The 54,180-nt window shown below is 62.9% G+C and carries 64 protein-coding genes, 1 tRNA gene and 1 pseudogene (1 of these 66 only partly in view); 26 read left to right on the top strand and 40 right to left on the bottom strand.

The genetic code is table 11. The features are described 5' to 3' along the window. Together MTBLM5_RS02570 and MTBLM5_RS02565 are read right to left on the bottom strand one after the other, a co-directional pair. Positions 1-332: the 5' portion of a putative toxin-antitoxin system toxin component, PIN family gene (locus MTBLM5_RS02570; RefSeq protein WP_173974242.1), read on the bottom strand. The gene continues 76 nt to the left of window position 1, outside the view; only the first 332 of its 408 coding nucleotides appear in the window; it begins with the start codon at positions 330-332; its stop codon lies off the left edge, out of view. A gap of 9 nt (positions 333-341) precedes the next feature. Then, on the bottom strand, positions 342-623 hold the full coding sequence (locus tag MTBLM5_RS02565) for a hypothetical protein (protein WP_173974241.1): 282 nt from the start codon (positions 621-623) through the stop codon (positions 342-344). A 191-nt stretch (positions 624-814) separates the two neighbouring features. On the opposite strand from MTBLM5_RS02565, the gene MTBLM5_RS02560 reads away from it, so the two are divergent. Further along, positions 815-5,806 carry a type ISP restriction/modification enzyme gene (locus MTBLM5_RS02560; protein ID WP_173974240.1) on the top strand — a complete coding sequence of 1,664 codons (4,992 nt, stop codon included), beginning with the start codon at positions 815-817 and terminating at the stop codon, positions 5,804-5,806. Positions 5,807-5,810: 4 nt separating this feature from the next. On the opposite strand, the gene MTBLM5_RS19030 is transcribed toward MTBLM5_RS02560, so the two are convergent. Both MTBLM5_RS19030 and MTBLM5_RS19025 read right to left on the bottom strand, forming a co-directional pair. Next, a complete protein-coding gene (locus MTBLM5_RS19030) occupies positions 5,811-5,945 on the bottom strand; it encodes a recombinase family protein (protein ID WP_256367153.1) in 135 nt (44 codons plus the stop codon). A gap of 111 nt (positions 5,946-6,056) precedes the next feature. Further along, positions 6,057-6,389: pseudogene (locus tag MTBLM5_RS19025) on the bottom strand (recombinase family protein); the annotation flags it as partial. Between the two features lie 325 nt (positions 6,390-6,714). Between MTBLM5_RS19025 and MTBLM5_RS02550 the strand changes: the two are divergent. The 9 genes from MTBLM5_RS02550 (at position 6,715) to MTBLM5_RS19165 (ending at position 13,425) form a co-directional block, all read left to right on the top strand. Continuing rightward, the gene (locus MTBLM5_RS02550; RefSeq protein WP_173974239.1) at positions 6,715-7,296 is read left to right on the top strand and encodes a hypothetical protein; all 582 of its coding nucleotides are present in this window, start codon (positions 6,715-6,717) and stop codon (positions 7,294-7,296) included. 9 nt (positions 7,297-7,305) lie between these two features. Continuing rightward, positions 7,306-8,094: a hypothetical protein gene (locus MTBLM5_RS02545; RefSeq protein WP_173974238.1), complete on the top strand. Its 789-nt coding sequence runs from the start codon at positions 7,306-7,308 to the stop codon at positions 8,092-8,094. 368 nt (positions 8,095-8,462) lie between these two features. After that, a complete protein-coding gene (locus MTBLM5_RS18810) occupies positions 8,463-9,038 on the top strand; it encodes a hypothetical protein (protein ID WP_254430872.1) in 576 nt (191 codons plus the stop codon). Beyond that, a complete protein-coding gene (locus tag MTBLM5_RS02540) occupies positions 8,942-10,201 on the top strand; it encodes a type IV secretory system conjugative DNA transfer family protein (RefSeq protein WP_371813996.1) in 1,260 nt (419 codons plus the stop codon). Before MTBLM5_RS18810 ends, MTBLM5_RS02540 begins: the two co-directional genes overlap by 97 nt. Positions 10,202-10,216: 15 nt before the next feature. Beyond that, positions 10,217-11,143 (top strand): hypothetical protein, encoded by a 927-nt coding sequence (locus MTBLM5_RS02535; protein WP_173974237.1) that lies wholly within the window; start codon positions 10,217-10,219, stop codon positions 11,141-11,143. Positions 11,144-11,271: 128 nt separating this feature from the next. Then, entirely contained in the window at positions 11,272-11,436 is a 165-nt protein-coding gene (locus MTBLM5_RS02530) for a hypothetical protein (RefSeq protein WP_173974236.1), read from the top strand. A gap of 12 nt (positions 11,437-11,448) precedes the next feature. Next, positions 11,449-11,697, top strand: a complete 249-nt coding sequence (locus tag MTBLM5_RS02525; RefSeq protein WP_173974235.1) for a hypothetical protein — start codon at positions 11,449-11,451, stop codon at positions 11,695-11,697. 405 nt (positions 11,698-12,102) lie between these two features. Beyond that, a complete protein-coding gene (locus tag MTBLM5_RS19170; RefSeq protein ID WP_173974234.1) occupies positions 12,103-12,633 on the top strand; it encodes a replication initiation protein in 531 nt (176 codons plus the stop codon). A 9-nt stretch (positions 12,634-12,642) separates the two neighbouring features. Next, positions 12,643-13,425: a hypothetical protein gene (locus MTBLM5_RS19165; RefSeq protein ID WP_371813995.1), complete on the top strand. Its 783-nt coding sequence runs from the start codon at positions 12,643-12,645 to the stop codon at positions 13,423-13,425. On the opposite strand, the gene MTBLM5_RS02510 is transcribed toward MTBLM5_RS19165, so the two are convergent. The 11 genes from MTBLM5_RS02510 to MTBLM5_RS02460 form a co-directional block, all read right to left on the bottom strand. Further along, on the bottom strand, positions 13,384-13,974 hold the full coding sequence (locus MTBLM5_RS02510) for a hypothetical protein (RefSeq protein ID WP_173974232.1): 591 nt from the start codon (positions 13,972-13,974) through the stop codon (positions 13,384-13,386). The genes MTBLM5_RS19165 and MTBLM5_RS02510 overlap by 42 nt on opposite strands. A gap of 10 nt (positions 13,975-13,984) precedes the next feature. Further along, on the bottom strand, positions 13,985-14,209 hold the full coding sequence (locus MTBLM5_RS02505) for an AlpA family transcriptional regulator (protein ID WP_096704782.1): 225 nt from the start codon (positions 14,207-14,209) through the stop codon (positions 13,985-13,987). 123 nt (positions 14,210-14,332) lie between these two features. After that, positions 14,333-15,343 carry a hypothetical protein gene (locus MTBLM5_RS02500; protein ID WP_173974231.1) on the bottom strand — a complete coding sequence of 337 codons (1,011 nt, stop codon included), beginning with the start codon at positions 15,341-15,343 and terminating at the stop codon, positions 14,333-14,335. A gap of 318 nt (positions 15,344-15,661) precedes the next feature. Further along, positions 15,662-15,738 (bottom strand) — tRNA-Pro (locus tag MTBLM5_RS02495). A gap of 120 nt (positions 15,739-15,858) precedes the next feature. Beyond that, a complete protein-coding gene (locus tag MTBLM5_RS02490) occupies positions 15,859-16,461 on the bottom strand; it encodes a MerR family transcriptional regulator (RefSeq protein ID WP_173974230.1) in 603 nt (200 codons plus the stop codon). Next, a complete protein-coding gene (locus MTBLM5_RS02485) occupies positions 16,461-16,781 on the bottom strand; it encodes an integration host factor subunit alpha (protein WP_173974229.1) in 321 nt (106 codons plus the stop codon). The genes MTBLM5_RS02490 and MTBLM5_RS02485 overlap by 1 nt, the downstream gene beginning before the upstream one ends. A gap of 120 nt (positions 16,782-16,901) precedes the next feature. Further along, positions 16,902-17,873, bottom strand: coding sequence for a beta-ketoacyl-ACP synthase III (locus MTBLM5_RS02480; RefSeq protein ID WP_173974309.1), 972 nt, complete (start codon positions 17,871-17,873; stop codon positions 16,902-16,904). Between the two features lie 11 nt (positions 17,874-17,884). Continuing rightward, positions 17,885-18,940 carry a phosphate acyltransferase PlsX gene (plsX, locus tag MTBLM5_RS02475; protein WP_173974228.1) on the bottom strand — a complete coding sequence of 352 codons (1,056 nt, stop codon included), beginning with the start codon at positions 18,938-18,940 and terminating at the stop codon, positions 17,885-17,887. A 31-nt stretch (positions 18,941-18,971) separates the two neighbouring features. Next, positions 18,972-19,160: a 50S ribosomal protein L32 gene (rpmF, locus tag MTBLM5_RS02470; protein ID WP_068500199.1), complete on the bottom strand. Its 189-nt coding sequence runs from the start codon at positions 19,158-19,160 to the stop codon at positions 18,972-18,974. Positions 19,161-19,248: 88 nt separating this feature from the next. Next, a complete protein-coding gene (locus MTBLM5_RS02465) occupies positions 19,249-19,788 on the bottom strand; it encodes a DUF177 domain-containing protein (RefSeq protein ID WP_173974227.1) in 540 nt (179 codons plus the stop codon). After that, on the bottom strand, positions 19,785-20,342 hold the full coding sequence (locus MTBLM5_RS02460; protein WP_173974226.1) for a ubiquinol-cytochrome C chaperone family protein: 558 nt from the start codon (positions 20,340-20,342) through the stop codon (positions 19,785-19,787). Before MTBLM5_RS02460 ends, MTBLM5_RS02465 begins: the two co-directional genes overlap by 4 nt. Positions 20,343-20,463: 121 nt before the next feature. Between MTBLM5_RS02460 and MTBLM5_RS02455 the strand changes: the two genes are divergently transcribed. Next, on the top strand, positions 20,464-20,913 hold the full coding sequence (locus MTBLM5_RS02455) for an outer membrane protein assembly factor BamE (RefSeq protein ID WP_173974225.1): 450 nt from the start codon (positions 20,464-20,466) through the stop codon (positions 20,911-20,913). An 84-nt stretch (positions 20,914-20,997) separates the two neighbouring features. On the opposite strand, the gene MTBLM5_RS02450 is transcribed toward MTBLM5_RS02455, so the two are convergent. The 11 genes from MTBLM5_RS02450 to rpiB all read right to left on the bottom strand — a co-directional run bounded on the left by MTBLM5_RS02450 (position 20,998) and on the right by rpiB (position 30,833). Next, positions 20,998-23,076 carry a sodium-translocating pyrophosphatase gene (locus tag MTBLM5_RS02450; protein ID WP_173974224.1) on the bottom strand — a complete coding sequence of 693 codons (2,079 nt, stop codon included), beginning with the start codon at positions 23,074-23,076 and terminating at the stop codon, positions 20,998-21,000. A gap of 203 nt (positions 23,077-23,279) precedes the next feature. Further along, positions 23,280-23,747 (bottom strand): flagellar basal body-associated protein FliL, encoded by a 468-nt coding sequence (locus MTBLM5_RS02445; protein ID WP_173974223.1) that lies wholly within the window; start codon positions 23,745-23,747, stop codon positions 23,280-23,282. Beyond that, positions 23,744-24,742: a thiamine-phosphate kinase gene (gene thiL, locus MTBLM5_RS02440; protein WP_173974222.1), complete on the bottom strand. Its 999-nt coding sequence runs from the start codon at positions 24,740-24,742 to the stop codon at positions 23,744-23,746. The genes MTBLM5_RS02445 and thiL overlap by 4 nt, the downstream gene beginning before the upstream one ends. Before the next feature lie 29 nt (positions 24,743-24,771). Further along, the gene (gene nusB / locus MTBLM5_RS02435) at positions 24,772-25,260 is read right to left on the bottom strand and encodes a transcription antitermination factor NusB (protein WP_173974221.1); all 489 of its coding nucleotides are present in this window, start codon (positions 25,258-25,260) and stop codon (positions 24,772-24,774) included. Continuing rightward, a complete protein-coding gene (locus tag MTBLM5_RS02430; protein WP_173974220.1) occupies positions 25,257-25,709 on the bottom strand; it encodes a 6,7-dimethyl-8-ribityllumazine synthase in 453 nt (150 codons plus the stop codon). Before MTBLM5_RS02430 ends, nusB begins: the two co-directional genes overlap by 4 nt. A gap of 12 nt (positions 25,710-25,721) precedes the next feature. Further along, positions 25,722-26,876 carry a 3,4-dihydroxy-2-butanone-4-phosphate synthase gene (gene ribB / locus MTBLM5_RS02425; protein WP_173974219.1) on the bottom strand — a complete coding sequence of 385 codons (1,155 nt, stop codon included), beginning with the start codon at positions 26,874-26,876 and terminating at the stop codon, positions 25,722-25,724. Next, the gene (locus MTBLM5_RS02420) at positions 26,848-27,441 is read right to left on the bottom strand and encodes a riboflavin synthase (protein ID WP_173974218.1); all 594 of its coding nucleotides are present in this window, start codon (positions 27,439-27,441) and stop codon (positions 26,848-26,850) included. Before MTBLM5_RS02420 ends, ribB begins: the two co-directional genes overlap by 29 nt. A gap of 15 nt (positions 27,442-27,456) precedes the next feature. Beyond that, the gene (ribD, locus tag MTBLM5_RS02415) at positions 27,457-28,533 is read right to left on the bottom strand and encodes a bifunctional diaminohydroxyphosphoribosylaminopyrimidine deaminase/5-amino-6-(5-phosphoribosylamino)uracil reductase RibD (RefSeq protein WP_173974217.1); all 1,077 of its coding nucleotides are present in this window, start codon (positions 28,531-28,533) and stop codon (positions 27,457-27,459) included. Between the two features lie 16 nt (positions 28,534-28,549). After that, a complete protein-coding gene (gene nrdR / locus MTBLM5_RS02410; protein WP_068500177.1) occupies positions 28,550-29,017 on the bottom strand; it encodes a transcriptional regulator NrdR in 468 nt (155 codons plus the stop codon). A 63-nt stretch (positions 29,018-29,080) separates the two neighbouring features. Further along, positions 29,081-30,364: a serine hydroxymethyltransferase gene (glyA, locus tag MTBLM5_RS02405; protein ID WP_173974216.1), complete on the bottom strand. Its 1,284-nt coding sequence runs from the start codon at positions 30,362-30,364 to the stop codon at positions 29,081-29,083. A 31-nt stretch (positions 30,365-30,395) separates the two neighbouring features. Next, complete coding sequence (rpiB, locus tag MTBLM5_RS02400) at positions 30,396-30,833, bottom strand: ribose 5-phosphate isomerase B (protein WP_173974215.1); 438 nt, start codon at positions 30,831-30,833, stop codon at positions 30,396-30,398. A 340-nt stretch (positions 30,834-31,173) separates the two neighbouring features. Here rpiB and MTBLM5_RS02395 point away from each other — a divergent pair, with 340 nt between their 5' ends. Next, the gene (locus MTBLM5_RS02395) at positions 31,174-31,626 is read left to right on the top strand and encodes a MucR family transcriptional regulator (RefSeq protein ID WP_068500173.1); all 453 of its coding nucleotides are present in this window, start codon (positions 31,174-31,176) and stop codon (positions 31,624-31,626) included. Positions 31,627-31,676: 50 nt separating this feature from the next. Here MTBLM5_RS02395 and MTBLM5_RS02390 read toward each other — a convergent pair whose 3' ends face one another. Then, complete coding sequence (locus MTBLM5_RS02390) at positions 31,677-31,862, bottom strand: hypothetical protein (protein ID WP_068500171.1); 186 nt, start codon at positions 31,860-31,862, stop codon at positions 31,677-31,679. Continuing rightward, positions 31,859-32,923, bottom strand: coding sequence for an enoyl-CoA hydratase/isomerase family protein (locus tag MTBLM5_RS02385; RefSeq protein WP_173974214.1), 1,065 nt, complete (start codon positions 32,921-32,923; stop codon positions 31,859-31,861). The genes MTBLM5_RS02390 and MTBLM5_RS02385 overlap by 4 nt, the downstream gene beginning before the upstream one ends. Positions 32,924-33,068: 145 nt before the next feature. On the opposite strand from MTBLM5_RS02385, the gene MTBLM5_RS02380 reads away from it, so the two are divergent. From MTBLM5_RS02380 to MTBLM5_RS02370, 3 genes are all read left to right on the top strand, one after another. After that, positions 33,069-34,361 carry an O-acetylhomoserine aminocarboxypropyltransferase/cysteine synthase family protein gene (locus tag MTBLM5_RS02380; RefSeq protein WP_173974213.1) on the top strand — a complete coding sequence of 431 codons (1,293 nt, stop codon included), beginning with the start codon at positions 33,069-33,071 and terminating at the stop codon, positions 34,359-34,361. 39 nt (positions 34,362-34,400) lie between these two features. Then, positions 34,401-35,405: a porphobilinogen synthase gene (gene hemB, locus MTBLM5_RS02375; protein WP_173974212.1), complete on the top strand. Its 1,005-nt coding sequence runs from the start codon at positions 34,401-34,403 to the stop codon at positions 35,403-35,405. A 125-nt stretch (positions 35,406-35,530) separates the two neighbouring features. Beyond that, positions 35,531-36,019 carry a pentapeptide repeat-containing protein gene (locus tag MTBLM5_RS02370; RefSeq protein ID WP_173974211.1) on the top strand — a complete coding sequence of 163 codons (489 nt, stop codon included), beginning with the start codon at positions 35,531-35,533 and terminating at the stop codon, positions 36,017-36,019. A gap of 6 nt (positions 36,020-36,025) precedes the next feature. On the opposite strand, the gene MTBLM5_RS02365 is transcribed toward MTBLM5_RS02370, so the two are convergent. The 3 genes from MTBLM5_RS02365 to MTBLM5_RS02355 all read right to left on the bottom strand — a co-directional run bounded on the left by MTBLM5_RS02365 (position 36,026) and on the right by MTBLM5_RS02355 (position 38,828). Continuing rightward, a complete protein-coding gene (locus MTBLM5_RS02365; RefSeq protein WP_173974210.1) occupies positions 36,026-37,717 on the bottom strand; it encodes an exo-beta-1,3-glucanase in 1,692 nt (563 codons plus the stop codon). Positions 37,718-37,798: 81 nt separating this feature from the next. Continuing rightward, positions 37,799-37,984, bottom strand: coding sequence for a hypothetical protein (locus MTBLM5_RS02360; protein ID WP_173974209.1), 186 nt, complete (start codon positions 37,982-37,984; stop codon positions 37,799-37,801). A 70-nt stretch (positions 37,985-38,054) separates the two neighbouring features. Beyond that, a complete protein-coding gene (locus MTBLM5_RS02355; protein ID WP_173974208.1) occupies positions 38,055-38,828 on the bottom strand; it encodes a squalene/phytoene synthase family protein in 774 nt (257 codons plus the stop codon). A gap of 76 nt (positions 38,829-38,904) precedes the next feature. Here MTBLM5_RS02355 and MTBLM5_RS02350 point away from each other — a divergent pair, with 76 nt between their 5' ends. The 5 genes from MTBLM5_RS02350 to pal all read left to right on the top strand — a co-directional run bounded on the left by MTBLM5_RS02350 (position 38,905) and on the right by pal (position 43,078). After that, entirely contained in the window at positions 38,905-39,756 is an 852-nt protein-coding gene (locus tag MTBLM5_RS02350) for a squalene/phytoene synthase family protein (RefSeq protein WP_173974207.1), read from the top strand. After that, positions 39,753-40,553 carry a squalene/phytoene synthase family protein gene (locus MTBLM5_RS02345; protein WP_173974206.1) on the top strand — a complete coding sequence of 267 codons (801 nt, stop codon included), beginning with the start codon at positions 39,753-39,755 and terminating at the stop codon, positions 40,551-40,553. Before MTBLM5_RS02350 ends, MTBLM5_RS02345 begins: the two co-directional genes overlap by 4 nt. Then, the gene (locus MTBLM5_RS02340) at positions 40,517-41,734 is read left to right on the top strand and encodes an FAD-dependent oxidoreductase (RefSeq protein ID WP_254430871.1); all 1,218 of its coding nucleotides are present in this window, start codon (positions 40,517-40,519) and stop codon (positions 41,732-41,734) included. The genes MTBLM5_RS02345 and MTBLM5_RS02340 overlap by 37 nt, the downstream gene beginning before the upstream one ends. A gap of 99 nt (positions 41,735-41,833) precedes the next feature. After that, positions 41,834-42,430 (top strand): superoxide dismutase, encoded by a 597-nt coding sequence (locus MTBLM5_RS02335; RefSeq protein WP_173974205.1) that lies wholly within the window; start codon positions 41,834-41,836, stop codon positions 42,428-42,430. Positions 42,431-42,553: 123 nt separating this feature from the next. Further along, complete coding sequence (gene pal, locus MTBLM5_RS02330; RefSeq protein WP_173974204.1) at positions 42,554-43,078, top strand: peptidoglycan-associated lipoprotein Pal; 525 nt, start codon at positions 42,554-42,556, stop codon at positions 43,076-43,078. 69 nt (positions 43,079-43,147) lie between these two features. Here pal and MTBLM5_RS02325 read toward each other — a convergent pair whose 3' ends face one another. The 4 genes from MTBLM5_RS02325 to yajC are packed head-to-tail and all read right to left on the bottom strand — an operon-like array spanning position 43,148 to position 46,466. Continuing rightward, positions 43,148-43,522 carry an Mth938-like domain-containing protein gene (locus MTBLM5_RS02325; protein WP_173974203.1) on the bottom strand — a complete coding sequence of 125 codons (375 nt, stop codon included), beginning with the start codon at positions 43,520-43,522 and terminating at the stop codon, positions 43,148-43,150. Between the two features lie 9 nt (positions 43,523-43,531). Beyond that, positions 43,532-44,479 carry a protein translocase subunit SecF gene (gene secF / locus MTBLM5_RS02320; protein WP_173974202.1) on the bottom strand — a complete coding sequence of 316 codons (948 nt, stop codon included), beginning with the start codon at positions 44,477-44,479 and terminating at the stop codon, positions 43,532-43,534. Positions 44,480-44,489: 10 nt separating this feature from the next. Next, positions 44,490-46,058, bottom strand: a complete 1,569-nt coding sequence (secD, locus tag MTBLM5_RS02315) for a protein translocase subunit SecD (RefSeq protein ID WP_173974201.1) — start codon at positions 46,056-46,058, stop codon at positions 44,490-44,492. Between the two features lie 27 nt (positions 46,059-46,085). Then, on the bottom strand, positions 46,086-46,466 hold the full coding sequence (gene yajC, locus MTBLM5_RS02310; protein WP_173974200.1) for a preprotein translocase subunit YajC: 381 nt from the start codon (positions 46,464-46,466) through the stop codon (positions 46,086-46,088). A gap of 116 nt (positions 46,467-46,582) precedes the next feature. Here yajC and MTBLM5_RS02305 point away from each other — a divergent pair, with 116 nt between their 5' ends. Continuing rightward, positions 46,583-47,437 (top strand): ATP-binding protein, encoded by an 855-nt coding sequence (locus MTBLM5_RS02305; protein ID WP_173974199.1) that lies wholly within the window; start codon positions 46,583-46,585, stop codon positions 47,435-47,437. Positions 47,438-47,625: 188 nt separating this feature from the next. Here MTBLM5_RS02305 and MTBLM5_RS02300 read toward each other — a convergent pair whose 3' ends face one another. From MTBLM5_RS02300 to MTBLM5_RS02285, 4 genes are all read right to left on the bottom strand, one after another. Next, positions 47,626-48,681, bottom strand: coding sequence for a LysM peptidoglycan-binding domain-containing M23 family metallopeptidase (locus MTBLM5_RS02300; RefSeq protein WP_173974198.1), 1,056 nt, complete (start codon positions 48,679-48,681; stop codon positions 47,626-47,628). A gap of 41 nt (positions 48,682-48,722) precedes the next feature. Further along, the gene (locus tag MTBLM5_RS02295; RefSeq protein ID WP_254430870.1) at positions 48,723-49,628 is read right to left on the bottom strand and encodes a DMT family transporter; all 906 of its coding nucleotides are present in this window, start codon (positions 49,626-49,628) and stop codon (positions 48,723-48,725) included. Between the two features lie 73 nt (positions 49,629-49,701). Further along, entirely contained in the window at positions 49,702-50,292 is a 591-nt protein-coding gene (locus MTBLM5_RS02290; protein WP_173974197.1) for a BON domain-containing protein, read from the bottom strand. 55 nt (positions 50,293-50,347) lie between these two features. Next, positions 50,348-51,274, bottom strand: coding sequence for an HTH domain-containing protein (locus tag MTBLM5_RS02285; RefSeq protein ID WP_173974196.1), 927 nt, complete (start codon positions 51,272-51,274; stop codon positions 50,348-50,350). Between the two features lie 83 nt (positions 51,275-51,357). Here MTBLM5_RS02285 and MTBLM5_RS02280 point away from each other — a divergent pair, with 83 nt between their 5' ends. The 4 genes from MTBLM5_RS02280 to MTBLM5_RS02265 all read left to right on the top strand — a co-directional run bounded on the left by MTBLM5_RS02280 (position 51,358) and on the right by MTBLM5_RS02265 (position 53,064). Beyond that, the gene (locus tag MTBLM5_RS02280; protein WP_173974195.1) at positions 51,358-51,753 is read left to right on the top strand and encodes a YbaN family protein; all 396 of its coding nucleotides are present in this window, start codon (positions 51,358-51,360) and stop codon (positions 51,751-51,753) included. Continuing rightward, complete coding sequence (locus tag MTBLM5_RS02275) at positions 51,750-52,049, top strand: HNH endonuclease (RefSeq protein ID WP_173974194.1); 300 nt, start codon at positions 51,750-51,752, stop codon at positions 52,047-52,049. Before MTBLM5_RS02280 ends, MTBLM5_RS02275 begins: the two co-directional genes overlap by 4 nt. A 150-nt stretch (positions 52,050-52,199) precedes the next feature. Beyond that, positions 52,200-52,598, top strand: coding sequence for a TerB family tellurite resistance protein (locus MTBLM5_RS02270; RefSeq protein ID WP_173974193.1), 399 nt, complete (start codon positions 52,200-52,202; stop codon positions 52,596-52,598). A gap of 19 nt (positions 52,599-52,617) precedes the next feature. Next, on the top strand, positions 52,618-53,064 hold the full coding sequence (locus tag MTBLM5_RS02265) for a hypothetical protein (protein WP_173974192.1): 447 nt from the start codon (positions 52,618-52,620) through the stop codon (positions 53,062-53,064). A 1-nt stretch (position 53,065) separates the two neighbouring features. On the opposite strand, the gene MTBLM5_RS02260 is transcribed toward MTBLM5_RS02265, so the two are convergent. After that, positions 53,066-53,431, bottom strand: coding sequence for a hypothetical protein (locus MTBLM5_RS02260; RefSeq protein ID WP_173974191.1), 366 nt, complete (start codon positions 53,429-53,431; stop codon positions 53,066-53,068). A gap of 91 nt (positions 53,432-53,522) precedes the next feature. Here MTBLM5_RS02260 and MTBLM5_RS02255 point away from each other — a divergent pair, with 91 nt between their 5' ends. Further along, a complete protein-coding gene (locus tag MTBLM5_RS02255; RefSeq protein ID WP_173974190.1) occupies positions 53,523-53,918 on the top strand; it encodes a TerB family tellurite resistance protein in 396 nt (131 codons plus the stop codon). Positions 53,919-54,180 lie beyond the last annotated feature (262 nt).

The raw sequence follows: 54,180 nt of genomic DNA, 5'->3' as shown, positions 1-54,180 counted from the left end.
CGGGTATTGCCGGTGACGATGGCATCCGCCCCCTCGTTCACGGCGACGATCACATACACAGCGTCGTCCTCATCGGAAATGCCGGGAATTTCCCCGGAAGAGACGGCGGATGCGAAGGTTGCCCGTAAAGCGACCTCTTCGATCAGGACGTGGATTCGGTCGCGGATCGCCACAAACTTCTTGCGGTTCGCGACCTCCCGGTATTCCTCAAGGATTTCTTCGCTCAGAAGGATTTCGTGGTTCTTCACCGCCTCGGCAAGAGCGAGGCGGCAAGTGCCTGCCGGGGTGAGAGCGGCGGAAATGAAGATGTTGCAGTCTATGACGAGGCGCATGGTTGGCGGTTACTTGCTACGGTTCCGACGCTCTGCCCGGACTTCGGCAATCGCCTCATCGGCCAGCGCCATTGCCTCCTCCTCGCTCAATCCCTGGAATTCCGGAGGCAAGGGGTATTGGTCGAGGATCGCGGTGAGGCGGGCAAGCTCGGCTTCCCGGACTTCCTTCGCGTCCACATACTCGACCTGGACGCGCACCTTGCGGCCCGGTCGGAAACCGGCCTTCACCACGGCATCGCGGATGCCTTCGACACTGGTTTCGATGGTGGCTTGTTGGCTATTGGGGCTCATGGCACATCACGGGGTTAGCTTGTATCCCTGACATTATATACCACGACCGCCGATTTCCAAATTTATCGGTCGAGGTGAACGGAATACCACCAAAGGCATTGGGCGCGATTCCCAAACCTGGACACAACCACAAGGGCGGGTATTATCCGAACCGCCATCTTTTCCGCCTTTGATCGCTGGAGCCTATCCGAATGTCCGCCCTTTCCGCCATTCTGGAGACTTTCCGCTGTACCGCCGCGACGGAGCGCGAGAAAGGGACGTACTTCGAACGTCTTGTCAAAGTCTACCTGACCCAGGAGCCGTATTACGCCGACCTGTACGCGGGAAAGGTGTGGCTCTGGGAGGAATGGCGAGCGGAATGGGTGAAGCGTGGCAACGCCGATCCGGGAGCGGATGCCGGAATCGATCTTGTCGCAGAAACCACCGAGGGCGATCTTCACGCGATCCAGGCTAAATTCTATGCCGATGACGCCAAGCTCTACCTCAAGAGCCTCGGCACCTTCTTCACCGCCTCCGGCAAGAAGCACTTTGCCCGCCGTCTGATCGTCCACACCACGACGGACAGCACCCACCAGCTTCAAGACGCGGTGGCGGATCAGTTCCCGCCGGTCAATCTGCTTTCCCTGTACGACCTGGAAAACAGCAAGATCGATTGGGCGGCCTACACGCCGGAAACCGGAGCGGCTCCGCTCAAGGAAGGCAAAAAGCTCCGCGAGTACCAGGAAACCGCCATCGACAACGTGATGAACGGCTTGCGGGATGCCGACCGGGGCAAGCTCATCATGGCTTGCGGCACGGGCAAGACCTTCACCGCATTGCGTCTGGCCGAACGCATGGCGGGCGGCGGTGGCACCGTCCTCTTTCTCGTGCCTTCGCTCAACCTTCTTTCCCAAACTCTGACCGAATGGACGCAAGAGGCGGGCATCCCCCTGCACAGCTATGCCGTCTGTTCGGATAGCGAAGTCGGGAAAAAACGGCGGGCGGATTCCGACGACTTTGAGATGCTCGCGCATGAGCTCCAGTATCCTGCCACGACCGACCCGCGTTCGCTCGCTCGCGCCCTGCTGCACCGCCAGGACGGTGAGCACATGAGCGTCGTTTTCTCCACCTACCATTCCATCGACGTGATCGCACAGGCGCAGCACGCCCACGGATTGCCGGAATTTGACCTGATACTCTGCGACGAGGCGCACCGCACTACCGGCGCGACCTTCGAGGGGGTGGACGAATCCGCCTTCGTGAAGGTTCACGATCAATCGGTGATCCGGGGCAACAAGCGCGTCTATATGACCGCAACGCCACGGGTTTACGGCACGGCGGCAAAGGCCAAGGCTCAGACCGATAGCATCGTTCTCTATTCCATGGATACCGAGGCGGATTTCGGCAAGACGCTGCACACCCTGTCGTTTTCCGAAGCCGTCAACGACCTCAAAATCCTCTGCGATTACAAGGTGATCGTTCTCACGATCAGCGAAGCGCATGTGAGCAAAAGCCTGCAACGGCTCCTTGCCGATGCGGAGAACAGCATCAACGTCAACGACGCGGCCAAGATCGTCGGGTGCTGGCGGGCGTTGTCCAAGATGGATTCGCAAGACGACCTGGCTTTCGATCCCGCCCCCATGCGGCGGGCCGTTGCATTCGCCCAGGTGATCGAATTGCAGAAGGGCGGCAAAACCCACAAAATCAGCTCGAAGCACATTGCCGCCAGCTTCGCCCAGGTGATCGACGAGTACCGCGCCGAACTTCTGAAAGAGAACCCGGAGAACCCAGAAGCGATCAGCCGTCTTCGGTGCGAGGCGGATCATGTGGACGGCGGAATGGGTGCGGCGGAGAAGAACCAGAAGCTCGAATGGCTCAAGTCCCCCGCCCCCGAAGACACCTGCCGCATTCTATCCAACGTCCGGTGCCTGTCGGAGGGCGTGGACGTCCCGGCATTGGATGCCGTGCTCTTCCTTACGCCCCGCAATTCGCAAGTTGACGTGGTGCAATCGGTCGGGCGCGTCATGCGCAAGCCCCACGGTGGGGATAAAAAGCTCGGCTATGTGATCCTCCCGGTGGTGATCCCTGCCGACAAGAGCCCCGATGAAGCCCTGAACGACAACCAGACCTATCGTGTCGTTTGGGAGGTCTTGCAGGCGCTCCGGTCGCATGACGACCGGTTCGACGCGATGATTAACCGGATGCAGTTCGATGGCCAGGATCGCGCCCGAATGGAGGTGATCGCCGTCACCGACAAGATCGCCGTGCCCCGCCGCGAGGAATCCACCGGCCTGAAATCGCAGGGGCAGGCGGCAAAAAAGAATCACACCATCGGCAAGGCCGTCACGACCGAGAGCACCGCGAAGCAAGGCGAGCTCGAATTCGAGATCGGAGATATCGAACGCGCCATCCTGGCAAAGGTGGTGCAGAAATGCGGCAACCGCCTGTATTGGGACGAATGGGCGAAAAACATTGCCGATATCGCCAGCACCCACATCACCCGCCTGACCGCGATCCTGGACAACCCGGAGAATGTCGAGGAAATGGCGGCATTCGACGCCTTCCTTGCAGATTTGCACGCGGATTTGAATGCCAGTATTTCCCGCGACGAGGCGATTGAGATGCTGGCACAGCACCTCATCACCCGCCCGGTTTTCGACGCCCTATTCCAGGGGTACAGCTTCGCGGAACATAACCCGGTTTCCAAGGCAATGCAGGGCGTCCTTTCCGTCCTGGAGCGTCACCACTTGGAGAAGGAATCCGAAACACTCACCCGCATGTACGAAAGCGTGAAGCGGCGGGCGGCGGATACCAGAACAGTGGCGGGCAAGCAAAAGCTAATCTACGAGCTCTACGACAAATTTTTTCATAATGCTTTCCCCAAAATGGCGGAGCGCCTGGGGATCGTCTACACGCCGGTTGAAGTGGTGGACTTCATCATCCATTCCATCAACGACGTGCTCCAAAGCGAATTCGGCCAGACGCTCGGGAGCCGGAACGTCCACATCCTCGATCCATTCACCGGTACCGGCACATTTGTTACCCGCCTTCTACAAAGCGGCCTTATCACGCAGGAAGAGCTCTCTCATAAATATGAGAACGAAATCCACGCTAATGAAATCGTGCTTCTGGCCTACTACATCGCGGCGATCAACATCGAACAGGTGTACCATAGCATTGCAGGCGGCGATTATACGCCATTCAACGGAATTTGTTTAACTGACACTTTCAATTTGCCTGCTGGCAAAGAAAGCTTTTTCGACAGGACGACTTCTCGCGACAACAGTACCCGGCTGGCGCGACAACGGAATCTCGATATACGCGTTATCATGGGTAACCCTCCCTACTCTGCCGGGCAAGGAAGCGCCAACGATAACAATCAAAATCGCAATTATCCGATTCTTGACCAAAGAATTCGCGCCACTTATGCGGCTCACTCCTCGGCCACCCTTCAGAACTCCCTCTATGATAGCTATATCAGAGCCATCCGATGGGCTTCTGATCGGATAGGTGACAGTGGAATTATTGGTATTGTCAGCAATGCTGGATGGATTGAGGGCAATGCAGCCAACGGCTTAAGGAAGTGTCTCGCTGAGGAATTTAGCACACTCTATGTCTTCCATCTGCGCGGCAACCAGCGTACCTCGGGAGAATTATCGCGCAAAGAAGGGGGAAAAATATTCGCTAGCGGTAGTCGGGCTCCTATTGCCATCTCCATCCTCGTGAAGAATCCAAACTCCTGCGATCACGGCAAAATTCTATTCCGCAATATTGGGAGCTATATGAGCCGTGATGAAAAGCTCAAGTGCATTGCCGAATTTGGAAGCATTGCAGCTATTTCCGACGCGAATGGATGGGAAGCAATCATCCCCGATGAGCACGGCGATTGGCTAAATAAGAGGAATGAATGCATTGCCGATATGATTTTCCTTGGAGACAAAAAGGGGAATGACGCGCTAGTTTTATTTGATAACTATTCTAGCGGAATAAAAACAAATAGAGATGCTTGGTGTTATAATTTTTCTAAAATGACCCTTAGAGGCAATATCATCCGCTCAATTGAATTTTACAACTCAGAGGTTGACAGGTTTGTCAAAGATTGCGCTGACCCCGATAGGGTTGATGAATTCATCAACAGAGATGGCAAGAAGTTTTCATGGGATGCTCAGCAAAAAATTGATATCGCTTCCATGAAGAGGTATTCATTTGATGAAAATTCCATTGTCGAATGTCATTTTAGGCCATTCTCTAAGGCGTTTCTGTATTTTAACAGGACTATGAACAATCGCGTCTATCAAATGCCTAAAATTTTTCCAAATATAGATACGCGTAACCGTGTCATATGGGTCGTTGGCATGGGCGCCACCATGGATTTTGCGTGTTTCATTAGTGATCTGATACCCGACCTACAGGGCCCCGCAAAAATCCAGTGCTTCCCTCGCTATGTCTACGAGCCGACCAAGGCCGATCCCAAGCGCCCGACCGGGGCGAAGAAGCAACGCAACCTCTTTGCCGAGGATGACGACCTGTTCGAGGCGGCGGAGCGGACAGAGTACACGCGCCGCGATGCGATCACCGATGGCGGTTTGGAGCATTTCCGGCAAGCCTATCCCGGAGAGACGATCACCAAGGACGACCTGTTCTATTACGTCTACGGCATCCTCCATTCCGAGGATTATCGCACCAGCTATGCCGACAACCTCAAGAAGGAACTGCCACGCATCCCCGCCGTGAAGACGGTCGAGGATTTCCGGGCATTCGTCCAGGCTGGCCGTGCCCTGGCCGAATTGCACGTCGGCTATGAGAGCGTCACCCCGTACCCCGTCGAGCTCGTCCTATCCAAGCCTCGCGAGGGCTTCACCCCCGCCGATTGGCGCGTGGTGCAGATGAAATTTGCCAAGGGAACCAATGGGGCGAAGCACGACAAGACGACGGTGATTTATAACCACAACGTCACCATGACCGGCATCCCGCTCGAAGCCTACGAATACGTCGTCAACGGCAAACCCGCCCTCGAATGGGTGATCGAGCGCCAAGCCGTCACCACCCACAAGGAAAGCGGCATCGAGAACGACGCCAACGATTGGGCCAATGAGACCATGAACAATCCGGCCTATCCCTTGGAGCTCTTCCAGCGGGTGATTACGGTAAGCCTGGAGACCATGAAGATCGTCAATGGCCTGCCACCACTGGATATTCTGTGACCCCTTAAACCAGCCTTCCATTCCACAAAACCACATTCCGCACCGTGCTTGCCGCCCAATGCTTGCCGGTGCGGGTTCGCATACCCCGCTCGTTAAGCTCTCGCGCCATGGCTCGAAGGGAGAGCCCTTCGGCAATCATGTCCTCTATGACCGGGTAGACCTTGCGGGCGAAGGCATCCGCCGCCTGGACATTCGCCCGCGTCGCCTCCCCACTATCAAGCCGGGGATTGCCGAGCTTGACGCCTCGGAGCTTGGCTTGCGCCATTGCCGCCTTTGTCCGCTCCGAGATCATGGCCCGTTCGTGTTCGGCAACGGCGGCGAGGATGTGGATCGTGAGGCGGGATGCCTGGGGCATATCGACGGCTAGGAACTCGACCCGGCTTTCCATGAGGTTCGAGATGAAGGCGACGGATCGAGCGAGGCGGTCGAGCTTGGCAATAATGATGGTTGCCCGCTTCCGGCGGCATAATTCGAGCGCCTTTTGGAGCTCCGGGCGATCCGCCCGTTTCCCGCTCTCCACTTCGACGAATACCCCCGTGAATTCGCCACCGATCCGCTCGACGTACTGAAAAACCGCTTCGCGTTGTGCATCAAGTCAGAGCTGGGAGCGGCCTTGTCGATCAGTCGAGACGCGGTAATAGGCGACGAATAGCGGTATGGAGTGCGGTTTCATGGGGTTCTGTAAAAAGACAATTGTTCCTTTATACATTGAACAGTCTACGAATATCTGCATTATATACAAACGTTTTTGAGTTTTATACTACTCATTAACTATCTTTTTTCAAAAATGTCCGACGTGAATTGCGATTAACGGCTCCACGCCTTGCCTTTGATAACCATTGACTCCCCTTGCGATTCTGCAAAAATTTGCGGATCACAATAAGTGATCCGGGGGGAGACAATTCGCCATGAGCAGCAGTTTCCGCAGCGCTATCATGATTAACATATTTATGCCGCTTCAGCGGATATTGTTATTTCTTTGGTTTGCCATTGTTCTTGTGGGACTTGGAGCCGTCGCAATAGCATATATTAACTCTCCTCATACCTTGGGTGACTTTATCAATAAATGGGTCAAATCATACATCCCAACATTTGTAATTATTTCAGTTTCATATATTATTACAAATCATGTGACCGGTCGCTTTAATGAAGAGCAGGAAGCATTACGCGCTTTACATAGAAAATCCTTGCGGGAGGCAGAAGCTATTAACGAGGAAATACAGCAAAGGATACAGCTAAGGTTAGAAGAGGAAGAGCGGGAAGCGGAGAAGCGGCGACGAGAAGAGGAAGAGCGTGCGTATTGGAATTCGCCCGAAGGACGAAAGGTTCGGGCCGCTCATGAAATAGCTGAAATCGAAAAGCAAAAGGCGGAGGCATTGGCCAAGCTCCGGATTGCCGAAGCCCACGGGCTCGCGGGAATCGCGGCGGACGTTGCCGATAAGGAAGAGGCCCGCCAAGATCGGCAACTCGACAAGCTCTCGAAGATTTGAGGGTAGCCCATGACGACGCGCAAAATGCTCGGCGATCTTTTAAACCCCGCCGCCTATCTCGAACGGCTCCAGGCCGAAGCCGATTTGCAGATTAAGAGCGCCCGGCTTGACCTGGACGCCCAGATTGAAAGTGCCAAGCTCCAGCAGGGAGCAGAGCGGCTATACCAAGAAGATCGACACCACGCCGACCGCATGTCCCTCGAAGTCCGCAAGGTCGAATATGGGGAACTCCACGCAGCGGGGCAACTGGCCCTCGGACGCGACGAGCTCGATTTCAAGCGAGAAAGCGCGGCGCTCACCGCCCAAACCTCCCTCGAAGTGGCCCGCATACAGAACGCCGGAGCCCTCGAGCTCTCCCGGCAGAACCACGGCCAAGCCCTGGAAATTCTCCGCGAAGAGCTCCACGGAAAGATCGTTGAGAAGACTGGAAATGCGCTCAATGAAAGCCTCTTGTCCGCCCTCCGGCGGGGCGAGGACAGCAACCGCGCTTTTTCCGGTGCTATGGCCGACATCATCAAGGCTCGGGCTCTCGCCAAAATCCAGGCGGAAGCAGATGAGCGGAAGGAGCGGCACCGGCAGAACGAACGGGATCACGAAAATCTCCGCGATCAGGCCATCAGGGAGCTTGAAACCCTGCGGAGCCAGCTTCGCAATGCCGAGTTTTCCCACGCCCAACAAACGAGCCGCATTGAGATTCCTTTGCTCCTTCGGCAGCTCGGCTTGTTCGAGGGATCGGGCAGGCCATCGGATGACGAGCTCGCCGCCTGGATCGAAAAGCTCCGGCAGCACGGCGCTTGAGGCGATTTTTCTCGCCGAAAAAACGCCTCGCAACACATTGAAAAAGATTGCCTCTTGGCTCGCCCGTCCGAATGGGCGGGCGTCCCGACGAGTTCCGGAGTTTTGGGCGGTTCTTGAATGGGCCAGGGAGGCGAGCGAGGCACGAGCGAGGCGGACGGGGACAGGAAGGAACCGACGAAAAGGAGGAAATGAGGAGGGATGCGAATTGACCAATAGGCAGTAAGTGTTTTGAGTTATTGGAATTTTTTGACTTTTCAAGACTGTCCAATAAAATAGCCGGAACGCTGTCCGAAACGTGAGCCGAAAACGAGGCAATAACCGTGGCCGGATGGATGGCCGGTGCGTCCGGAGATTGGGAGGGGGGATCGTTGTCCGAAACGGTGGAGGAGATGTTGGACGCGGCGCTTTCCCGGCACCTCGGGACGCCCGATGATTCGGGGGAATGCCTGGAGCTCGGAGCGTTCCGGATCGCGGAAACGCCGTCTTTCGGTCGTGACGTGGCCGACAGTTTTGCGGAGCTCGCGGGTCTGCCCAGGTGGGAGGAATTTTTCCGCCTCGCCTCCATGCAGGGCGTGACGAAGCCCTTGAAACCCGCTCCCGAATATATCGAAGCCCTCGCCCGCTCCATCGAGAGCGACCCGGCCAAGCGCCCGTATGCCCTGGCACTCGTTGCCGAGCGGCAAAATACTGCCTATCAAACTAAATTTCTCGAATATGAAAAAGAACGCAAAGAAAGCGAGAGGATCGCACAAAATTTCGGCGCCTCGGAAGCCGGATATATTCGCTTTCTGAGCGCAGACAATTCGGAGATTTTTCAGTTTTTTTTGAACGCTCGCCCAAGCTCCCCATTGCCGAAGATGATCGCAAGCGGCACACCTACATTACCGGCGGCGCAGGCTCGGGAAAGAGCGAGGCAATTAAGGTTATACTCTACAATTACTTAGCAGCGAACACCGGGACGGGCGTCGTCCTGATCGATCCACATGGAGACGTGGCCGAACAGGTCGCAAAATGGCCGGAGCTCCAGGACGGCAAGAGGCTCGTATATATCGATCCGTCGCTTTCCCCCGGAAAGACGCCAATTTTTAATCCTCTGGACATCCCGGAAGAAGAGCGCAACCCGGACGATATAGCGATCATCGTAAAGCAGTTGATCGAGGTGTTTCCGGAGCTCATCGAAGGACTCGAATTCACCCCGCAGATGCGCACGCTCATTTCCGCGTGCCTTACCGTCCTCTTGAATGCTCCCGGCTCTACCCTGGCCGATCTTATGGACTTCATGGACGACACGAAAAACGCGGCATGGGTACAGTATGCCGACGAGGTATTGACGGGCTCCATGTACCGCGACTATTTCCGCCGCGATTTCATGGATAAGAGCTCCGATATAACGAAGCGCGGCATCCGGATGCGTTTGCTTGAGGCGTTCCAGGGAAACCCCGTCTTTTTGCGCATGATTTCGGGGAAAAGCACCTTCGATTTCGAGGCGCTATTAAAGCGCCGCGCCGTGGTTATTTTTCGGCTTGGACGCGGCGACATCGGAGAGACAACGAGCAACCTTATCGGAAAGTTTATCATCGCCCGCCTCAAGGTATTTGCCTTGAAACAGGGGCGAATTCCCGAGAATGAGCGCGTTCCGGTGCATGTGTTCGTTGACGAGTGCCAAAACTACATCTCGGACAGCATTGCCTTCATATTGAAAGAGGCCCGAAAATTCGGGGTGCATCTCACCCTCGCGCAACAGATACTCGGGGATGGCATGAGCCCGGACTTGCTTAGGGCGATCCTCGGGAATACAGGGGTGAAGATCACCGGCAAGAATGCCGTTTTCACCCTCAAGCGCATGGCCGAGGAAACCGGGGCCGACCTGGGCGAGCTCCAGGAGCTCACCACGGGTTTTTTCCATATCAAGGCGCAGAGCCATCGAGCCCGATCCGGGATAATCGTCCGGATGCCGTCGCACCGTGTGAAGACCAAGGGGGCGATTTCAAAAGAGGCATGGGCCAAGCTTCGGGAGGCTCAAATTTCGCGCTTCTACCGCACCCCCGCCGCGATCTCGGCCACGGCCATTCCCGTTTCTGCCCAAGCGCAGTATCCCATCGATTAACCCCACGGCTCATCCATGACCGAACCAACCACACCAGGAGCAAAGACCCGAGCAACCAGGCGGCGCGAACGGATCACCCAACCGCTTGCCGCCCTTTCCCTACCCCAGCAACGGGCCTTGCTCGCGCTTGCCCGCTATCGCTATCTCACCGTTGGCCAGATGGTCGATGCCGGTATTGCCAAAGCCCCATCGCATATCCGCTCCGACGTGCTCGCACCACTGTGTAAACGACAAGTTGACAACCTCGTGCAAGCCCACGAATTCCCCCGTTTCTCGACAACCGGGCGAATTCCCCGCGTCTACTCCCTCACCAAACTGGGAGCCGAGGTGGTGGCCGAGATCGAGCGGCGGGACGTGTCGGAAATCCTGTACCCGGTCGGGGGCGTCCAGTTCTCAAAGGATTTCGAGCACCGATCCGCCTATATCGACGCCTGCATTGCCTTCGACGCCTGGATTGCGGCGGATGATCGGCGCGAGTGCATGGAGATGCGCCACGAGTTCGACAAGACCGGCTCGAATCGGGGAAGCGGTGCCCATCGGATGCGCTCGGTCTGCCGCGTTGATCTCCCGAGCCACCACTACATCATCCCGGACGGGCTTCTTTTCTTCGATACCGGAACCAAGCAACGGGCCGTGGCGCTCGAAATCCACAATTTCCCGGACACCAAGCGAGTTGCCCGGCAATTGTTGGGCCATCATGAAGCCCTTGAAACGGACGCATATCCCAAAGCCTTCGGGATCGAGACGGCGGGGCGTGTGCTGTCCATTTCGAGCTCTGCCGCCCTGGCAAAGCGGGTTATGGATCGGCTCATGGAAACCCCCGGATTTCCGGAAAGCCGCTCGTTCCAGCTTATCGCCTTCAATTGCCTCGAAAATGTGAAACAGGATTTCGGCAACGGATGGGTGCTTGCGGACAAGAGCCCGGCACGGATTTTTGAATAGGCACGATTGGCACAATGCCAATATTGCAACACGGCACCGCCTGTCACACTTGATTTTCCTGATAAATCAATAAACTGGCGTGGGTGGCACAGTGCCACCGGACATTTTACCCCGTTACTTGGCACACCATGACACAGCCCGCCATTACCCTTTCCGAAGCCGTCCAGGCGTTCGGCATTAGCAAGCGCACCATCGAGCGCAAGATTGCCTCCGGCGACATTGGCCGCGATCAAATCCGCCTGGAGAGCGGCAAGCGGCTTTTCCTCATGGCCGAACTGATCCGGGTGTTCTGATCGCCCAAAGCCATGCCCACCACGCGAACCGACGCGACCACTACCGCCGAAGTCGTGGCGGAACCAATCCGGGCCGAGCTGATCGAAGAACTCCGGGAGCGGGCACGAAAAGCGGAAGAACGTGAACGGGCCGAACGTGAACGCGCCGAACGCTACGAGCGAGAGCTTGCCGATCTACGCCAGCGCCACGACGATTTGACGACCCGCCTCCTCCCGCCTCCCAACAAGCCGGGGTTGCTCGCCCGGCTGTTTGGTCGATAGGCCGCTTTTTAGGCCCATAGAGAGGCGAGTGACCTCCGGAGGCCCGGAGATAGCCGACACGACCACAAAACGCCCCTATCCCTGATTTTAGGCCGTTGCTCGCGTGTCTGGCGATTGCCCCCGTGAGGAGGCTTAAAAGAAAACTCAGAAATACAACAACACAAACGCACGCGGTGTTGTTCTTGTTTTATAATCTTTTAAATGTTTTCCATCTGTTGATTTCACATACTACAAGCCGTTTCTCAATACTAATTGGGACAAAAACCCCGTCAAATGGGACGTTTTCCCCGCTCAAAAAGGACATTTTCCCCGTGAAGTGGGACGAATACCCCGTGAATTGGGACATTGATTTGACTCACGTCCCATTATTCATACAATGGCCGCATTACTTCATAAATCCCCACCATGTCAGACGTCATCATCACCAAGCCGACGGAAAAGGCTTTGGTGACGCGCCACAATAACTTGATCGAGGCCCGCTATCGCCTCACCCTGCAAGAGCAACGGATTCTCTTGTGGCTGTTTTCCGAGATCGGCCCGGATGACAAGGATTTTAAGCGCTACCGGGTACGGATCGCCGACCTCGCCAAATTCATCGGCATATCGGACGGCGGCGGGCGGCTCTACCGCGAGATTGCAGAGGTGACGGGCCGCTTGCGCAAGCGCGAGATCGACCTTGAGGATATCGGGCGCAACGTCACCATCCAGGCCACCTGGATTGCCTCGGCGGAATACCATTGGAACGAGGGGCTTGTGGAAATCTGCCTTGCCCCTGCCCTCATGCCCTATCTCCTCGACCTCAAAAAAAACTTCACCACCGTGGCGCTCAAATACGCCATCGGCATGAAAAGCACCTACGCCATCCGGGTTTATGAGCTTTTGAAGCAATACGCCTCCATTGGCTCGCGCCTCGTCACCATTGCCGACCTCCGCTGATTTTGCGGCATCGGGGCCAGCGACTACCCGTTTTATAAGGATTTGCGGGTGCGCGTCGTTGATACGGCGCGGCGGGAGATCAACGCCAAGACGGATATCGCTTTTGATTACGAGGAGATCAAGACCGGGCGCAAGGTCACGGCGCTGCGCTTCCGCATCACCAAGAACACCAAGGCCGCGACCCCGGACGCGATGGGCGGCGATCCCCGCCTTGGCCGTCTTGTTGCCCGCCTCAAATCCCACGGCATGACCGAGGAAGCCGCTCGCACCATCGTCCAGGCCCACGACCCGGAGCTTGTGGAATGGGCCGCCACCGACCTTGCCCGCCGGATCAAGGGCAAGGAGAAGATCGACAACCCCGCCGGATGGCTCCGCAGCGCCATTGAGGGGGATTGGAGGCCGCAACCTACCCTCTTCGCCCAAGACCAAGCCCAGGCCCGTCAAAGCGAGCTGGAAGCCGAACATGAACGCCAGGAGCTTGAGGCCAAGACAGCGAACAGACGCAAGGCAGACAGTGCCCACGAGAAAGCCGCCATCATGGCGTTTATCGACGGACAGCCGGAGGAGGAACGCCAAGCCCTCGAACAGGGATTTCGAGAGCATCTTGCCGCCCGAGCCATTCCGGCCTTCGTTGCCAAGCGGTTCGAGGGCGGGCTGTCATGGTGCTCCGATCCGATCATACGGGCAGAGGCTCTTGCGTACCTCGGGGCAATCCGACCGGACTTTCCAACTGTCACCGCACCCGATATTTCAAATCGCGGGGAAGCGCTCCAGGGGATGGACGGCGGTTAGATTCCGACGATCCACGACGTATTCGTATTCTCCGAGATAGATGCTGTGCTCATTCGGGGCGGCAATGATCGCCCCCGACAGCGCTTCCGTTACAAGCAATATACCGCCATCCGGCTTCACCGCATTGAGGCCCCGAGCAAACATGCGGGCAACTTCCTCTCGGGTAGTCCACGCACTCCCGCATCGCTTTGCATTCCATCGCTCGAAGCTCTCCCCACGATACAGGGTGACGGTACCGCCTTCATAGGGGGGTAACAGGATGTGCAGGGCGTCAAGCACTGCAACGTCGTCACCTACATGCTCACGGATTCTGTGCCCACGTTCGATCCAGACGGAGTGGAAAGCGCGAGCGACGGCAGGGCAAGGCCTGCGGATATCTCGCACGAGCAAAAGCGCATCTCGCCAGAGCCCGGCAGCTTCTACCAAACCCATAGCCGCCTTGACGGCCTCCCAATCATCACCGCCGAAGGCTTTCGCGAGCTCTTGCGCCACCACCATACCGCCCAAGTCCTCCACAAAAAGGGATGGCCGGTTGTGCACACCGGCCATCCCCGCCCCGTCAAAAGGAAGTCTCGTGAGAGGGTGTATCGCGTTCGGCAATACGCTCGCTCACCCACGCATCCACCTCGGACATCACCCACGCGACCCGACCCGGCCCCAGGTTTACCCGCTTGGGGAATTTCCCGGCCGCTTCGAGGCGCCCTATGTGTTGAGGCGTATACGGGATGCCGCAGACGCTCTTGAGCTCCTTCTTCGACACGAGCCGCTTATCAAACTGGATCATCGGATATCTCCCTCTCGGGAGGCATCGCGATGCCTCGGTTTGAAAAAGCCGCACCGGTAGGCTCAAAAAAATTAGCGCCGATCTCCTGTCTTGTCGAGGAGATCGGCGCAGGGAGTCCGACTGCTACTCAACCTCGACATCAATAATATCATCAAAAACCAAATATTTTACGACCCGGCGTTTGTCACGAACCATATAAAATGAGACAACAACTCCATCCATTTTCATGGCATCAAGAACAACACCTCGGAGTCTATTCTTCCTCGCAGCAGGAACAACGAAAGGAACATCTTTTTTGAACACAGGAGAACGAAACTTCCCCCATCCATTTGCCTTGTCAAATCGAAGGATATCACCTGATAGCTGCGTTGGAAGCGGGTCTTCTTCATTTCCCCCAAGCGAAGCCATAGAGCGGCGGTTCATGGAGGACAAAGGTCGTCTTTCGTTACCGGCTGTAATCTCAAGCCGACCGGCAGAACGAATTAGAGGTTTGCCCATCTCAGCAACTTGCGCATGAGCTTTTGCGAGCAGCGCATTTTCCTGATCACCAGTGATCATCGACAACTGATCTCTGTATTGATTTAGCATAATAGCACGGCTTTGCGCTGCAATAAGCTCACTCTGGTAGTCTATCAAATCCTGATTTGGAGGTGTTGGTGCTGATTTTGATATTTCTATTGCCTTTTCAACAATAGAAAGCGCGTTATTAACGGTATCAGTCATGGCAACGACGCGCTTTGTCTCCTCCTCTGATTGCTTTGTTTTCTCGCCTTCAATTTCACGAACAAGCTGAATCCCCTTGGTAGCGGAATCCTTTGCCGGAAGCAGCTTCTCCTTAGCCCAACCAACCAAAACATCAATCGGAACTTTTATTGCTGCCTCGTTGATTGCTGGCGCAGCAACGACAAGTATATCTAAAAGCCAACTGGATGGCTGCGGCGTTGCAACCCGATAATCAACTTTAACTCTTTCTGTAATTTTTCCAAGAACACGCCCTGTCTGGCGAAAATGCTCAAGCGTGTATATGAAGCGTGACGCTCCATACATAAATCGTGAAGCATCATAAAAATTCAATTGGTGTTCATCTGCATCCCCACCAACAAAACGGAATGAGACCGCGATCTCGGACTCCATACTGAACCTCCCCACCATCAACGCTGATGCCGGGATATTGTTACCACGCCGCAGTTAACACGCAAGATTTGCATTCCCCACACACGGAACCAATTTTCATGCGATTAGGCGCGGAACGCCTATCAGATCCGAACACATTCCGGCACCAAGGGCACAACGACGGCAAGGTGATCAAGTGTCATCCCGCAGTGTGGGGAGAGCTGCGCAGAGTAACAAATCCAGGCGCTTCGTTACCCCAGGCGTTACCCCGAGCGATTTCTGGATTATGGCGCTGAAATTGGAAAGGCCCCAAAACCGTTAGGTTTCAGGGCCTTATATTGGTCGGAGCGACAGGATTCGAACCTGCGACCCCCAGTCCCCCAGACTGATGCGCTACCGGGCTGCGCTACGCTCCGACCGTGACCGGGATTGGCGGGAAGACCGCGGAAAATCCCGGAAACTCTGTGATCCGACGACGTCGCCGCCGGAAGAGGGGCGCACTATACTCAGGCCCCCTGCCCTATGCAACCCCTTCGTCAGCGTGGCTGCAGCAGCAGACGCAATTGTTCCAACTCGTCCAGAATCTCGTAAAGTTCCTGGCGTACCGAAGGCCCGATCGCCGTGCCCGGCAAAGCCGCTGCGGGCGCCACCGGGGCCGGCGGGACAATGGCCGGCAGGTCCGGGGCGGCGGCGGGCTCATCCTCGTCAGGCAGCTCGAAATCGGCTTCCTCGCCGCCCTCCTCGCCGTCCTCGAGCCCGTCGATGTCGACATCGTCACTTTCGGCGCCGTCGGGGGCGGCCGTGTCGATCAGCGGCAGCGCCAATTCGGCCTGGGCCTTGGCGGCGGCGACCACGTCCTTGGCGCCGCCTTCGCGCAACAGCTTCTGCACGCCCTTGATGGTGTAGCCTTCGCTGTACAACAGGTCGCGGATGCGCCGCAGCAGGGCGACGTCTTCCGGGCGGTAATAGCGCCGCCCGCCGCCGCGCTTCAGCGGCTTGACCTGGGGGAACTTGCTTTCCCAGAAGCGCAGCACGTGCTGGGGCACGTCAAGGTCTTCGGCGACCTCGCTGATGGTGCGAAAAGCGGCTTCGGACTTTCCGGTCCGGCGCCCCGACGCCGACTCGCCGTCGGCGGTCATCACTTCCCGGCCTTGGCCGCGGAAACCGGCCCGTCATTGACCTTCTTCTTCAGCAATTGCGACGGCCGGAACACCAGCACCCGACGGGGCAGGATCGGCACCTCGTCGCCGGTCTTGGGGTTGCGCCCGACCCGCTGGCCCTTGGAGCGGACCGAGAAGCTGCCGAACGACGAGATCTTCACCGACTCGCCCTGGGCCAGCGCGGCCGACACCTCGTCCAGCACCGCTTCCAAGAGATCGGCGGATTCGTTTCGGGACAGGCCCACTTCCTGATAGACGGCCTCGCTCAGCTGAGCGCGGGTGATGGTCGTATCCGACATGACGCGTGATCCCGTGATCGGGTGGAGGAACTCCACTGACCCTAACCACAAGGTGGAAACGGGTCAATATCAAAGGGATGCGAGCGGACCTTGAATCAGTTCCGGAACGAAGGACGCGGCCTAAAGGCGGACCAGCGCCGCTCCCCAGGTGAAGCCGCCGCCCATGGCTTCCAGCAGCACCAACTGACCGGGCTGCAGGCGCCCGTCATTGAAGGCCTCGGTGAAGGCCAGCGGCACCGAGGCCGCCGAGGTGTTGGCGTGGCGGTCGACGGTGATCACCATGCGATCGATGGGCAGGCCCAGCTTGCGGGCGGTGCCGTCCAGGATGCGGCGGTTGGCCTGGTGCGGCACCACCCAATCGATGTCCGAGGCGGCCAGGCCGTTGGCCTCGAGGGCCTCGCCCACCACCTGGGCCAGGTTGGCCACCGCGTGACGGAACACTTCCTTGCCTTCCATGCGCAGATGGCCGACCGTCTGGGTCGAGGACGGGCCGCCATCGACATACAGCAAATCGTGGTGGCGGCCGTCGGAATGCAGGTGGGTCGACAAGATGCCGCGATCCTGGTTGGTGCCCTCGGCCTGGGCCGCCCGCAGGACGATGGCGCCGGCGCCGTCGCCGAACAGGACGCAGGTGCCGCGATCGGTCCAATCCAGGATGCGCGAGAAGGTCTCGGCGCCGATGACCATGGCATTCCGGGCCTGGCCGGCCTTGATGAAATTGTCGGCGATCGACAGGGCGTAGACGAAGCCCGAGCACACCGCCTGGACGTCGAAGGCGGCGCCGCCGGTCATGCCGATGCGGGCCTGGACCTTGGTGGCGGTGGCGGGAAAGGTATGGTCGGGCGTGGCGGTGGCGACGATCAGCAGATCCAGCTCGGCGGCGGCGATGCCGGCGGCGGCCAGGGCGCGCTGGGCGGCGATGGTGGCCAGGTCCGAGGTGGTCTGGCCGTCGGCGGCCAGATGGCGGGCGCGGATACCGGTGCGCTCGACGATCCATTCATCCGAGGTATCGACCATCCGGGCCATTTCGGCATTGGTGACGACGCGCTCGGGCAAATAGGACCCGCAGCCGACGATCTGCGATCGCACAATCATTCGGGACCTCAGAGGTTGCCGGCGGCAAGCCGCGCTGTTTGGGATTCCGCCGCATGCAGATGCTCGACCTCGCGGCGGATGCGGTCGTTGTAGCCGTGCGCCACCAGATCGACGGCGGTGCCGACCGCGTTGGCAAAGCCGAAGGCGTCGGTGCCGCCATGGCTTTTGACGGCGATGCCGTTGAGGCCCAGGAACATGGCGCCGTTATAGCGGCGCGGATCGGTGCGGACCTTGACCTTGTGCAGCGCGTGGCGCGCGAACAGATAGCCGATCTTGGCCAGCAAGGAATTCTTGAAGCCTTCCTTCAGGCAGGTGGCGTACAGCCGCACCGTGCCTTCGGCGGTCTTCAGCGCGATATTGCCGGTGAAACCGTCGGTCACCACCACATCGACCGTGCCGGCGCAGATGTCGTTGCCCTCGACGAAGCCGTGGAAACGGATCGGCAGGCCGCTGTCGCGAAGCGTGGCGGCGGCGGTCTTGACCGCGTCGTTGCCCTTCAGGTCTTCGGACCCGACATTCAACAGGCCGACGGTCGGCTTTTCCAGCCCCAGCACGGCGCGGGCGAACACCTCGCCCATCACCGCGAACTCCACCAGATTGTTGGCGTTGCAATCGACGTTGGCGCCCAGGTCCAGCATCACCGTTTCCCCCTTGATGGTGGGAAACAGGCCGGCGATGGCCGGGCGGTCGATGCCGGGCAGCATGCGCAGCACGAACTTCGACACCGCCATCAGCGCGCCGGTATTGCCGGCCGACACCACGCCGGCCGCCTCGCCGCGCGCCACCGCATCCACCGCCAGCCACATGCTGGAACGGCGGCCGGTCCGCAGCACCTGGCCGGGCTTGGCGTCGTTCGACACCGCCTCGGTGGTGTGGTGAATCGTGCAGACGGCGTCCAGATCCGGATACCGTTTCAACAACGGTTCGATCCGGGCCTGGTCGCCGAACAGCATGTAGCGCACATGCGGCAGCCGGACATGAGCCATGCGCAACCCGTCGATCACCATATCGGGGGCGTGGTCGCCGCCCATGGCGTCGATGGAAATGGTGACGGCTGCGCTCACGGTGCCGTGCTCCGCTGGCGGGGGTTACGCTTTACGCGTTGGCTTCGCCCTGAGCCACGATCTCGCGCCCGTCATAATGACCGCACGAACCGCAGACGTGATGCGGCAGCTTCACTTCGCCGCAATTCGGGCATTCGACCCCGGTGGTCTTCGGCAGCGCATGATGCGCGCGGCGCATGTTGCGGCGGGACTTGGAGGTCTTCTTCTTCGGCACAGCCATTGTCGTCTACTCTCAGCTCTGAAGCCCTTACGGGAAAGGGAGGTTTATTAGCCAAAAAGGGGGGCAAGAGCAAGGGGATGCTTGCCCCTCAGCGCTTTTTTTCATGAAACCGTGCCAATGCGGCGAACGGGTTGGGCTTGGTCTCCGGTTCCGGGGGCTCGATTTCGACGCCAACATACGCGGTTCCGGGCTTCCTGGGAAAGGGATCAATTGCCAGGGCCAGATGTTCGGCGATCGCCTCGCCCACATCGATGGCGCCATCGACGATCGGCTCGGGCGGGTCCTCGTCGTCGATGGACAGGTCGATCTCGCCGCCATCCTCTTCGGTGCCGCCGCCGAAGGTCATCGAGAAGCGGGTATCGATCTCGGCCTCGATGGGCTCGAGGGTCACCACGCAGGTCTGCACCAGCCGCGCGGTGATGGAGGCCGCAAGCCGCACCATGGTCCCGCCGGCGATGGCCTTCAAGGTGACCTGGGCGTCCAGGGCGGAAATCTCCACCAGATCGAAACGATCGGCCAGGGCCGCCCGCTCGGCCGGGCTGGCGGTCACCTTCATCTCGGTGCCCTTGGCCGAAATCTGGTCGATGCGCACCAGGCGCGACATCTCGGGCGGCGGCAGATCGATCATGGCCGCACCTCGACGGGCAGATGGAACGAAACCGTGCCGGCCAGCAGGGCGGCATCGTCCTGCGCCTCCAGCAGGGCGTCCTGCGCACGCATATAGGCCATCATCGCCGCCACCTGCTCTGGCGTGGGCGAGACCTTCTGATAGAGGTTGCGGCCCAGCGCGGCGGCCAGGGCCGCCTCGCCCTCGTCGCGGGCCTTGTCATAGGCCGCCAGCCGGCCATAAAAGGCCTCGGCCATGCGGCGCACCCGCTTGCCGACGCCGGTGTCGGTGACGCCCAGCTCACGCAGGTTCTGGTCCATGTCGGCGAACATCAGGTCGAAGGTGGCCTGCGACACTTCACGCGCTTCGTCCGTCTCGATCCGACCCAGCCGGCGCACCAGCAGATAGGCGTTCAAGATCAACAGGTCGAACCGCCCCTCCAGCGTGTCGGCCACCCCCAGATCGGTATAGAAGACCGGCTGACGGCTTTGGGTGACCAGCGCGCGGTAAAGCGCGATTGCGGCCTTCTCGCGACGAATGCGGTCCGAGAAACGGCGAATAGTGGCAAGCGGCATGGGGAGCGATGAATCCGATCATGTGCGGGGTCGTTGACAATCGAGCCCCCGGGCGTGCAATGTTCGTCACCAAAATGGCGGCGAAGCGCGCCCGCTGTCAATGCTTCGGCCAAGGTCGACCATGAAGAATCCGATCAGCACCTTTGTTATCGTCGCGACCCTTTCGGTGATGGCGGCGTCTTGCACCAAGACCGTCGATAATCGCGGTCACCTGCCCCAGGCCGAGGAATTGGCGGCCATCAAGCCGGGCAAGTCCACCCGCGAGGATGTGCAGGCCCTGTTGGGCTCGCCGTCGGCCACCCTTAATTACGGCGATGAAAGCTGGCAGTACGTTTCCGCCAAGTCGGAGACGGTGGCCTTCTTCAAGCCGAAATTCGTCGAGCGTCAGGCCATCAGCATCACCTTCGACCGCGCTGGCCTGGTCAAAAGCGTGATCACCCGCAACATGGAAGACGGCCAGGTGGTCGAGGTGGTCGATCGCGAGACCCCGACCGCCGGCAAGGAATTGTCGATCCTGGAACAGGTGGTCGGCAATGTCGGCCGCTTCTCGAAGGATTCGGCGGCGAAGTAGGCCTTCCCTTCCCGGCCGCCCCACCCAGACAACAAAAAAGCCCCGGTCGTTTCCGACCGGGGCTTCTTGTTTAGGGGCCGATGATCAACCAGCCACCATCGCCAGCAACAGAATGGCGACGATGTTGATGATCTTGATCATCGGGTTGACGGCCGGGCCGGCGGTGTCCTTGTAGGGATCGCCGACGGTGTCGCCGGTCACCGCCGCCTTGTGGGCGTCGGAACCCTTGCCACCATGATGGCCGTCCTCGATGTACTTCTTGGCGTTGTCCCAGGCACCACCGCCCGAGGTCATCGAGATGGCCACGAACAGGCCGGTCACGATGGTACCCAGCAGCATGGCGCCCATGGCGGTGAAGGCCGACCGCTGATCGGCGGCCAGCAGGATCACGAAGTACAGCACCACCGGCGACAGGACCGGCAGCATCGACGGGATGATCATTTCCTTGATCGCCGCCTTGGTCAGCATGTCCACGGCACGACCGTAGTCGGGCTTGGCGGTGCCTTCCATGATGCCGGGGATTTCCTTGAACTGGCGGCGGACTTCCACCACCACCGAACCGGCGGCACGACCGACCGCCTGCATGCCCATGGCACCGAACAGGTAGGGCAGCAGACCGCCGAGGAACAGGCCGATCACCACATAGGGATCCTCAAGGCTGAACGTGATGTTCAGGTTGGGGAAGTAGTGCTTCAGGTCCTCGGTGTAGGCAGCGAACAGCACCAGCGCGGCCAGACCGGCCGAACCGATGGCATAGCCCTTGGTGACCGCCTTGGTGGTGTTGCCGACGGCGTCCAGCGCGTCGGTGATCTTGCGGACCTCCTTCGGCAGTTCGGCCATTTCGGCGATGCCACCGGCATTGTCGGTGACCGGGCCATAGGCGTCGAGCGCCACGATCATGCCGGCCAGGGCCAGCATGGTGGTGGCCGCCACCGAGATGCCGAACAGGCCGGCGATCTTGAAGGCGACGATGATGGCGACCGAGATCACGATCACCGGCAGGGCGCAGGCTTCCATCGAAACCGCCAGACCCTGGATGACGTTGGTGCCGTGGCCGGTGGTCGAGGCCTGAGCCACCGAGCGGACCGGGCGATAATCGGTACCGGTATAGTACTCGGTGATCCACACCAAGAGGCCGGTGACGACCAGGCCGATCAGGGCGCACATGAACAGGCCCATGCCGGTGATGGTCTTGCCGGCAGCGTCGAAGGTGGCGTCGAAGCCGCCCAGGGTGGTGCTGATGACGCCGGCGATCAGGACCGCCGACAGCAGGCCGGTGACGATCAGACCCTTATACAGGGCCTTCATGATGTTGTTGCTGGCATCCAGCTTGACGAAGAAGGTGCCGACGATCGAGGCGAAGATGCAGACGCCGCAGATGACCAGCGGCAGCATCATCATCGTTTCCTGGGCGGCACCGGTGAAGAAGATCGAGCCCAGCAGCATGGTGCCGACGACGGTCACCGCATAGGTCTCGAACAGGTCGGCGGCCATGCCGGCGCAGTCGCCGACATTGTCGCCGACATTGTCGGCGATCACGGCCGGGTTGCGGGGATCGTCCTCGGGGATGCCGGCTTCGACCTTACCCACCAGGTCGGCACCGACGTCGGCGCCCTTGGTGAAGATGCCACCGCCCAGACGGGCGAAGATCGAGATCAGCGAGGCGCCGAACGACAGGGCCACCAGGGCTTCCAGCAGCTTGCGCGGATCGATGCCGACGCTCTTCAGGAAGGCGTAGTAGCCGGCGACGCCGATCAGGCCCAGGCCGACCACCAGCAGACCGGTGATGGCGCCCGACTTGAAGGCGACGTCCAGGGCCTGCTGCATGCCACCCGAACGCGCCGCCTCGGCGGTGCGGACGTTGGCACGAACCGACACGTTCATGCCGACATAGCCGGCGACGCCGGACAGCACCGAGCCGATGACGAAGCCGACCGCCTGGTACATGCCCAGACGGGCGGCCAGGATGACGGCGACGCCAACGCCGACGATGGCGATGGTGGTGTACTGACGATTGAGATAGGCGGCAGCGCCTTCCTGGATGGCACCAGCGATTTGCTGCATGCGTTCAGTGCCGGCGGACGTCGCCATGACGGACTTGATGGCATAGGCTCCGTAGAGCAGCGCCAGCACGCCGCACGCGATGACGAAGAGACTTAGCATGTTGTTTCGATCCCCTGAGCAGCTTTATTGACTTTCGCGCCCTGGATGCAACCGGCGTAACGTGTCGGATCAAGCATGGAGGACAACGCAAGCGGCTGAAAAACTGCCAGAAGACCGGACCTTATGCAATCGATTGCTACCGATTTGAAAGGTTCTTCGCAATTATAAGAATTTACTAATTCAATGACAATTGCGACCCGGCGTCATTTTACCGTCGATTGCTCGATCAAGACATCCTTGATCATGCCGGCGCCAAGCACCTTGTCCGCCTGATATTGCAGACGGCGCTGGATGGTCGCGTGATCCAGTTGCGGCTGGTTGCGCAAATGGCCGGGAAGAAACGACATCATTTCCTGCAAGAAGGCGTTTTGCAGTCGCGGCAGATTCTGCGCGACCTTTTCTTTCTTCTCGTAGGGGACTTCAAGCTTGATGATCATCTCGGCCTGCTTCTTGATCTCGCGGTCTTGCACAACCGGAACGATCAGAATGCCGAATTCGACGAAACTGGGCGGGGTCACCGCCGGAACCTTGGGCGCGTTGGGGTCGGCCGGAGCGTTGCCGACCAGCTGATTGAACTTGGCCAAGGGGTCGACGCCCCAGAAATACAGGCCGCCGATCAGGCCGCCGACCATGATCAGGAAGGCGAGGACGATGAACAGCAAACGGATCATGCCGGCTCACCCCGGAAATGGCGCCAGCCCGGCCGGGGCAATGGAATGGCCAGGCCGTCTCGATCCAGGACGGTGACGCCCGTGCCGGCGGTGATGCACCCGATCTCGGTCAGCGACGTGTCGGTCTCGCGGGCAAGCGTCAGCAAGAGATCGGTTCCTTCCCGAGGAGCGGTGAACAGCAGTTCGTAATCATCGCCGCCGGTCAGCACCGTGGCAAGTCGCGATTGATCGGCCGCGACCACCGCGCGGGCCGCCGCAGACATCGGCACCTTGTCCGCCTCGACCACAGCGCCGACGCCGGACGCCCGGCACAGATGGCCGAGATCCTGGACCAGCCCGTCGGACACGTCCATCGCCGCCCGCGCCACGCCGACCAGCCTGGGCCCCAAAAGGGTGCGCGGACGCGGCAGCCGGTAGCGGTCGGCCAGGGCGGCGCGATGGTCGGCCGAGACCATATCCAGCCCGCCTTGGGCCGCCAGCAGCCCCAGCGCGCCGTCGCCGATGGTGCCGCTGACCCACAGGCGGTCGCCGACCTGCGCGTGGCGGCGCAACAGAGCCCTGCCCGCCTCGACCCGGCCGAAGGCGGTCAGCGACAGGGTCAGCGGGCCGGGCGTCGATACCGTGTCGCCGCCGATCAGGGCGATGGCAAAGGCTTCGACATCCTGCTTCAAGCCGGCGGCGAAGGCCGTCAACCACGCCATTGACACATCGGTCGGGAACGACGCCGCCAGCAGCACCGCGAAGGGCACCGCTCCCTTGGCGGCCAGATCGGACAGATTGACGCGGACCAGCTTGCGGGCGACCAGGTCGGGTGGATCGTCGGGCAGGAAATGCACGCCGGCGACCATGGCATCGACGGTGACCACCAATTGCTGTCCGGCCGGCACCTCCAGCAAGGCGGCGTCGTCGGTCAGCCCCAGGGCGCCGGGATAGGACGCGGACAGCGGAGCGAACAAATCGGCGATCAGGGCGAATTCGTCAGGCTGAGTGCTCACGCTCGCCCCCTTTTGGACCCAGGTGCCGTCTAGGCGCCGCCCTTGGCGAACTCGTCGGGCCGCACCGCGCGGGCGACCTTGTCCAGCACGGCGTTGACCAGTCCTGGTTCGGGGCCGGAATAAAAGGCGTGGGCCACGTCCACATATTCAGAGATCGCCACCCGGGTCGGGGTCTGCGGCCGCATCTTCAGCTCCAGCGAGCCGGCCCGCAAGATGGCCCGCAACACCGCTTCCAGGCGATCGACGGTCCAGTCCCGCGTCAGCGCCGCCCCGATCAGACGGTCGAGATCGGCACCGTCGGCGGCGACGCCGGTGATCAGGAAGGTGGCCAGATCCAGATCGGGCTGGGCCATGCCGCCCCGCGGCTCACCCTCGACCCGCTCGCGCAGATGGTCCAGCGCCTGGGCAACGCTGTCGTCGCCGATTTCCATCGAGTAAAGCGCCTGAACCGCGGCCAATCGGCCGGCGGAACGACGGGCGGCGCCCGGATTGGGGCTGCGCGCGGGTGACTTGCTCATTGGTCCAGTTTCAGTTCGCGTTTGATGTCGAGCATGCGCAGACAGGCCCTGGCCGCCATGCCACCGATATTCTTGCGGGTCGGATCGGCCCGCTTCAAGGCCTGGGCCTCGTTGTGCACCGTCAGGATGCCGTTGCCCAGCGCCAGATGATAACGCAGGGATAAATCGCAGCATCCACGCATGCTTTCCGTGCACACATGATCGTAATGATCGCTTTCGCCACGAATGGCCGTCCCCAGGACGACATAGCCGTCATAGCGCCGGGCCGACGGGTCGCGCCCTTGCGCCGCCACCACCATTTCCAGGCAGGCGGGGATTTCCAGCACGCCGGGAACGGTCAGGACGTCGCAGGTGGCCCCGCCCTGGGCCAGCGCCTGTTTGGCGCCGTCCAGCAGCATGTCGGCCAAATGGTCGTAGAAACGGGCTTCCAGGATCAGGATATGGGTCACGGGCACCCTCCCCTAGGCCTGGTTAATCGGTTGCTGGCCGACCACTTCCAAGCCGAAACCTTCCAGGCCGACGATGGTCTTCTTGGTGTTGGACAGCAAGGTCATACGGCTGACGCCCAGGTCCAGCAGGATTTGCGCGCCGACGCCGTAATCGCGCAGCTCGACCGGGGCCGGCTTGGAATCCAACTGGGCGCGGACCCGATCGGACAGGCTGGTCGGACGCGGCTCGCGCACCAGCACGATGATGCCACGGCCCTTGGCGGCAATCGTTTCCATAGCGGAATGGAGCTGGCCGGCCTTGCCCGAGCCCTGGTCACCCAGCACGTCGTCCAGGATGTTGACGGCATGGACGCGCACCAGCACCGGCTCGTCGCCGCCGCCTGCGATGTCGCCCTTCACCAGGGCGATATGCTCGGCGTAAGCCACCTGGTTGACATAGACCACCATGCGCCAGTCGCCGCCCCACTTGGAATGGAACGGGGTTTCCAGCTCGCGCCGCACGATCTTGTCGTGGCGGCGGCGATAGGCGATCAGGTCGGCGATGGTGGCGATCTTCAGCTTGTGTTCCTGCGCGAACTTCACCAGATCGGGCAGGCGGGCCATGGTGCCGTCGTCGTTCATGATCTCGCAGATCACGCCGGACGGGTTGAGACCGGCCAGGCGCGAGATATCGACCGCGGCCTCGGTATGGCCGGCGCGCACCAGCACGCCGCCTTCGCGGGCCATCAGCGGGAAGACGTGACCGGGGGTGACGATGTCGCCCTGGCCCTTTTCCGGGTCGATGGCGACCTGAACGGTGCGGGCGCGGTCGGCGGCGGAAATGCCGGTGGTCACCCCTTCGCGCGCCTCGATCGACACGGTGAAGGCGGTCTGCATGCGGGTGCCGTTGTCGCCGCTCATCGGCCGCAGGTTCAACTGCTCGCAGCGCGACCGGGTCAGCGACAGACAGATCAGGCCACGGCCGAACTTGGCCATGAAATTGATGGCGTCGGGCGTCGCCATCTGGGCCGGAATGACCAGATCGCCTTCGTTCTCGCGGTCCTCGTCATCGACCAGGATGAACATGCGGCCCTGGCGGGCCTCGTCGATGATCTCGTCGATCGAAGACAGGTACTGATGATATTCGGAAACCACCGGCTCATTCCTTCTCAAGCAGGCGGGCAACATAGCGCGCGAGCATGTCGATTTCCATATTCACACGGCTGCCGACTTGCAACTGCCCGAAAGTGGTGACCGATTGGGTATGGGGGATGACATTGATGCCGAAATTCCGGCCGTCAACCTCGTTGACAGTCAGCGAAACGCCGTCCAAAGCCACCGAGCCCTTGGGGGCGACGAACTTGGCCAGCTCGGCCGGCGCCTCGAAGACGAAGCGCATGGATTGGTTCTCGGGGGTGATCGACACCACGCGGGCGACGCCATCGACATGGCCCGAGACGATATGGCCGCCCAGCTCGTCGCCGATGCACATGGCGCGTTCCAGATTGATGCGGGTCCCCTCGGTCCAGTCGCCCAGGGTGGTCTTGGACAGGGTCTCGGCCGAGGCCTCGATGGCGTACCAGCCAGGCCCGGTCTCGATGACCGTCAGGCACACGCCGTTATGGGCGATCGAGGCGCCGATGGCGATGGTGGCGGTGTCATAGGCGGTGTTGATCTCGAAGCGGGATTCCTGCCCCGCCCCCTTCACCACCCGGCGAACCTGCGCCAAATCGGTCACGATACCGGTGAACATCGAACGCCAACTCCGTTAGAGGACTTTGTAGAATTCAACCTGATCGGCCCCGACGGTCCGGCATTCGGTCATCTCGAAGCGCGGCGTCTGCGCCAGATGGTCGATGCCGAAGCCGACGGCGGCGGCCAGACCGTCGCCGCCGATCATCCGCGGCGCCCGGAACCACACCAGCCGGTCCACCAGCCTGGCCCGCAACAGCGCCGCCGTCAGATGGGCGCCGCCTTCCACCAGGACGCGGGTGATGCCGCTTTCGGCCAGGATCATCAGGGCGGCGCCAAGATCGACGGTATGATCGGGGCCTTCCGGCACCTCGACCACGTCCACCCCGGCTTCTTCATAGACGGCGCGGCGGTTGGGGTCACAACCATCCAGGGTCAGCACCCAGCAGGGCACGTCGTTGGCGGTGGCGACCAGCCGGCTGGTCAGCGGCAGGCGCAGACGGCCATCGACCACCACGCGGACCGGCGAACGTTCTTCCAGGCCGGGCAAGCGGCAGGTCAGTTCAGGATCGTCGATCAGGGCGGTGCCGCTGCCGACCATGATGGCGTCGGTCTCGGCCCGCAACAGATGGGCCGCCTGGCGGGCGGCGTCCGTGGTGATCCAGCGGCTTTCGCCGCCATGGGTGGCGATGCGGCCGTCCAGAGAGGTGGCCAGCTTCAAGGTCACTTCCGGGCGGCCCTCGCGGATCTTCAGGAAGAATCCGGCATTCAGGTCGCGGGCTTCGGACTCGCAGATGCCGGTGATCACATCAAGCCCAGCCTCGCGCAACCGAGCCAGGCCGCGGCCCGATACCCTGGGGTCGGGGTCTTGGGTCGCCACCACCACCCGGGAAATGCCGGCGGCGATCAAGGCGTCGGCGCAGGGCGGGGTCTTGCCGTGATGGGAACAAGGTTCCAGGGTGACGAAGGCGGTGGCGCCGCGGGCATCCAAGCCGGCCATGGCCAGGGCCTCGGTCTCGGCATGGGGGCGCCCGCCCGGCTGGGTCCAGCCGCGCCCGACCACCCGCCCGCCATGGGCGATGACGCAGCCGACCGCCGGATTGGGCCAGACATTGCCAAGGCCGCGCCGAGCCAAAGCCAGCGCGGCCCGCATATGGGCCCTGTCGAGGTCAGTCGTCGTCGATGCCACCGACCACCATCTTTCCCAGGAAATCCTCGAAGTCCTTGGCTTCGCGGAAATTGCGATAGACCGAGGCGTAGCGGACATAGGCGACCTTGTCGAGGTCCATCAGCACGTCCATCACCAGCTCGCCGACATATTTCGACGGCACCTCGTTCTCGCCCATGCTTTCCAGCCGGCGGTGGATGCCGTTGACGATGCGTTCGATCTGATCCTCGTCGACCGGGCGCTTCCTCAGCGCGATGCGCAGGGACTTGACCAGCTTCTCGCGGTCGAAGGGGACGCGCACGCCATCCTTCTTGACCACCACCAGGTCGCGGATCTGCACCCGCTCGAAGGTGGTGAAACGCGAGCCGCAGGCCGGGCAGGACCGGCGGCGGCGAATGGCCGAGTTATCCTCGGTCGGCCGCGAATCCTTCACCTGGGTATCGTCGTGACCACAAAACGGACAGCGCATGCATTCCCCCCTTCCCGATCCGGCGGCGCCCCGTCGAGAGGCGGCCGCCGACGGTTCAATCGCTTACGAATAGATCGGGAAACGGCGGCACAGCTCCGCCACTTCCGCCCGGGCCTTGGCCTCGGCCGCCGAATTGTCGTCGGGGCTGGCGGCCAGGCCGTCCAGAACGTCGCCGATCAGCTCGCCGATCTTGGTGAACTCGGCCACCCCGAAGCCACGGGTGGTGCCGGCCGGGGTGCCCAGACGGACACCCGAGGTGATGGTCGGCTTTTCCGGATCGAAGGGGATGCCGTTCTTGTTGCAGGTCATGCCGGCATGTTCCAGGCTGGCCTCGGCGGCCTTGCCGGTCAGCTTCTTCGGGCGCAGATCGACCAGCATCAGGTGCGAATCGGTGCCGCCCGAGACGATGGCCAGGCCGCGACGGACCAAGGTGTCGGCCAGGGCGCGGGCATTATCCACCACCTGACGGGCATAAAGCTTGAATTCCGGCTGCAGCGCCTCGCCGAAGGCCACCGCCTTGCCGGCGATGACATGCATCAAGGGGCCGCCCTGGATGCCGGGGAAGATCGCCGAGTTGATCTTCTTGCCCAGCGCCTCGTCGTTGGCCAGGATCATGCCGCCGCGCGGGCCGCGCAGGGTCTTGTGGGTGGTGGTGGTCACCACATGGGCGTGCGGGAACGGGTTGGGATAGACCCCGCCGGCGACCAGGCCGGCGAAGTGGGCCATGTCCACCATGAACAGCGCGCCGACTTCATCGGCGATCTTGCGGAAGCGGGCGAAGTCGATGACGCGCGGATAGGCCGAGCCGCCGGCGATGATCAGCTTCGGCTTGTGCTCGCGGGCCAGGGCCTCGACCTCGTCGAAATCGATCTGGGCGTCTTGCAGACGCACGCCGTACTGCACCGCCTTGAACCACTTGCCAGACTGGTTGGGCGGCGCGCCATGGGTCAGGTGGCCGCCGGCGGCCAGGCTCATGCCCATGATGGTATCGCCGGGCTGGACCAGCGCCATGAAGACGCCCTGGTTGGCCTGCGAGCCCGAGCTGGGCTGGACGTTGGCATAAGAGCAGCCGAACATCTTGCAGGCCCGCTCGATGGCCAGCTGCTCGACGATGTCGACGAACTCGCAACCGCCGTAATAGCGCTTGCCGGGATAGCCCTCGGCATACTTGTTGGTCAGCACCGAGCCTTGAGCCTCCAGCACGGCCCGCGACACGATGTTCTCGGACGCGATCAGTTCGATCTGGTCCTGCTGGCGCTTCAGTTCCTTGCCGACGGCGGCGAACACGTCGGGATCACGGTCGGCCAGGGAAGTACGGAAGAAAGGCTCGGTGGAGGTGCTGGACATCGGGAATCTTTCGTCAGGGGAGGTTTTTGCTTCAATCGCCAAGCTTGGCGACCCGACGAGCATGGCGCCCGCCTTCGAATTCGGTGGCAAGGAAGATCTCGACGCATTCGCGGGCCACTTCCGGCCCCATGGTGCGCCCGCCCAGCACCAACACGTTGGCGTCATTGTGCTGGCGGCACATCCGGGCGCCATAGGCGTCGTGCACCAGGGCGGCGCGGACATGGCGATGGCGGTTGGCGGCGATCGAGATGCCGATGCCGGTGCCGCACATCAAGATGCCCCGGCTGGCGCGGCCGTCCTTCAAGGCCTGGGCCATCGCCTGGGCGTAATCGGGATAATCGACCGACGACGAATCGTGGGTGCCGAGATCGAGAACGGCGCAGCCCTTGTCCTCGAGAATCTGGCGCAGCATCGTCTTCATTTCGATGCCGCCGTGATCTGAAGCCAAAGCGATGATTTCCTGCGTCATTTCCATCCGTCCGAACCCGTCATGCATTGACGCCGCTAAATACCATATGTCGGCCTGCCTTGCCAATCCGGCACAAGCTCATGCGGCACCGGGATTTTGCGCCCCGCCGCTTCTTGAGCCGGCGATGTTGGCGGGCGGCGCCCTTGATGACCGTCAAGTGACGATGGCGGCATGGTGCAGACATCGACCGCGTTGCTTTGGTGCCTCATCCGGTCTTTTACTGATGGCGTGAGTGAACGACAAGAATTGATTACTCAAGACATTCAATTTGGAATTGACATCACAGGGCCAGCATGCATTTTATGATTCTTACGACCAAGAACATTCCTCGGGTAATGAAATGACCGACTCCATGTCCGCCAAGTCAAATCGTGACGATATCCTGCGTATGGCAGTCGATGTCGTGTCCGCCTATGTCAGCAAGAACCCGCTTCCTGCCGGGCAAATTCCCGAGATCATTCAGACCGTGTATTCGTCGCTGTCGTCGCTGGACGGTGGAGCTCCCGAGGTAAAGGTCGAGGCCCCCAAGCCGGCGGTCACGGTGAAGAAGTCGGTCACGCCCGACTACATCGTCTGCCTGGAAGACGGCAAGAAGCTGAAGATGCTGAAGCGGCACCTGCGCACCACCTACAACATGACCCCCGACGAATATCGCGCCAAGTGGGGTCTGCCGCCCGACTATCCGATGGTGGCCCCGAACTATGCCGCCCAGCGTTCCGACTTCGCCAAGAAGATCGGCCTGGGCCGCAAGGCCGGCGAAGTCGAGAAGAAGCCGGCGCGGCGCAAGGGCTGATCTTCAGATCACCAGACAACAAACGGCCGCCGGGCCTGGTCCGGCGGCCGTTATTGTTTCTGCTTTTCCAGAACGTACTGCAACTTCCTGAGCGCCACCGCCTTCAATTGCGCCTGGGTCGAGCGCGCATCGCCGACGATCGACACCTCGACCGCCGTCTCCACATCGACGGCGCTGACCTTGACGGCGTTGCCGACGCGGCGGAACTCGAACAGAACTTCACGCGATGTGGTCATGGGAATGTCAACTCGTCATTGACGCCAGCGAACAGGCGGTCGATTTCCAAAGATTGCACCAGGGCCAGGCTGGCCGGCCGCCAGCGCGGCGATTTGTCCTTGTCGATGACCAGGGCGCGGATGCCCTCGTGGAACTCGCTTCCCTGCAACAAGGTGCAGGCCAGGCGGAACTCGCGGCGGATGGCATCGTCGAAGCCCAGGCCTTGGCCTTCGGTCAATTGCCGCCAGGTCACCGCCAGACTGGTGGGCGACGCCGCCCGCATCGCGGCGGCGGCCAGGTCAGCCCAGTCCTCGCCCACCGCGTCCAGGGCAGCCATCATCGCTTGCGGCCCATCGGCACGGCACAGCTGGTCGATGGTCGCCAGCCGTCCGGCCAAGGCCGAAGGTCCGGGCGATCGATGCAGGCGCTCCAGCAGATCGGCCACCGCTTGCCCGGCATCCTCTTGCCGCGACGCCTGTTCCAGGCCGGCCCGCAAACCTTCAAGACCGGCGGCGGGCACAAAATGGGTGGCCAGCCCCGCCGCCAGCATGTCGGCCGGCCCCAGCCTGGTCCCGGTCAGGCCGAGGAACAGGCCCAGCCGCCCGGGACAACGCGACAGGAAATGGGTGGCCCCGACATCGGGAAAGAAGCCGATGGCACATTCCGGCATGGCGAACAGCGATCGTTCGGTGGCAACCCGGAAGCGGCCATTGATCGAGACACCGGCGCCACCGCCCATGACGATGCCATCCAGCACCGCCACATAGGGCTTGGCATAATGGTGGATGCGGCGGTCCAGGCGGTATTCGGCGCGGAACAGCTCGCGGTTGCCGGCCTCGTCGCCTTTCTGGCGACCGTCCCACACCGCCTTGATGTCGCCGCCGGCGGAAAAGGCCCGCTCGCCCGCCCCCTCGATCATGACCACCGTAACCGTCGGATCGGTGGCCCAGGCGGCCAGGCGTGCATCGATGGCGCCGAACTGGGTCGGCGACAGGGCGTTCAGCGCCTTGGGCCGGTTCAGGGTGACGATCCCCAAACCGCTTGATTGCCGAAACAGCGTCTCGTCGTCGGGCGTTTCCATCTGGCCATCTTTGCAAGGCTTCCGGATCGTGGCAAGCGCGCGGCAATACTACATATCAGGCATGGGTAATATTTCGGGGCCGGCTTGACAGGGTATCTGTGCGGTGTTCAACTCGCAGCCCAATGAAATCAAGGGAGGAAGGCAGATGTCGGTCAACAGCAAGAACCCGGAAACCATCGTCCTGCACGCGGGTTTCCGCGCCGATCCGGGCACCGGCTCGGTGGCGGTGCCGATCCACCAGACCACCTCCTACCTGTTCCGCGACACCCAGCATGCCGCCAATCTGTTCTCGCTGTCGGAACTGGGCAACATCTACACCCGCATCATGAACCCGACCCAGGACGTGCTGGAACAGCGTCTCACCGCGCTGGAAGGCGGCGTCGCCGCGCTGGCCACCTCGTCGGGCCAGGCGGCCAGCACCTTCGCGGTGATGAATCTGTGCCAGGCCGGCGACAATTTCGTCACCTCGACCGATCTTTACGGTGGCACCTGGAACCTGTTCGCCAACACCTTGAAGCAGTTCGGTGTCGAGGCCCGCTTCGTCGACCCCACCGACCCGCAAGCCTTCGTGCGGGCCACCGACGACAAGACCCGCTGCTGGTACGCCGAGACCCTGCCCAACCCCAAGCTGCAGGCCTTCCCGATCAAGGAGGTCGCCGCACTGGCCGAACAGACCGGCGTGCCGCTGATCATGGACAACACCGCGACCCCGGTCCTGTGCCGGCCGATCGAACACGGCGCCCATATCGTGGTCTATTCGACCACCAAGTTCATCGGCGGCCACGGCACCTCGATCGGCGGCATGATCATCGATTCCGGCAAGTTCGACTGGGAAAAGCACGGGGCCCGCTTCCCGCTGTTGACCCAGCCCGACCCCAGCTATCACGGCGCGGTGTGGACCGAGGCGGTCAAGCCGCTGGGCCCCATCGCCTATATCATCCGCGCCCGCGTCATCTTGCAGCGCGACATCGGCGCCGCCATGTCGCCCTTCAACGCCTTCCAATTCATCCAGGGGCTGGAAACCCTGCCGTTGCGCATGCGGGTCCATTCCGACAATGCCGCCGCGGTGGCCCATTACCTGTCCAAGCATCCCAAGGTGGCCAAGGTCATCTATCCCGGAGTCCAGCAGGGCGAGACCCGCCGGCGCGCCGACGCCATCTTGAAGCACGGCTATGGCGCCCTGGTCGGTTTCGAGCTGAAGGACGGCCAGGAATCCGGCAAGCGCTTCATCGACGGGCTCGAGATGTTCTATCACGTCGCCAATATCGGCGACGCCCGCTCGCTGGCCATTCACCCGGCCAGCACCACCCATTCCCAGCTGTCCGATGATGACAAACTGGCAACTGGCGTGACCGCGGGCTATGTGCGATTGTCCGTCGGACTCGAGCATATCGACGACATCATCGCCGACCTCTCGCAGGCGCTGGACAAGGCCTGACGCCTGGGACCGGAGGGCGGCACCAAGGAGTAAAAACCCGTGCCGCTGTTCCTGCCCGACGCCCAATATCCCCGCACCCGCCTGCGCCGGACCCGTCGCCACGACTGGGCCCGGCGTCTGGTGGCGGAAACACGGCTGAGCGTCGATGATCTGATCTGGCCGCTCTTCGTGGTCGAAGGAAGTGGGGTCCGCCAGGAGGTGACCTCGATGCCGGGCGTCGCCCGCCTGTCGATCGACCTGCTGGTCGAAGCGGCCAAGCGCGCCGCCGATGTCGGCATCCCGGCCATCGCGGTGTTTCCCTCGGTCGATGCATCCTTGAAGACCCCCGACGCCCGCGAGGCGGTCAACCCCGACAATCTGGTGTGCCGCGCGGTGGCGGCGGTCAAGCAGGCGGTGCCGACGCTTGGCATCATCTGCGACGTCGCGCTGGACCCGTTCAATTCCGACGGCCATGACGGCATCGTCCGCGACGGCTATGTCGTCAACGACGAAACGGTCGATATCCTGGGCCGCATGGCGGTGGTCCAGGCCCAGGCCGGCTGCGACATCGTCGCCCCGTCCGACATGATGGACGGCCGCATCGGCGCCATTCGCGACGCGCTGGAAGCCGCCCAGTTGCACGACGTGCAGATCCTGTCCTATGCCGCCAAATACGCCTCGGCCTTCTATGGCCCGTTCCGCGACGCGGTCGGCTCGAAGGCGGCCTTGAAGGGCGACAAGAAGAACTACCAGATGGACCCGGCCAATTCCGAGGAAGCCCTGCGGGAAGTCGGCCTGGACATCGCCGAGGGCGCCGACATGGTGATGGTCAAGCCCGGCCTGCCCTATCTCGACATCGTCCGCAAGGTCAAGGATGCCTTCGCGGTGCCGACCCTGGCCTATCAGGTGTCGGGCGAGTACGCCATGATGAAGGCCGCCGCCGCCAATGGCTGGCTGGATTGGGACAAGGTGTGCCTGGAAAGCCTGGCCTGTTTCAAGCGGGCCGGGGCCGACGCGGTGCTGACCTATGCCGCGCTGGAAGTCGCCGAGCGACTGAACAAATAAACACCCAACAAATGTAGTTAGCCATCATCAAATAATCGCCTTACCGCGTCGTGATAGTCTTGCCGAATTCTACAGAATGAATGCGAACATCATACTGTTCGCATCTTCGACGGGAGGACAGTCCGATGTGGCGTTTCGCGGCGATTGCGGCCTTGGTGACGGCGATGGCGACCCCCGCCCTGGCCTATGAGCGGGCGGTCAACCCGAGCTGCAAGCTGGAAGCCGAGGCCAATTGCAATTGGGGTAACCTTTACCGGGCCAAGGCCAAGGGACTGGACCTGCGCGATGCCGCCTTCCTGTCGGCGATCCTGGACGAAGGCGATTTCGAGGGCGCCAATTTCGAGCAGGCGCTGATGCAATTGACCTATATGCGCGGCGGCAATTTCAAGAACGCCAACTTCACCCGCGCCCACATGCACGCCACCAAGATGCAGGGCGCCAATCTGGAAGGGGCGATCCTGGATCACACCAACCTGACCAGTTCGAACATGGAAGGCGCCAACCTGAAGGGCGCCTCGCTGAAGAACGCCATGCTGATGAACGCCAAGCTGTCGGGCGCCACCTGGATCGACGGCCGCGTCTGCGCGCCGGGCTCGATCGGCGAGTGCAAATAGGCGGGCTTATCCCCGCCCCTTGCCCAACCGCCATTCGGCCCAATAGGGGATGGTCATGATCAGCACCATGGCCATCCACACCAGCATCTCGGTATTGGCGAAGGCGATTTCGATCAACAGCGGCACTTGCTGGTTCCAGTCGGGATGCATCGACTGGAAATCCTCGCCCAGGTAAAGGGCCAGGGATTCCGACAACGGCGCCGACGCCGCCGCGATCAACAAAGCGATGGTCGCTTCCTTGGCCGCCTTGACCCGGGCCGGCAATTCGCCGGCGAACAGGCGGCTGATGGCGAAAGCCTCGGGCCATTTCAGCCCCAGAACGAACAGACGGACCAGGCCCCAGGCGGTCAAACCCAGGCATGGGACCAGGAATTCCAGGTTGGGAATGTCGCGATAGCGTCCGTTGAAGAAGATCAGCATGCAGATCGCCCAGACACACACGCCATAGAAGACGCCAAGCCGTCCACCCCAATGGCTTGAGGCCAGCGGCGCGCCCTCTTCCAACGAGCCGGCCGCCACCCGCAGGATAATCGCCGCAAAAATACCGTGCATAATAATGCGCGCGGCCGCCCAGACGTCCTGCAGCGGGCTATAGGCGATGGTCCAGGCATTCAGCCCCTGCCAGACGACGGCCGTTGCCAGAATTTGTGCCAGCACCGCAACGATCAGGGCGCGGACCGGGGTGAAGTTGGCCGACCGCCGCATCAGGGCCAGGGCCGCCAGCGCGCCCAGAAGGGCGGCGCCGCCCCCTTGCACTGCCCAATGGGGGTTGGCCACGACCGGCCCCGACATCGAGAACTTGACGGCGCGGTGGGTATCGACCACGCCCCAGAAGGCGCCGACGGTGCCTTCCAGCTTGGCCTTCCACGGCTGATCGAAGGCCTCGACGACGTTGTAGTCGAAGCCGTTTTCCTTCGACACCTTGGCCAGGGTCCGCACGAAGAAGGCGGCGTTTTCCATGTTGACCGCCGCCGGGCCGCGGTTGCGGCCCTTGGTCGGCCAGCCGGCCTCGCCGATCAGGATCGGCTTGCCGGGGAATTTGGCCTGGATCAGGCGGTAGATCTTGACGATATGCTCGGCCGCGCCCTCGACGCCGATGGGCTCGTCCTCCCAATAGGGCAGGATGTGGATGGTGATGAAATCCACCTCTTCGGCGACCTGGGGATAGCGCAGGTAAAAGGCCCACACGTCGGCATAGGACACCGGCTGCTTGACCTTCGACTTCACCTCGCGGATATGGGCGATCAGACGGTCGACCGGCAGGTCCTGGCGCAGCAGCACCTCGTTGCCGACGATCACCCGCTTGATGGCGTCGGGATAGGCATTGGCCGCCGCGATCAGGGCCTGGACCTCTTGGGCGTTGATTTCCGGCTTCTGGCCCAGCCAGGCCGAATGGGTCAGCTCGATGCCGTGCTTGGCGGCCAGCGCCGGCACCACGTCCAGCCCCTCGCGGCTGGTATAGGTGCGGATGCCCTTGGTGACGCCGACCAGGCTTTTCAGATCCTCCTCGATCTGGGCCGGCGGCGGATAATCGCCGCTGATCGGGCTTTGACCACGGCGGAACGGCGCGAACGACACCGACGGGAACGGCTCGTCGAAGGTCAGCCCGACCGGCACCGGCCGATTGAACCACCACCACCCCGCCAGATTGGCGAGCGCACAGAACACGACGAACGCGACCAGGGGAACAAGACGCATGGATCACCCGCCTGCCAGACCAGCCCTTTCAATAGGCGGACCGGGCCGGCGCGTCAACATGGTGAGCCGAGATGGCCCCCCCTAACCCAGCGAAGCGGCGAAGGCGGCGTTGCCGATCATCGCCGACACCACGAAGGTCCCGCCGACCGAGCCCGCGCCGATGACGTAAAGCCCGACACCCATGCAGGCCAGGATCACGGCGATTCCGATCGCCGCCGATCGCCAGGGAAACCCGTTCGGAGCTAGAATGATGGCCTTGGCAGTCATGATGTCGCCTCCGCTTATGCTTTTATTTCAACAGCATGACATAAACGGCGCGTTCTGTCCCAACCGACGGCTAAAATCGCCCCCGCCAACGATGCCACAACAGTCGAAGCGGCATCGGACGCGGACGCGACACCGATGAATCGAACGGATCGCCGCCGGCGGCGGCCAGCACCTGCAGATGCCGCCGCGCCAGGGTACCGACCAGCAGGACCGGCAGGGCGGCGCGTGGATAGGCCATTACCTGTGCCTGGTCCAGCAATTGGGCGGCGCGGGCGGTGATCGGGGCCAGGGCGGCCCGGTTGGCGGCCTGGTCGGCCTTGGCCCCGCCCGGCAGCGCCGACCAGCCGGTGCCGTGATGGAAGGCCATGGCGCGGGCCAGCCCGACCAGGGCGAAGGCGGTCCCGACCTGTTCCGCCGCCCGATGGCCCTCGGTCCCCAACAGGGTACAGGCCAGGCGGGCCAGGCAGCCGGCGGTGGCGCGGGCGTAATCCTCGACGGCGGCCAGATCGGCGAACGGGGCGGGTTCCAGATCGCTCTCGCGCGCGGTCAGCAGCGGCTCGAAATCGGTGCTGACCAGGGGCAGCTGGCGGGCCGCCCAGGCGATGGGATGGGGCCGGGCCTCGGGGTCGCGGCCGCCCTCCAGCACTTCGCGCCACCATTGCAGGCGGATCAGCCCGGCCTGGGGCTCGCGCACCTGGGTTCGGATGTTGGCCAGTTCGATATTCAGCGCATACAGGGCGAACAGTGGCTCGCGCGCGCCTTGGGGCGCGAACAGCACGGTGGCGAAACGGTCGCGGTCCAGCTTTTGAACCAGTCGGGCGGCGGGAGACAGGGCGAGATTCATCCAAAGTCCTAGGCGCGAAGGGCGTGGGCATGGCATATATATCTCCTCCAACCGGCGACACCAATGGGAGGACGCGATGAGCCGCTCCGCCGCTGCCGTGCTGCTGCCGTCCCCGACCGGCAAGACCGCCGTGGGCGAGAACTTTCCCGTGGCCTCGCGCCTGCTGGCGCCGGCCGTCCGCGCCCAGGTGATGGCGTTCTATCGCTTCGCCCGCCTAGCCGACGACATCGCCGACGACCCGGCCCTGGCCCCCGACCAGAAGCTGGCCCGCCTGGACGCGCTGGAACAAAGCCTGGCCGGCGGCGCGCCGATGGTGGACGAAGCCGTCGATCTTCGCGATGCCGTCGGCAACGATCCCGCCCTGCTGGCCCATGCCGCCGCCCTGCTGCAGGCCTTTCGCCGCGATGCCTTCCTGGACCAGTGCCGCGATTGGGGCGACCTGATGGCCTATTGCCGGTTCTCGGCCGCGCCGGTCGGCCGCTTCCTGCTGGATCTGCATGGCGAAGGGGCCGCTGCCCACGCCCCCTCCGACGCCCTGTGCGCCAGCCTGCAGATCCTGAACCATCTGCAAGATTGCGGTGCCGACTATCAGACGCTGGGCCGGGTCTATCTGCCGGCCGATTGGATGGAGGCCGCAGGCGCGGTGCGCGGCAGCCTGGCCCACCCCACCACCAGCCCCGAATTGCGTGACTTGCTGGACCATGTGCTGGATCAGGTCGATGGCCTGATCGACCTGGCCTCGGCCCTGCCCGGGCGCATCAATAATCTCCGCCTGCGGCTGGAAGCGGCCGTCACCGTGGCGGTGGCCAGGCGCCTGTCGGCCTTGCTGCGCCGACGCGACCCGCTGGCCGAACCGGTCCGGCTGACCCCGCTGGCCTATGGCGTCGCGGTGGTCGAGGGGCTGATCAGCGGGTTGCAGCGCCGGTGACGTCGTCGTCCTTCTATTGGGCGATGCGGCTGTTGCCGGCGCCGGTCCGCACCGACATGTTCGCCCTGTACGGCTTCTGCCGCGCCGTCGATGACATCGCCGACGGGCCGGGAAGCGTGGAAGCCCGCGCCGCCCGCCTGGCGGTGGTGCGGGCCGCAATCGCCACCTTTTTCGCCACCGGCCAGGCCCTGTCACCCGAGTTGACACCCTTTGCCGCCACCATCACCCGCCATGGCCTGCCCCGGGCCGAGATCGATTGCCTGCTGGACGGCATGGAGCGCGACATCCTGGCGCCCATGGTGGCCCCCAGCCTGGCCGAGTTGCAGCTTTATTGCCGCCAGGTCGCCGGCACGGTCGGGCTGATGGCGGTGCGCATCCTCGGTCGTTTCGATGCCGATTCCTTCGCCCTGCTGACCGCCGAGGCGTTGCAGCTGACCAATATCCTGCGCGACCTGGACGAGGACGCCGCCAACGGCCGACTGTACCTGCCGGCGGAAATCCTGGACCAGGCCGGCATTGAAGTGGCCGGCCCGCTGGCCGTGCTGTCCCACCCCCGCCGCGTCCAGGCTTGCCAGGCCCTGGCCCGGCTGGCCCATCAGCGTTTCGACCAGGCCCAGGCGGAACTGGCCCGCATCGGGCGGCACCGATTGTGGCCGGCGGCGACCATGCTGGCGACCTATCGCGCCCTGCTGAACCGTCTGGGCCGCCATGGGTGGCGCCGCGCCCACCCCCAACCGCGCCTGCCGGCGGCGGCCAAGCTGTGGATCGCGCTGCGCACCGCCATGGTCGGACCTTAGGCGTGGTGATCCATGTGGTCGGCGCCGGCATCGCCGGCCTGGCGGCGGCGGTCGCCCTGGCCGGGGCCGGCCATCGGGTCCGCCTGTCCGAGGCAACGCCCCAGGCCGGCGGGCGCTGCCGATCCTTCACCGACCCGATCCTGGGGGCCACCATCGATAACGGCACCCATCTGGTGCTGGGGGCCAATCGCCACACCCTGGCCCTGCTGGCGGCCATCGGCGGACAGCACCGGATTCTCGCCGCCCGCCTGCCGATCCTCGACCTTGTCAGCCGCAGGTTGACAGAGCTGCGGCCGGGCCGTCTGCCGGCCGGCTGGGGCGAGACCTTGCGGGCGGCCGGTCTGCCGTGGGTCGGCCAGAGCCAGACCGTGGGCCAGCGCTTGGGGCGGTGCCGGTCCTATGGCTCGTTGTGGCAGCCCTTGTGCGTCTCGGCGCTGAACAGCCCGGCCGAGACCGCCCAGGCCGCCTTGCTGGCGCGGCTGCTGCGCGCCTTGGTGCTGGGCGGCGCCCAGGCCCTGCGGCCGGTGATCTTTCCCGACGGGTTGTCGGCGGCCTTCGCCGGTCCGGCCATATCGTTCCTGCAGGCCCGGGGCGCCACAATCCGCTTCGGCCGCCGCCTGACCGCCGTCCACCACGATCATCTGTCCTTCGGCGACGAACCAATGGCCCTGGCACCGGCCGACCGAATCATTCTGGCGCTGCCCCCCGATGGAGCGCGGCGCCTGATCCCGACCTTGCCCGACCTGCCGGCCCAAGCCATCGCCAACCTGCATTTCCGCCTGCCCGGCCCGGTCGCCCTGCCCGGCGGCCTGCCGTTCCTGGCACTCACCGGCGGCCAGGTCCAGTGGCTGGCGGTGCGCGGCGACATGCTCAGCGCCACCCTGTCGGCCTGCCCCACCCGCCCCGATCCGGCAATGATCTGGGCCGAGATCGCGCCCCTGTGCGGCCTGGGTCCGCACCTGCCGCCGCACCGCCTGATCTTCGAGCGCCGCGCCACCTTGGACCATGCGCCGCCCACCATCGCCGCCCGCCCCGGCCCGCGCACGCCGTGGCCGCATTGTTTCCTGGCCGGCGACTGGCTGGCCTCGGCCTGGCCGTGCACCATCGAGGCGGCGGTGGAATCAGGCCTGGCGGCGGCACGCCTTGCGGTGGGACAAGACGATCTTCTCTTCCCGTGCTAAAGTTTGGGGGCTTCACAAAACGGCCCGACCACCCTATGTTGTCGAGCAGATTTAGAGCTTTTCCAATTTCTTCCACAACCTAACTGTAAGAGGCGAATTATGGCTTTCGAGCTTCCCCAGCTGCCCTACGACAAGAGCGCGCTAGAGCCGCACATCTCGGCTCGTACGCTGGAATTCCACCACGGCAAGCACCACAACACCTATGTCGTCAACCTGAACGGCCTGATCAAGGACACCGACCTGGCGACCAAGTCGCTGGACGAGATCATCATGATCGCCGCCAAGGATCTGCCGGCCAAGCAGGGCCTGTTCAACAATTCGGCCCAGGTGTGGAACCACACCTTCTTCTGGAATTGCATGAAGAAGGGCGGCGGCGGCAAGCCGTCGGGCAAGATCGGCGCCAAGATCGAGGCCGATTTCGGCTCCTACGAAAAGTTCGCCGAGGAATTCAAGAACGCCGCCCTGACCCAGTTCGGCTCGGGCTGGGCGTGGCTGGTTCTGGACGGCGGCAAGCTGAAGATCACCAAGACCGCCAACGCCGACCTGCCGATGGCCCATGGCCAGACCGCGCTGTTGACCGTTGACGTGTGGGAACACGCCTATTACATCGACTTCCAGAACCGCCGCGCCGATTTCGTCCAGGCCTTCCTGGACCATCTGGTCGATTGGTCCTTCGTCGAGAAGAATCTGGGCTGATCGCAGATTTAGTGCTAATACCGGGCGGCCCCCTCCATTAAGAGGCGGGCCGCCTCTTATTTTCGCCATTTTTGTCCGGCAGCATCCTGCCTTGGATCACACTACCCATAGGGGACTAAGCTCATGCGTCGCTTCCTCGTTTCGTTCACCGCCCTCACCGCGCTGATGGCCGTGTCGGCCTGCTCGGATCAAGCGCAGCAGACCGGCGGTGCCACCGGTTCCGGTTCGATGGCCGCCCAGCCGGCCCGCCCGATGGCGCCCGCCTCGATGAGCGAGGCCGAGCGCCTGGCTCAGATGCAGCGCGAATTCCAGACCTCGGTCGGCGACCGCGTCTATTTCGGCACCGACAGCACCAGCCTGTCGGCCGAGTCCAAGGGCACCCTGGACCGTCAGGTCGCCTTCCTGCGCCGCTATCCGACCGTGATGCTGCGCATCGAGGGCCATGCCGACGAACGCGGCACCCGCGAGTACAACCTGGCCCTGGGCGACCGTCGCGCCCAGGCCGCCAAGGAATACATGCTGGCCCAGGGCGTCAGCTCGAACCGCCTGACCACCTCGACCTACGGCAAGGAACGCCCGGAAGCCATCGGCTCCAGCGAGGCCTCGTGGTCGAAGAACCGCCGCGCGGTCAGCGTCATCGCCCAGTAAGGGTGCTGATCAGCCATGAAAAGGGGCCCCTCGGGGCCCCTTTTTTTGTCCAGGCTCGGCTGGGATCGATCAGACCGCGATCAGCGCGGCGGCGACGTCGCGGCCCTCGGTCAGCAGGACGTTGAAGGTGCGACACGCCGCCCCGGTGTCCATCGGCTCGACCACGATCCCCAGCGGCCGGCAGGCATCGCGCAGGGGCTTGGGCACCGGGCGCATGCCCTTGCCGCAGCCCAGCAGCAGGACAGTGGGGCGCGGGCCGGCTTGAAACAACTCGGCCAGGCTTTCCGGAATCACCTCGTCCAAGGATCGGGGTGACCAGGCAAGCGTTTGGGTGGCAAGGATCAGCACCGACCCTTCATGGCGCGTGCCGGCAACGGTGAAGCCGCCGTCGCCATAGCCGTTGATCAGCTGGAATTCCTTGCCGACGACGGGCGTGATGTCCATGGGCAGGCCTCAGGGCAGCGCTTCGGTGCCCTGCTCCTCGTCCTCGCGGTCGGCGCCCGAACGCAGGTTGAAATAGATCAGCACCGGCAGGGCCACGAACACCGACGAATAGGTGCCGACGATCAGGCCCCACAGCATGGCCACCGAAAAGCCGTGCAGCACCTCGCCGCCGAACACCAGCAGGGCGAGGACGGTGATGAACACCGTGGCCACCGTCAGGAAGGTGCGGGCCAGGGTCTCGTTGACCGCCAGGTTCAACAGGTCGTAGACCGGCATCGCCTTGTATTTGCGCAGGTTTTCGCGCACGCGGTCATAGATGACCACGGTGTCGTTGATGGAATAGCCGGCGATGGTCAAGATGGCGGCGACGCTGGTCAGATTGAATTCCAGCCCGGTCACCGAGAACAGCCCGAAGGTGGCGATGACGTCGTGGAAGGTGGCGATCAGCGCGCCCGCGCCGAATTGCCATTCGAAGCGGAACCACACATAGGCGGCGATGGCCAGCACCGCCAGCCCGACCGCCAGGACACCGTCCTGTTTTAGCTCCTCGCCGACCTTGGGGCCGACGATTTCGACGCGGCGATAATCGTAGCCGGCGCCCAAGGCCTCCTTCACCTTGGCCAGCGCGGCCAATTGGGCCTTTTCGTCGCCCTCTTGGCGCTGGACGCGGATCATCACGTCGCGGCCGGTGGCGCCGAATTCCTGCAACGACACCTCGCCCAGGCCCAAACCGCCCAGGATGTCGCGCATCGGGCCGATCTTGGCCGGCCCGTCGGTGGTTTGCACCTCGATCAGCAGACCGCCGGCGAAGTCGATGCCGAAATTGAAGCCCTTGACGGCGATCGAGGCGAAGGTACCGGCGACGATGCAGCCGGTGACGATGAAGGCGAAGATGCGCTTGCCGACGAAATCGAATTTCGGCGTGCGGGCGATCAGGCGGGCGTAGAAGCTGCTCATGGTCGGTCCCTTAAAGCGGCAAGGTCTTGGGGCGGCGCCACTTGATCCACAGCGACACCAACAGGCGGGTCACCATGATGGCGGTGAACATCGACGAGATCAGACCCAGCGTCAGGGTGACGGCGAAGCCCTTGATCGGGCCGGAACCGAACTGGAACAGCAAGGCAGCGGCGACCAGGGTGGTCAGGTTGGCGTCGAGGATGGTGCCGAAGGCGCGCTCGAACCCGGCCTGGACCGAGCCGATGATGCCGCGCCCCAGGCGATGCTCCTCGCGGATGCGTTCATAGATCAGCACGTTGGCATCGACCGCCATGCCCATGGTCAGCACGATGCCGGCGATGCCGGGCAGCGTCAGGGTGGCGCCCAGCACCGACAAAAGCGCGGTCAGCAGCAACAGGTTCAGCACCAGGGCGACATTGGCCATCAGGCCCAGCACGCCATAGATCACCGCCATGAAGATGACCACCAAGACGATGCCCAACAGGCTGGCGATGGCGCCGGCCTTGATGGAATCGGCGCCCAGATCGGGACCGACGGTGCGTTCTTCCAGCACCTGCAACGGCGCAGGCAGCGCGCCGGCCCGAAGCAGCAGCGACAGATCCTGGGCCTGGCGGACGGTGAAGCTGCCGGAAATCTGGCCCGAGCCGCCGGTGATGGGCTCGTTGATGCGCGGCGCCGAGATGACCTTGTCGTCCAGCACGATGGCCAGGAACTTGCCGGAATTCTCACGCGTGGTGTCGCCGAACTTCTTGCCGCCGGCCACCGAGAAGCGGAACGACACCACCGGCTGGCCATTGGCGAAGGTCGGCTGGGCATCGACCAACTGGTCGCCGCCGACCTCGACGCGCTTCTTGACCACATACTGGGCGGGAAGGCCCCGCTCCTGCTCGGCCGAGTTCAGCAGCATCGAGCCGGGCGGCACCCGGCCGCGGCCGGCCTCTTCCAGAGTGACCGAATCATCGACCATGTGGAAGGTCAGCTTGGCCGTCTTGCCCAACAGCGCCTTGATGCGGTCGGGATCCTTCACGCCGGGCAGCTGGACGACGATGCGGTCGATGCCCTGATGCTGGATCGACGGCTCGCGCGTGCCCAGTTCGTCGACGCGGCGACGCACGATCTCGATGGACTGGCCGATGGCGGCGCGGATGCGCTTGTTCATCACCGGCTCGGGATATTTGAAGGTGACCAGGCCGTCCTCGGCGGTGGTGATTTCCGCCTCGGGTTCCAGCTTGCGCAATTCGGGGCGCAGACGCTCGCGGTCGGCCGCCTCCAGCAGGCGGACCTTGACCGCATCGCGGCCCATGGCGCCCAGATCGGAATATTTGGCCTTTTCCTTGCGCAGCGTGACGCGCAGGGCCTCGACCAGATTGGCCTGCATCTCGCGCACCACATAGGCGGTGTCGACTTCGAGCAGCAGGTACGAGCCGCCCTGCAGGTCAAGCCCCAGGCTGACCGGCTGCAGCCAGGTGGGCAGCCGGTCGGTCACGTCGCGGGACAACAGGTTGGGTGCCGACCAGACCAGCCCGAACAGGCTGACCATCAGTACCATCATGATCTTCCATTTGGGAAACTGGAGCATGTCGGACCCAAATCCTGTTGGAAAAGATTACTTGTCGGCGGCCGGCTCGGCCGGCTCGTCCTTGGCCTCGTCCTTGGTGGCGGCCACCGGCTCGGTCTTGGACAGGATTTCCTGGATGGCCGGGCGGGCCATGCGGACCTTGACGCCCTCGGCGATCTCGACCACCACTTCCGTCTCGCTGATGACCTTCGAGACGGTGCCGTAGATGCCCGAACCGGTCACGACGCGGTCGCCGCGGCGCAGTTGGCTCAGCATTTCCTTGTGCTGCTTGGCGCGCTTCTGCTGCGGCCGGATCAGCAGGAAATAGAACACCACGAAGATCAGGATCAACGGCAGGAAGGATTCCAGCCCACCGGCGATCCCACCGGCATTACCGGCGGCCTGGGCAAAAGCGGGGGAAACGAACATCGGGCGCGCTCCTTGGGCGAATCGGCGAAGTGACCGGAATATAGCGGCCCTTCCGGCCGATGCAAACTCTAACTCCCGGCTTGCGGCGGCAATCCCGACGCAATAGGCTTCGGTCCATGGACCAAGAAACCCGCACCCTGCTGGCCCGCATCGCCGACGCGCTCGAGCGCCTGGCGCCGCCCAAGCCGGCCGCCATCGACATGCATGCCGCCGACGCCTTCGTCTGGCATGCCGACCCCGACCAGCTCGAGCCGGTTCCCGATGTCAACCGGGTTGACATCGGCCTGCTGAAGGGCATCGAGTACCAGCGCGCCCAGCTGCTGGAAAACACGCGGCGCTTCGCCGATGGCTTGCCGGCCAACAACGCCCTGCTGTGGGGCGCGCGCGGCACCGGCAAAAGCTCGCTGGTCAAGGCGGTGCACGCCACGATCAACCAGGAAAGCCCGGGCCGGCTGATCCTGGTGGAAATCCACCGCGAGGACACCCCCAGCCTGCCCCGCCTGTTGCGCTTGCTGAAAAGCGGTGGGAGGCGCGCCATCCTGTTCTGCGACGATCTGTCGTTCGAGGGCCAGGACGAGGCCTACAAATCGCTGAAGGCGGTGCTGGAAGGCGGTATCGAGGGCCGGCCGACCAATGTGGTGTTCTACGCCACCTCGAACCGCCGCCACCTGATGGCCCGCGACATGATCGACAACGAACGCTCGACCGCCATCAATCCGGGCGAAGCGGTCGAGGAAAAGGTCTCGCTGTCCGACCGCTTCGGTTTGTGGCTGGGCTTCCATCATGTCGGCCAGGACACCTTCTTCGAGATCGTCGAGGGCTATGTCGCCCGCTACGGCCTGCCGATCGAGACCGACGACTTGCGCCGCGCCGCCAACGAATGGGCGGTGACGCGCGGCTCGCGCTCGGGCCGCGTCGCCTGGCAGTTCATCCAGGACCTGGCCGGCCGTTTGGGCTGTCCTTTGACATAGCGAGGCGTCTCGCCAACCAGATCATCACCCCGAACAGCACGGCACCGCCGATGACCACGGCGATGCCGATCAGCAAGGCATTGGATGGATCGACCCGGGGGGCGACGTCGACGAAACGGAACATGGCGGCCCTTTCGGTGATTTGGCGCCATGAAAGCAAGCGTCAGCCCACCTGCCCTTGCCGTTGGTCAAGCGTCGCCGCGCAAATGGTCGGCGGGGTTGACCGCCTCGGTGCCGCGCCTGAGCTCGAAATGCAATTGCGGCGACGACACCGAACCGCTGGAGCCCACCGAGGCGATGGGCTGGCCGCGCCGCACCTGATCGCCCTTCCTGACCATCAGCTGGTCGGCATGGGCATAGGCGCTGATCCAGCCGTCGGCATGCTTGACCAGGACCAGATTGCCGAAGCCCTTCAATTCATTGCCGACATAGGCGACCACGCCGTTTTCCACCGCCTTGATGGGGGTGCCGCGCGGCGCGGCGATATTGATGCCGTCATTGTTCTGGCCCTTGGCGATGGGGCCGAACTCACTGAGGACCTCACCGCGAACCGGCCAGATGAAACCGCGCCCGGCCATGGGCGGCGGCGTCTGGGGCAGCGGCTGCTGCGGCTGGAAGGCCGGATGGCGCTGCGGGCTTGCCGGAGCGGGCGCTTCAGCCGGGGCCGGCGCCGGGGCCGGCAGGGTCGAGGCGATCTGGGTCGAACTCTTCGATGCCCTGCCCTGCCCGCCGGCCGCGTTGGGTGAGGTGACCACCACGGTCTCGTTGCCGCTGCGGCCCTGGGTGGGCGCGGCGACCGCCACCTGTTGGCCATAGGCGCCGGGCACCTTCAGCTTCTCGCCGACATAGATGGTGTGGGGCGCACTCTTGTTGTTGATGCGGGCCAGGGTCTGGAAATCGACCTTGAGGCGGCGCGCCACCACCAACAAGGTATCGCCGCGCTGCACGACATACTCGCCGCTGCCGCCCGGCATCCTTAGTACCATGCCGGCCGCCAGGCCATAGGGCGCCTGCAATTGGTTCGCCTCGATCAATTCCCGCACCGAGACGTTGCAGCGGCGCGAGATGGAATAGACCGTCTCGCCCGGCTGCACGGTGATGGCCGCGCCGCAGCCGCTGTGGCCGGCGACCGGCCGGCTGACCGGGGCACGCCCCTGCCAGGTGGGATCGCAGGCGGCCAGCACCAGCGGCACCAACAGGGCCGACAGACCTTTCGACACCACATGAGGTAGGGACGTGCGCATGGCCTGCACTATAAGCGGCGAAGGCGCGATTGGCTACCCGGTCAACGCCGGATGACCAGGGCGACGCCTGCCACCGCCAAGCCCATGCCCAGCAAGCCGACCAGTCCCAATTGTTCGTCGAACAGCGCCCAGGCCAGCACGGCGGTCACCGGCGGCACCAGATAGAACAGGCTGGCGACGCGGGCCGCCTCGCCCATGCGGATCAGCGCCATCAACAGCGAGATCGCGCCGACCGACAGCACCAGCACCAGCCAGCCCAGGGCCAGGACGAAGCTTTGGGTCCATTGCACCTGCATGGTCTCGGTGGCGACGGCACCCAGGCCGATCACCGCCAGCGCGCCGCAATACTGGATCACCGCGCCGCTGCGCAGATCCATGCCGGTGCAGAACCGCTTCTGGTACAAGGTGCCGGCGGTAATGCCCAGCAGGGCGACCAGGGCGGCGGCGATGGCGTCCCAGCCGAACCCGTCCAGGGCCGCGCCCGACACCCGGGTCGATAGCACCAAAGCGACGCCGGCCAGGCCCAGAATCAAACCGCCCCATTGGCGGATGCTCACCCGCTCGCCCAGCATGCGCCCGGCCACCGAGGCGGTCAGCAACGGCTGCAAGCCAACGATCAAAGCGGATATCCCCGACGGCAGGCCGCGATGGATCGACAGGAACACGCCGCCCAGATACGCCGCATGGACCAGGATGCCCGACAAAGCGATATGGCCGGCCAGCCGGGGGTCGGACGGCCACGGCGCCCGCGTGACAAGCGCCACCGCACCCAACAGGGCGATGACCAGGACGAAGCGAATGGACAGGAAGGTCAAGGGCTCGGCGTAAGGCAGGCCGAACTTGGCGCCGATGAAGCCGGTGCTCCACAACAGCACGAACAGGGCCGGCATCAGGGCGACGAACGCCCCGTGGTTCGGGGCGGCGCCGGGACCTGGGGGGCGAGACATCGGACCATCCTAATTCGGCAAAACGATGCCGAATTATGGAGCCGGCAATGCCCCGCCGCAAGCGATCAAAAGATCAGGGACGAACCTCGACGTAATTCATCACCTTCTTGACGCCGGTACCGTCCTGGGCGCGGGCCAGGGCCTTCTTGCCCTCTTCGCCCGAGCGGGCGCGGCCCAGCAGATAGACGGTGCCATAGGGATCGGCGGTGGTGCGGAAATTGACGTCGGCGACACCGGCGGTGCCGACCAGCCGTCCTTGCGCCTTGGCGGCCAGGACGGTGGTGTCGCCCCAGTCCAGCAATTGCTTGCGCTTGGGGTCGTTGGCGGCCAGATAGGTGACGTGCCAGTACAGCTTCTTGACGCCCTCGACCGCCTTCACGTCCTTTTGGAAGCGGTCGTACAGCGCCTTGTCGTCGAAGATGCCGGTGATCAGCAGGCGCTGTTCATAAATTTCGGTCGAGGCCTTGACGGTGCCCATCTTGCCCATGATGCCGTTGACCTTGAGGACGATCTGGTTGTCCTTGGCGATGTCACCGGCCGAGCGCGCCTCGATGGCGCGGTCGATCAAGGTCTTGGGCGCGGTCAGCACGTCCAGCAGCTGGGCGTGGGCCGGCAGCGCGGCGAAGGTGATCCCCAGGGCGGCGAAAAAAGCGATCAGGCGCATGGCACGATGTCCCCGAATTGACATATTCGGCGAAGGATAACCCAATCCAGCCGGCTCACAACGCCTTAAGATGCTTATGCACGGCCTGGCGCGAGATTCCCACTTCCTGGGCGATGCGGGCCAGCGACCAGCCGGGATTGGCCGCCTTCAGACGGCGGCAGCGATCCTTGGTGGTTTCGGCTCCGCCGGGCTTGATGCCGCCTTGCTCGGCCAGGCGGTGGAAATCGCGGGCCAGCACCGCATAGCCCGAAATGTCGCCGCCGCGGTTGGTCCAGTAATCCAGCCGGGCCTCGAAATCGGCCTGGTTGCAGACCGGCAGCTCGGATCGCCAGAAGGCCAGGGCGATCCCCATCCGGGCCAGGCAGGCGGTCGGCAAGGCCGCGCCCTCGGATATGGTCGCCAGGATGGCCAGTTCGCGCGCCCGGTCTTCCCAGGTCAGCACCTCGGCGCGGGAATCCGCGATGGTTTCCGGAAGCGGGCATTCGCTCGACAGCGCCTTCTGGATCGCCGCGCAGACCGGGCTTTGCAGGTCGTTCCAGCCCAGGATCGGCGCATGGGGACCCGCATCCTTGGCCAAAGGCTTGGCCGAATCGATGAACACCTGTTCCCACGGGGTCGGCCCCAAGGCGGCTTCCAGACTGCCGTAGCGGGCGACGACGACCTCGCATTCCGGCGGCAGGCGCTTGGCCGCCGCACGGGCCTCGCGCGCGGCCTGGATCATCGCGCCGGGCTGGGCGGCTTCCTCGCGCAGGCGGGCGACCAGCGCCGCCTCGGCCGGCTTGGGCTCGAGATGGGCGATCAGCGCCTCGATCCCCGGACGATAGCCGTCCCATTCCATGCCGCAGAAATTGATGGCGCGCGTCATCGCCTCGTCTTGCTGGGCATCGTCATCGGCATCGTACAGGGCGACGATCCCCTTCAGCCGCTCGAAGGCCTTGGCCTTGAGATCCTCATCCTTCGCCATCAGTTGAAAAAGGTCCATGCGCCCCCCATCGACAACCGGCGTTGACAGTTGCAAAGCCTGACCACTCTTGTCAATCGCCACCGATCGCTTAGAGTTCTGCGATGCCGCACGCCGCCTTCCTGCTTCGCCCCCTGCTGATCGCCGCCGGCTGGCTGTGCGTGGGGCTGGGCGTGGCGGGCATCTTCCTGCCGGTGCTGCCGACCACGCCCTTCCTGCTGCTGGCCTTGTGGGCCTTCGCCCGCTCGTCGCCCCGCTTTCACCATTGGCTGCTGACCCATCGATGGTTCGGCCCGCTGCTGCAGGATTGGGAGCGCCACCGGGTCATCCCGATCCGCGCCAAGCTGCTGGCGGTGGCCGGCATGAGCGCCGGCCTGATCTGGGTAACCTTCTTCTCGGCGGCGCCGTGGTACGCCGCCGCCTTGATGGGGGGGACGGTGGCCTATGGCGCCTGGTTCGTCCTTGGCAAGCCCAGCCGCCGACCGGATGACCGGCCATGACCGACCTGCCCGCCTGGCGGCGCGCCCGATGCCAGCGCCTGTGGGAAGAACAGCACGGAAACTGCTTTTTTTGCGGCCGGCCGATGCCCGAGCCCATGACCCAACGCGTCCGCCACCGCAAACGAGCCTGCGCGGCCACCATCGAGCATGTGGTGCCGCGCTCGGCCGGCGGCGCTGCCGATTGGAGCAACGAGGTCGCCGCCTGCCACGCCTGCAACGCCGCCAAGGCCGACCAGCCCCCGACAGAGGAGCAGAAGCAGAAACTGGCGCTTTTGAAGGCTTTCCCGTTGGTATGACTTTGGTATTCGGGCGTCCGGAGCGGATAAATCCGCTTTGCCTGACCGTTCGTCCAGGGCACAGTACGAGAAATTCCCTATTATCCTGCTCCTGACTTCCGGCATGCCGAGGTCCGGGAGAGGCACCGCACCGGGACTGGAGGCGAGAGCATGACACCAACCGACCTGACCCTCGACCAGTGCAAGGCCATCGCCATCTTCGCGTTCCACATGATGGTCGCCGACCATAAGGCGGTGCAGGCCGAGATCCGCCGCGTCGATTGGCTGGAAAAGCACCTTGGGGTCGAGGGCAAGATCGCCCCGGCCGAATATTTCGCCGAACCGGACATCGCCCTGTTCCCCGACAGCCGCTCGCGCGTCGCCCTGTTGGCCGAGCTTTACCAGGTCGCCCTGGCCGACGGATACGAGCACCCCGACGAACACGCGCTGCTCAAGCGGCTGATCAAGGCGTTCCTGCTGCCGTCCATCACCATGAGTGCATTGAACGATTGGGCCCACCGTCCCGCCGATTCCCGTCCGCCGCTGTTCGAGGCGGTTCCGCTTCGCTAACCCAGGAAGTGCGTCCCCGATGTTCGCCAAGTCGCTGAATTTGCATCAGAAAAAGCTTCTGATCGTCCTCGCCTACCGGATCATGGTCGCCGACTACAAGATCAGGCCCGAGGAAAGCGAGCTGCTGAACGCGCTGGAGAACGAATTGGGTGTCGAGGACCTGCTGTCCGACGAAGAGATGCGGACCCAGCCCGATTTGTCGCTTCTGGACACCCGCGAGGCCCGCGTCGGCACCATGCTGAAGCTTTACGCCATCGCCCATTCCGACGCCGACTTCCATCAGTCCGAGCGGGTCAAGCTTGTGGATTACGGCCGTCTGCTCGGCTTCGACGATGCGACGCTGGACCGCATGGACCGCTGGGGCCGTCAACACACCGACCTGGTCATCGAAGCCGCCGCCCTGGCCAACGAGGGCGGCGAAGTTGTCAGCCTGGACAGCGCCAGGCGCGTCATCGACGCGATCTGATTTATTTCAGATATTGCGCCAACGATTCCGGCACGGCCTTGGCCCGCCCTGCGATCTCGCCCAGCAGGCGCAGCTCGATGGCGTCGATCTGGTTGTCGTTCAACATGGTCGAGCGCATCCATTCCCACCGGGCGGCATCGACGGCACTGTCCACCACCACGTAGCCGGCCAGCATCTCGACGAACAAATCGGCGAAGGCCGCGGGCAAATCCTCGTCCGACAGCACATTGTTGAGGTCCAGCAGCAATGCCGCCTCCTCCTCGCCGAAGCCACCGGCAAACAAACCCCGCAACAAGCGCAATTCAGACTCGCTGATGCTGCCATCTTCGTAGATGTGAACTTTGATCTCCTGGAGCTCTTGGCGCATAATGGCGTCTCCGCTTGCGGGGATATTGGCGATTGCGGAAAGTTTAGGCCTTCCGACATGGTTTCGCAATCGATCGGGGGGAGAGAAAAGCATGTTCACCAAGGAATTCTCGCTCGAGCAGCGCATCGCCGCCTGCAAGATGTGCTACCGCATGATCGTCGCCGACCACAGGGTTCGCGAAACCGAGCATGAAATCCTGGACGACATCGAACTGCTGATGGGTCTGCGCGGAAAAGTCTCACGCGAGGACCTGGCCATTGCCCCCGATCTGGCGGTGTTCGACACCGATCAGTCGCGGGTGGCGGTGATGCTGCAATTGTTCGCCGTCGCCTTCGCCGACCGCCAAATCCACGATGACGAGCTGGAAATCCTGCGCCGCTACGCCCACACATTCGGCCTGAGCGCGGAAAAATTCGAGGAAATCGCCACCTGGGGCCGCCGCCATAGCGTGCTGTTCGAACAGGCCCGCGACATCATCAATGTCTAGTGTCCTGCCCCAGAAATTCGCATGCGAGTTTCTGGGATGAGCAGGCCACCGCACTAGGTGGGATCGACATTCTGCCGAGAACTGGTGACGACAGAGATCCCAGACACAGATGAACACAGATAAACACAGTTGAATTGGAAATTTTCATCTGTGTCTTACGTTCCTGCCCTTGCCGATGGATTGCCGATCTATATCCAAGGCTGTCCGGTTAAATTTTCGCGGCACCATCCACACCCCTCGCCGTCATGGCCGGGCTTGACCC

Origin of the sequence: Magnetospirillum sp. LM-5 (assembly GCF_902729445.1) — a bacterium.
GTDB lineage: Bacteria > Pseudomonadota > Alphaproteobacteria > Rhodospirillales > Magnetospirillaceae > Magnetospirillum.
This window is presented reverse-complemented; position numbering and strand designations above follow the sequence as displayed.

Coding starts and splice junctions, on each gene's coding strand:
- MTBLM5_RS02385 (WP_173974214.1), bottom strand. CDS start 32,923: ATGGAAACGCCCGACGACGAGACGCTGTTTCGGCAATCAAGCGGTTTG.
- MTBLM5_RS02395 (WP_068500173.1), top strand. CDS start 31,174: ATGACCGACTCCATGTCCGCCAAGTCAAATCGTGACGATATCCTGCGT.
- MTBLM5_RS02460 (WP_173974226.1), bottom strand. CDS start 20,342: ATGCCGCTTGCCACTATTCGCCGTTTCTCGGACCGCATTCGTCGCGAG.
- MTBLM5_RS02260 (WP_173974191.1), bottom strand. CDS start 53,431: ATGCGCCAAGAGCTCCAGGAGATCAAAGTTCACATCTACGAAGATGGC.
- MTBLM5_RS02445 (WP_173974223.1), bottom strand. CDS start 23,747: ATGATCCGTTTGCTGTTCATCGTCCTCGCCTTCCTGATCATGGTCGGC.
- MTBLM5_RS02300 (WP_173974198.1), bottom strand. CDS start 48,681: ATGCGCACGTCCCTACCTCATGTGGTGTCGAAAGGTCTGTCGGCCCTG.
- MTBLM5_RS02550 (WP_173974239.1), top strand. CDS start 6,715: ATGAGCAGCAGTTTCCGCAGCGCTATCATGATTAACATATTTATGCCG.
- MTBLM5_RS02525 (WP_173974235.1), top strand. CDS start 11,449: ATGCCCACCACGCGAACCGACGCGACCACTACCGCCGAAGTCGTGGCG.
- MTBLM5_RS02500 (WP_173974231.1), bottom strand. CDS start 15,343: ATGGAGTCCGAGATCGCGGTCTCATTCCGTTTTGTTGGTGGGGATGCA.
- MTBLM5_RS02465 (WP_173974227.1), bottom strand. CDS start 19,788: ATGATCGATCTGCCGCCGCCCGAGATGTCGCGCCTGGTGCGCATCGAC.
- MTBLM5_RS02535 (WP_173974237.1), top strand. CDS start 10,217: ATGACCGAACCAACCACACCAGGAGCAAAGACCCGAGCAACCAGGCGG.
- glyA (WP_173974216.1), bottom strand. CDS start 30,364: ATGTCCAGCACCTCCACCGAGCCTTTCTTCCGTACTTCCCTGGCCGAC.
- MTBLM5_RS19030 (WP_256367153.1), bottom strand. CDS start 5,945: ATGATTGCCGAAGGGCTCTCCCTTCGAGCCATGGCGCGAGAGCTTAAC.
- MTBLM5_RS02510 (WP_173974232.1), bottom strand. CDS start 13,974: ATGGCCGGTGTGCACAACCGGCCATCCCTTTTTGTGGAGGACTTGGGC.
- MTBLM5_RS02455 (WP_173974225.1), top strand. CDS start 20,464: ATGAAGAATCCGATCAGCACCTTTGTTATCGTCGCGACCCTTTCGGTG.
- MTBLM5_RS02350 (WP_173974207.1), top strand. CDS start 38,905: ATGAGCCGCTCCGCCGCTGCCGTGCTGCTGCCGTCCCCGACCGGCAAG.
- MTBLM5_RS02255 (WP_173974190.1), top strand. CDS start 53,523: ATGTTCACCAAGGAATTCTCGCTCGAGCAGCGCATCGCCGCCTGCAAG.
- MTBLM5_RS02290 (WP_173974197.1), bottom strand. CDS start 50,292: ATGCGCCTGATCGCTTTTTTCGCCGCCCTGGGGATCACCTTCGCCGCG.
- pal (WP_173974204.1), top strand. CDS start 42,554: ATGCGTCGCTTCCTCGTTTCGTTCACCGCCCTCACCGCGCTGATGGCC.
- MTBLM5_RS02390 (WP_068500171.1), bottom strand. CDS start 31,862: ATGACCACATCGCGTGAAGTTCTGTTCGAGTTCCGCCGCGTCGGCAAC.
- MTBLM5_RS02420 (WP_173974218.1), bottom strand. CDS start 27,441: ATGTTCACCGGTATCGTGACCGATTTGGCGCAGGTTCGCCGGGTGGTG.
- MTBLM5_RS02280 (WP_173974195.1), top strand. CDS start 51,358: ATGCCGCACGCCGCCTTCCTGCTTCGCCCCCTGCTGATCGCCGCCGGC.
- MTBLM5_RS02305 (WP_173974199.1), top strand. CDS start 46,583: ATGGACCAAGAAACCCGCACCCTGCTGGCCCGCATCGCCGACGCGCTC.
- MTBLM5_RS02355 (WP_173974208.1), bottom strand. CDS start 38,828: ATGAATCTCGCCCTGTCTCCCGCCGCCCGACTGGTTCAAAAGCTGGAC.
- rpiB (WP_173974215.1), bottom strand. CDS start 30,833: ATGACGCAGGAAATCATCGCTTTGGCTTCAGATCACGGCGGCATCGAA.
- rpmF (WP_068500199.1), bottom strand. CDS start 19,160: ATGGCTGTGCCGAAGAAGAAGACCTCCAAGTCCCGCCGCAACATGCGC.
- MTBLM5_RS19170 (WP_173974234.1), top strand. CDS start 12,103: ATGTCAGACGTCATCATCACCAAGCCGACGGAAAAGGCTTTGGTGACG.
- MTBLM5_RS02560 (WP_173974240.1), top strand. CDS start 815: ATGTCCGCCCTTTCCGCCATTCTGGAGACTTTCCGCTGTACCGCCGCG.
- nusB (WP_173974221.1), bottom strand. CDS start 25,260: ATGAGCAAGTCACCCGCGCGCAGCCCCAATCCGGGCGCCGCCCGTCGT.
- MTBLM5_RS02380 (WP_173974213.1), top strand. CDS start 33,069: ATGTCGGTCAACAGCAAGAACCCGGAAACCATCGTCCTGCACGCGGGT.
- MTBLM5_RS02360 (WP_173974209.1), bottom strand. CDS start 37,984: ATGACTGCCAAGGCCATCATTCTAGCTCCGAACGGGTTTCCCTGGCGA.
- MTBLM5_RS02505 (WP_096704782.1), bottom strand. CDS start 14,209: ATGATCCAGTTTGATAAGCGGCTCGTGTCGAAGAAGGAGCTCAAGAGC.
- MTBLM5_RS02285 (WP_173974196.1), bottom strand. CDS start 51,274: ATGGACCTTTTTCAACTGATGGCGAAGGATGAGGATCTCAAGGCCAAG.
- secD (WP_173974201.1), bottom strand. CDS start 46,058: ATGCTCCAGTTTCCCAAATGGAAGATCATGATGGTACTGATGGTCAGC.
- MTBLM5_RS02530 (WP_173974236.1), top strand. CDS start 11,272: ATGACACAGCCCGCCATTACCCTTTCCGAAGCCGTCCAGGCGTTCGGC.
- yajC (WP_173974200.1), bottom strand. CDS start 46,466: ATGTTCGTTTCCCCCGCTTTTGCCCAGGCCGCCGGTAATGCCGGTGGG.
- MTBLM5_RS02270 (WP_173974193.1), top strand. CDS start 52,200: ATGACACCAACCGACCTGACCCTCGACCAGTGCAAGGCCATCGCCATC.
- MTBLM5_RS02325 (WP_173974203.1), bottom strand. CDS start 43,522: ATGGACATCACGCCCGTCGTCGGCAAGGAATTCCAGCTGATCAACGGC.
- secF (WP_173974202.1), bottom strand. CDS start 44,479: ATGAGCAGCTTCTACGCCCGCCTGATCGCCCGCACGCCGAAATTCGAT.
- MTBLM5_RS02450 (WP_173974224.1), bottom strand. CDS start 23,076: ATGCTAAGTCTCTTCGTCATCGCGTGCGGCGTGCTGGCGCTGCTCTAC.
- ribD (WP_173974217.1), bottom strand. CDS start 28,533: ATGCGGGCCGCGCTGGCTTTGGCTCGGCGCGGCCTTGGCAATGTCTGG.
- MTBLM5_RS02295 (WP_254430870.1), bottom strand. CDS start 49,628: ATGTCTCGCCCCCCAGGTCCCGGCGCCGCCCCGAACCACGGGGCGTTC.
- MTBLM5_RS02565 (WP_173974241.1), bottom strand. CDS start 623: ATGAGCCCCAATAGCCAACAAGCCACCATCGAAACCAGTGTCGAAGGC.
- ribB (WP_173974219.1), bottom strand. CDS start 26,876: ATGTTGCCCGCCTGCTTGAGAAGGAATGAGCCGGTGGTTTCCGAATAT.
- nrdR (WP_068500177.1), bottom strand. CDS start 29,017: ATGCGCTGTCCGTTTTGTGGTCACGACGATACCCAGGTGAAGGATTCG.
- MTBLM5_RS02490 (WP_173974230.1), bottom strand. CDS start 16,461: ATGACCGCCGACGGCGAGTCGGCGTCGGGGCGCCGGACCGGAAAGTCC.
- MTBLM5_RS02365 (WP_173974210.1), bottom strand. CDS start 37,717: ATGCGTCTTGTTCCCCTGGTCGCGTTCGTCGTGTTCTGTGCGCTCGCC.
- MTBLM5_RS02485 (WP_173974229.1), bottom strand. CDS start 16,781: ATGTCGGATACGACCATCACCCGCGCTCAGCTGAGCGAGGCCGTCTAT.
- MTBLM5_RS02275 (WP_173974194.1), top strand. CDS start 51,750: ATGACCGACCTGCCCGCCTGGCGGCGCGCCCGATGCCAGCGCCTGTGG.
- MTBLM5_RS02370 (WP_173974211.1), top strand. CDS start 35,531: ATGTGGCGTTTCGCGGCGATTGCGGCCTTGGTGACGGCGATGGCGACC.
- MTBLM5_RS02545 (WP_173974238.1), top strand. CDS start 7,306: ATGACGACGCGCAAAATGCTCGGCGATCTTTTAAACCCCGCCGCCTAT.
- MTBLM5_RS02335 (WP_173974205.1), top strand. CDS start 41,834: ATGGCTTTCGAGCTTCCCCAGCTGCCCTACGACAAGAGCGCGCTAGAG.
- MTBLM5_RS02265 (WP_173974192.1), top strand. CDS start 52,618: ATGTTCGCCAAGTCGCTGAATTTGCATCAGAAAAAGCTTCTGATCGTC.